At 61.7% G+C, this 54,710-nt stretch carries 57 protein-coding genes and 2 pseudogenes (1 of these 59 running past the window's edge); 29 read left to right on the forward strand and 30 right to left on the reverse strand.

All coding sequences use genetic code 11. The features are described from left to right. Positions 1-115: pseudogene (locus H096_RS02650) on the forward strand (SCO family protein); the annotation flags it as partial. Then, positions 115-582, forward strand: a complete 468-nt coding sequence (locus H096_RS02655; RefSeq protein ID WP_033896646.1) for a copper chaperone PCu(A)C — start codon at positions 115-117, stop codon at positions 580-582. The pseudogene H096_RS02650 and the gene H096_RS02655, both read left to right, overlap by 1 nt. Positions 583-642: 60 nt before the next feature. Here the strand turns inward: H096_RS02655 and H096_RS02660 are convergent, their stop codons facing one another. The 3 genes from H096_RS02660 to H096_RS02670 all read right to left on the reverse strand — a co-directional run bounded on the left by H096_RS02660 (position 643) and on the right by H096_RS02670 (position 4,225). Continuing rightward, entirely contained in the window at positions 643-2,757 is a 2,115-nt protein-coding gene (locus H096_RS02660; protein WP_033896647.1) for a molybdopterin cofactor-binding domain-containing protein, read from the reverse strand. Further along, positions 2,754-3,209 carry a (2Fe-2S)-binding protein gene (locus tag H096_RS02665; protein WP_033896649.1) on the reverse strand — a complete coding sequence of 152 codons (456 nt, stop codon included), beginning with the start codon at positions 3,207-3,209 and terminating at the stop codon, positions 2,754-2,756. Before H096_RS02665 ends, H096_RS02660 begins: the two co-directional genes overlap by 4 nt. A gap of 92 nt (positions 3,210-3,301) precedes the next feature. Further along, the gene (locus H096_RS02670; RefSeq protein ID WP_033896651.1) at positions 3,302-4,225 is read right to left on the reverse strand and encodes a LysR family transcriptional regulator; all 924 of its coding nucleotides are present in this window, start codon (positions 4,223-4,225) and stop codon (positions 3,302-3,304) included. A gap of 209 nt (positions 4,226-4,434) precedes the next feature. Between H096_RS02670 and H096_RS02675 the strand changes: the two genes are divergently transcribed. Continuing rightward, complete coding sequence (locus H096_RS02675) at positions 4,435-6,048, forward strand: argininosuccinate lyase (protein WP_033896652.1); 1,614 nt, start codon at positions 4,435-4,437, stop codon at positions 6,046-6,048. Positions 6,049-6,221: 173 nt separating this feature from the next. Here H096_RS02675 and H096_RS02680 read toward each other — a convergent pair whose 3' ends face one another. Continuing rightward, entirely contained in the window at positions 6,222-7,430 is a 1,209-nt protein-coding gene (locus H096_RS02680) for a cation:dicarboxylase symporter family transporter (protein ID WP_033896654.1), read from the reverse strand. A 118-nt stretch (positions 7,431-7,548) separates the two neighbouring features. Between H096_RS02680 and H096_RS02685 the strand changes: the two genes are divergently transcribed. After that, on the forward strand, positions 7,549-8,508 hold the full coding sequence (locus tag H096_RS02685) for a LysR substrate-binding domain-containing protein (RefSeq protein WP_033896655.1): 960 nt from the start codon (positions 7,549-7,551) through the stop codon (positions 8,506-8,508). Here H096_RS02685 and H096_RS02690 read toward each other — a convergent pair. After that, positions 8,417-9,352, reverse strand: a complete 936-nt coding sequence (locus tag H096_RS02690; protein ID WP_033896656.1) for a LysR family transcriptional regulator — start codon at positions 9,350-9,352, stop codon at positions 8,417-8,419. The genes H096_RS02685 and H096_RS02690 overlap by 92 nt on opposite strands. Positions 9,353-9,439: 87 nt before the next feature. Between H096_RS02690 and H096_RS02695 the strand changes: the two genes are divergently transcribed. Then, positions 9,440-10,471, forward strand: a complete 1,032-nt coding sequence (locus tag H096_RS02695) for an NADP-dependent oxidoreductase (RefSeq protein ID WP_033896657.1) — start codon at positions 9,440-9,442, stop codon at positions 10,469-10,471. Here H096_RS02695 and H096_RS02700 read toward each other — a convergent pair. Next, positions 10,458-10,787: pseudogene (locus H096_RS02700) on the reverse strand (DHCW motif cupin fold protein). The gene H096_RS02695 and the pseudogene H096_RS02700 overlap by 14 nt on opposite strands. Positions 10,788-10,912: 125 nt before the next feature. On the opposite strand from H096_RS02700, the gene H096_RS02705 reads away from it, so the two are divergent. Beyond that, a complete protein-coding gene (locus tag H096_RS02705; protein ID WP_033896658.1) occupies positions 10,913-11,401 on the forward strand; it encodes an HIT family protein in 489 nt (162 codons plus the stop codon). Here the strand turns inward: H096_RS02705 and H096_RS02710 are convergent. Next, positions 11,395-13,305, reverse strand: a complete 1,911-nt coding sequence (locus tag H096_RS02710) for a sigma-54-dependent Fis family transcriptional regulator (protein ID WP_033896659.1) — start codon at positions 13,303-13,305, stop codon at positions 11,395-11,397. The genes H096_RS02705 and H096_RS02710 overlap by 7 nt on opposite strands. Positions 13,306-13,499: 194 nt before the next feature. Here H096_RS02710 and H096_RS02715 point away from each other — a divergent pair, with 194 nt between their 5' ends. The 4 genes from H096_RS02715 (at position 13,500) to H096_RS34335 (ending at position 17,469) form a co-directional block, all read left to right on the forward strand. Beyond that, positions 13,500-14,366, forward strand: a complete 867-nt coding sequence (locus H096_RS02715) for a DUF1932 domain-containing protein (protein ID WP_033896661.1) — start codon at positions 13,500-13,502, stop codon at positions 14,364-14,366. Positions 14,367-14,375: 9 nt separating this feature from the next. Then, positions 14,376-15,080 carry an S-adenosylmethionine--2-demethylmenaquinone methyltransferase gene (locus tag H096_RS02720; RefSeq protein ID WP_033896662.1) on the forward strand — a complete coding sequence of 235 codons (705 nt, stop codon included), beginning with the start codon at positions 14,376-14,378 and terminating at the stop codon, positions 15,078-15,080. 79 nt (positions 15,081-15,159) lie between these two features. Beyond that, the gene (locus H096_RS02725) at positions 15,160-16,521 is read left to right on the forward strand and encodes a citrate:proton symporter (protein WP_033896663.1); all 1,362 of its coding nucleotides are present in this window, start codon (positions 15,160-15,162) and stop codon (positions 16,519-16,521) included. Between the two features lie 639 nt (positions 16,522-17,160). After that, on the forward strand, positions 17,161-17,469 hold the full coding sequence (locus H096_RS34335) for a hypothetical protein (RefSeq protein WP_206542891.1): 309 nt from the start codon (positions 17,161-17,163) through the stop codon (positions 17,467-17,469). Here H096_RS34335 and H096_RS02735 read toward each other — a convergent pair. After that, complete coding sequence (locus tag H096_RS02735; protein ID WP_033896664.1) at positions 17,426-17,902, reverse strand: DUF488 domain-containing protein; 477 nt, start codon at positions 17,900-17,902, stop codon at positions 17,426-17,428. The two genes, H096_RS34335 and H096_RS02735, sit on opposite strands and share 44 nt — an antisense overlap. A gap of 130 nt (positions 17,903-18,032) precedes the next feature. Further along, positions 18,033-18,518 carry a GNAT family N-acetyltransferase gene (locus tag H096_RS02740; RefSeq protein WP_033896665.1) on the reverse strand — a complete coding sequence of 162 codons (486 nt, stop codon included), beginning with the start codon at positions 18,516-18,518 and terminating at the stop codon, positions 18,033-18,035. 175 nt (positions 18,519-18,693) lie between these two features. Here H096_RS02740 and H096_RS02745 point away from each other — a divergent pair, with 175 nt between their 5' ends. Beyond that, positions 18,694-19,029: a hypothetical protein gene (locus H096_RS02745; protein ID WP_033896666.1), complete on the forward strand. Its 336-nt coding sequence runs from the start codon at positions 18,694-18,696 to the stop codon at positions 19,027-19,029. Here the strand turns inward: H096_RS02745 and H096_RS02750 are convergent. Further along, positions 19,019-20,632, reverse strand: a complete 1,614-nt coding sequence (locus tag H096_RS02750; protein WP_033896668.1) for a hybrid sensor histidine kinase/response regulator — start codon at positions 20,630-20,632, stop codon at positions 19,019-19,021. The two genes, H096_RS02745 and H096_RS02750, sit on opposite strands and share 11 nt — an antisense overlap. Before the next feature lie 116 nt (positions 20,633-20,748). Here H096_RS02750 and H096_RS02755 point away from each other — a divergent pair, with 116 nt between their 5' ends. After that, positions 20,749-21,351, forward strand: a complete 603-nt coding sequence (locus tag H096_RS02755; RefSeq protein ID WP_033896669.1) for a response regulator transcription factor — start codon at positions 20,749-20,751, stop codon at positions 21,349-21,351. On the opposite strand, the gene H096_RS02760 is transcribed toward H096_RS02755, so the two are convergent. Beyond that, on the reverse strand, positions 21,348-21,782 hold the full coding sequence (locus H096_RS02760; protein ID WP_033896670.1) for a GNAT family N-acetyltransferase: 435 nt from the start codon (positions 21,780-21,782) through the stop codon (positions 21,348-21,350). The two genes, H096_RS02755 and H096_RS02760, sit on opposite strands and share 4 nt — an antisense overlap. Positions 21,783-21,963: 181 nt before the next feature. Between H096_RS02760 and H096_RS02765 the strand changes: the two genes are divergently transcribed. Genes H096_RS02765 through argE form a run of 4 tightly spaced genes read left to right on the forward strand, consistent with a single transcriptional unit; the run spans position 21,964 to position 25,519 of the window. Continuing rightward, positions 21,964-23,253 (forward strand): NAD(P)/FAD-dependent oxidoreductase, encoded by a 1,290-nt coding sequence (locus tag H096_RS02765; RefSeq protein ID WP_033896672.1) that lies wholly within the window; start codon positions 21,964-21,966, stop codon positions 23,251-23,253. Positions 23,254-23,278: 25 nt separating this feature from the next. Continuing rightward, positions 23,279-23,689, forward strand: a complete 411-nt coding sequence (locus H096_RS02770; protein WP_033896673.1) for a RidA family protein — start codon at positions 23,279-23,281, stop codon at positions 23,687-23,689. A 10-nt stretch (positions 23,690-23,699) separates the two neighbouring features. Next, positions 23,700-24,377, forward strand: a complete 678-nt coding sequence (locus H096_RS02775) for a DUF1028 domain-containing protein (RefSeq protein ID WP_033896674.1) — start codon at positions 23,700-23,702, stop codon at positions 24,375-24,377. Further along, positions 24,374-25,519 (forward strand): acetylornithine deacetylase, encoded by a 1,146-nt coding sequence (argE, locus tag H096_RS02780; protein ID WP_033896675.1) that lies wholly within the window; start codon positions 24,374-24,376, stop codon positions 25,517-25,519. Before H096_RS02775 ends, argE begins: the two co-directional genes overlap by 4 nt. 55 nt (positions 25,520-25,574) lie before the next feature. Here the strand turns inward: argE and H096_RS02785 are convergent, their stop codons facing one another. Then, complete coding sequence (locus tag H096_RS02785; RefSeq protein ID WP_033896676.1) at positions 25,575-26,486, reverse strand: LysR substrate-binding domain-containing protein; 912 nt, start codon at positions 26,484-26,486, stop codon at positions 25,575-25,577. A 219-nt stretch (positions 26,487-26,705) separates the two neighbouring features. Between H096_RS02785 and H096_RS02790 the strand changes: the two genes are divergently transcribed. The 3 genes from H096_RS02790 to H096_RS02800 all read left to right on the forward strand — a co-directional run bounded on the left by H096_RS02790 (position 26,706) and on the right by H096_RS02800 (position 29,245). Then, positions 26,706-28,121 (forward strand): cytosine permease, encoded by a 1,416-nt coding sequence (locus H096_RS02790; protein ID WP_033896677.1) that lies wholly within the window; start codon positions 26,706-26,708, stop codon positions 28,119-28,121. Between the two features lie 204 nt (positions 28,122-28,325). Beyond that, positions 28,326-28,817, forward strand: coding sequence for a GNAT family N-acetyltransferase (locus tag H096_RS02795; protein ID WP_033896679.1), 492 nt, complete (start codon positions 28,326-28,328; stop codon positions 28,815-28,817). A gap of 2 nt (positions 28,818-28,819) precedes the next feature. Further along, positions 28,820-29,245, forward strand: coding sequence for a GNAT family N-acetyltransferase (locus H096_RS02800; protein WP_033896680.1), 426 nt, complete (start codon positions 28,820-28,822; stop codon positions 29,243-29,245). On the opposite strand, the gene H096_RS02805 is transcribed toward H096_RS02800, so the two are convergent. Further along, complete coding sequence (locus tag H096_RS02805; protein WP_033896681.1) at positions 29,232-29,765, reverse strand: GNAT family N-acetyltransferase; 534 nt, start codon at positions 29,763-29,765, stop codon at positions 29,232-29,234. The genes H096_RS02800 and H096_RS02805 overlap by 14 nt on opposite strands. Positions 29,766-29,872: 107 nt before the next feature. On the opposite strand from H096_RS02805, the gene H096_RS02810 reads away from it, so the two are divergent. Continuing rightward, a complete protein-coding gene (locus H096_RS02810; RefSeq protein ID WP_033896682.1) occupies positions 29,873-30,550 on the forward strand; it encodes a class I SAM-dependent methyltransferase in 678 nt (225 codons plus the stop codon). 5 nt (positions 30,551-30,555) lie between these two features. Here the strand turns inward: H096_RS02810 and H096_RS02815 are convergent, their stop codons facing one another. Then, positions 30,556-31,755, reverse strand: a complete 1,200-nt coding sequence (locus H096_RS02815; RefSeq protein WP_033896683.1) for a YgcG family protein — start codon at positions 31,753-31,755, stop codon at positions 30,556-30,558. A 126-nt stretch (positions 31,756-31,881) separates the two neighbouring features. Between H096_RS02815 and H096_RS02820 the strand changes: the two genes are divergently transcribed. Together H096_RS02820 and H096_RS02825 are read left to right on the forward strand one after the other, a co-directional pair. Beyond that, positions 31,882-32,697, forward strand: a complete 816-nt coding sequence (locus H096_RS02820; protein WP_033896684.1) for an alpha/beta hydrolase — start codon at positions 31,882-31,884, stop codon at positions 32,695-32,697. Further along, entirely contained in the window at positions 32,687-33,829 is a 1,143-nt protein-coding gene (locus tag H096_RS02825) for a PAS domain-containing sensor histidine kinase (RefSeq protein WP_033896685.1), read from the forward strand. The genes H096_RS02820 and H096_RS02825 overlap by 11 nt, the downstream gene beginning before the upstream one ends. Here H096_RS02825 and dapF read toward each other — a convergent pair. Continuing rightward, complete coding sequence (gene dapF / locus H096_RS02830) at positions 33,817-34,620, reverse strand: diaminopimelate epimerase (RefSeq protein WP_033896686.1); 804 nt, start codon at positions 34,618-34,620, stop codon at positions 33,817-33,819. The genes H096_RS02825 and dapF overlap by 13 nt on opposite strands. Positions 34,621-34,693: 73 nt before the next feature. On the opposite strand from dapF, the gene H096_RS02835 reads away from it, so the two are divergent. Continuing rightward, positions 34,694-35,203, forward strand: coding sequence for an AAA family ATPase (locus H096_RS02835; RefSeq protein ID WP_033896687.1), 510 nt, complete (start codon positions 34,694-34,696; stop codon positions 35,201-35,203). 169 nt (positions 35,204-35,372) lie between these two features. On the opposite strand, the gene H096_RS02840 is transcribed toward H096_RS02835, so the two are convergent. Further along, a complete protein-coding gene (locus tag H096_RS02840) occupies positions 35,373-36,968 on the reverse strand; it encodes a L,D-transpeptidase family protein (protein WP_033896688.1) in 1,596 nt (531 codons plus the stop codon). 39 nt (positions 36,969-37,007) lie between these two features. On the opposite strand from H096_RS02840, the gene H096_RS02845 reads away from it, so the two are divergent. Next, positions 37,008-37,721 (forward strand): murein L,D-transpeptidase catalytic domain family protein, encoded by a 714-nt coding sequence (locus tag H096_RS02845; RefSeq protein ID WP_033896689.1) that lies wholly within the window; start codon positions 37,008-37,010, stop codon positions 37,719-37,721. 28 nt (positions 37,722-37,749) lie between these two features. Then, positions 37,750-38,496, forward strand: a complete 747-nt coding sequence (locus tag H096_RS02850; RefSeq protein WP_033896690.1) for a creatininase family protein — start codon at positions 37,750-37,752, stop codon at positions 38,494-38,496. Between the two features lie 13 nt (positions 38,497-38,509). Here the strand turns inward: H096_RS02850 and H096_RS02855 are convergent, their stop codons facing one another. After that, a complete protein-coding gene (locus H096_RS02855) occupies positions 38,510-38,851 on the reverse strand; it encodes a hypothetical protein (protein WP_033896691.1) in 342 nt (113 codons plus the stop codon). A 34-nt stretch (positions 38,852-38,885) separates the two neighbouring features. Further along, on the reverse strand, positions 38,886-39,530 hold the full coding sequence (locus H096_RS02860; RefSeq protein ID WP_033896692.1) for a hypothetical protein: 645 nt from the start codon (positions 39,528-39,530) through the stop codon (positions 38,886-38,888). A 131-nt stretch (positions 39,531-39,661) separates the two neighbouring features. On the opposite strand from H096_RS02860, the gene H096_RS02865 reads away from it, so the two are divergent. Then, positions 39,662-39,925: a hypothetical protein gene (locus tag H096_RS02865; RefSeq protein ID WP_033896693.1), complete on the forward strand. Its 264-nt coding sequence runs from the start codon at positions 39,662-39,664 to the stop codon at positions 39,923-39,925. On the opposite strand, the gene H096_RS02870 is transcribed toward H096_RS02865, so the two are convergent. The 4 genes from H096_RS02870 to yfcF all read right to left on the reverse strand — a co-directional run bounded on the left by H096_RS02870 (position 39,902) and on the right by yfcF (position 43,618). Continuing rightward, positions 39,902-40,735: an amidohydrolase family protein gene (locus H096_RS02870; RefSeq protein WP_033896694.1), complete on the reverse strand. Its 834-nt coding sequence runs from the start codon at positions 40,733-40,735 to the stop codon at positions 39,902-39,904. The genes H096_RS02865 and H096_RS02870 overlap by 24 nt on opposite strands. A gap of 28 nt (positions 40,736-40,763) precedes the next feature. Then, on the reverse strand, positions 40,764-42,044 hold the full coding sequence (locus H096_RS02875) for an MFS transporter (protein WP_033896695.1): 1,281 nt from the start codon (positions 42,042-42,044) through the stop codon (positions 40,764-40,766). Between the two features lie 98 nt (positions 42,045-42,142). Further along, positions 42,143-42,874 carry a GntR family transcriptional regulator gene (locus tag H096_RS02880; RefSeq protein WP_016977148.1) on the reverse strand — a complete coding sequence of 244 codons (732 nt, stop codon included), beginning with the start codon at positions 42,872-42,874 and terminating at the stop codon, positions 42,143-42,145. 111 nt (positions 42,875-42,985) lie between these two features. Continuing rightward, the gene (yfcF, locus tag H096_RS02885) at positions 42,986-43,618 is read right to left on the reverse strand and encodes a glutathione transferase (RefSeq protein ID WP_033896699.1); all 633 of its coding nucleotides are present in this window, start codon (positions 43,616-43,618) and stop codon (positions 42,986-42,988) included. Between the two features lie 177 nt (positions 43,619-43,795). Between yfcF and H096_RS02890 the strand changes: the two genes are divergently transcribed. Then, a complete protein-coding gene (locus tag H096_RS02890) occupies positions 43,796-44,491 on the forward strand; it encodes a hypothetical protein (protein ID WP_156487827.1) in 696 nt (231 codons plus the stop codon). Positions 44,492-44,494: 3 nt separating this feature from the next. Here the strand turns inward: H096_RS02890 and H096_RS02895 are convergent, their stop codons facing one another. The 4 genes from H096_RS02895 to H096_RS02910 all read right to left on the reverse strand — a co-directional run bounded on the left by H096_RS02895 (position 44,495) and on the right by H096_RS02910 (position 49,108). Beyond that, entirely contained in the window at positions 44,495-45,031 is a 537-nt protein-coding gene (locus tag H096_RS02895; protein ID WP_033896700.1) for a DUF924 family protein, read from the reverse strand. Between the two features lie 110 nt (positions 45,032-45,141). Beyond that, entirely contained in the window at positions 45,142-47,571 is a 2,430-nt protein-coding gene (locus H096_RS02900; RefSeq protein WP_033896701.1) for a TonB-dependent receptor, read from the reverse strand. 89 nt (positions 47,572-47,660) lie between these two features. Next, positions 47,661-48,614 carry a FecR domain-containing protein gene (locus tag H096_RS02905; protein WP_033896702.1) on the reverse strand — a complete coding sequence of 318 codons (954 nt, stop codon included), beginning with the start codon at positions 48,612-48,614 and terminating at the stop codon, positions 47,661-47,663. Continuing rightward, positions 48,611-49,108 (reverse strand): sigma-70 family RNA polymerase sigma factor, encoded by a 498-nt coding sequence (locus H096_RS02910; RefSeq protein WP_033896865.1) that lies wholly within the window; start codon positions 49,106-49,108, stop codon positions 48,611-48,613. Before H096_RS02910 ends, H096_RS02905 begins: the two co-directional genes overlap by 4 nt. Positions 49,109-49,237: 129 nt before the next feature. On the opposite strand from H096_RS02910, the gene H096_RS02915 reads away from it, so the two are divergent. Beyond that, complete coding sequence (locus tag H096_RS02915) at positions 49,238-50,392, forward strand: DUF1624 domain-containing protein (protein ID WP_033896703.1); 1,155 nt, start codon at positions 49,238-49,240, stop codon at positions 50,390-50,392. 39 nt (positions 50,393-50,431) lie between these two features. Here H096_RS02915 and H096_RS02920 read toward each other — a convergent pair whose 3' ends face one another. After that, entirely contained in the window at positions 50,432-51,040 is a 609-nt protein-coding gene (locus H096_RS02920; protein WP_033896704.1) for a LysE family transporter, read from the reverse strand. Between the two features lie 163 nt (positions 51,041-51,203). Between H096_RS02920 and H096_RS02925 the strand changes: the two genes are divergently transcribed. Continuing rightward, positions 51,204-51,581 carry a GFA family protein gene (locus H096_RS02925; RefSeq protein ID WP_033896866.1) on the forward strand — a complete coding sequence of 126 codons (378 nt, stop codon included), beginning with the start codon at positions 51,204-51,206 and terminating at the stop codon, positions 51,579-51,581. A 254-nt stretch (positions 51,582-51,835) separates the two neighbouring features. On the opposite strand, the gene H096_RS02930 is transcribed toward H096_RS02925, so the two are convergent. The 3 genes in view from H096_RS02930 to H096_RS02940 are tightly spaced (at most 9 nt apart) and all read right to left on the reverse strand, a layout consistent with a single transcriptional unit that may run on beyond the window. Beyond that, positions 51,836-53,155, reverse strand: coding sequence for an OprD family porin (locus H096_RS02930; protein ID WP_033896705.1), 1,320 nt, complete (start codon positions 53,153-53,155; stop codon positions 51,836-51,838). 7 nt (positions 53,156-53,162) lie between these two features. Then, on the reverse strand, positions 53,163-53,996 hold the full coding sequence (locus tag H096_RS02935; protein ID WP_033896706.1) for a phosphodiesterase: 834 nt from the start codon (positions 53,994-53,996) through the stop codon (positions 53,163-53,165). A 9-nt stretch (positions 53,997-54,005) separates the two neighbouring features. Further along, a protein-coding gene (locus H096_RS02940; RefSeq protein WP_033896707.1) for an ABC transporter ATP-binding protein crosses the window boundary here: on the reverse strand, positions 54,006-54,710 show its 3' portion. Its footprint extends 327 nt past the window's final position; only the last 705 of its 1,032 coding nucleotides appear in the window; its start codon lies off the right edge, out of view — the gene reads right to left on this strand; its stop codon occupies positions 54,006-54,008.

Here is a 54,710-nt window from a genome sequence, read left to right on the forward strand (position 1 = left end):
CACCGCCACCAGTTTCGTGTTCGACACCCGTGGCAACCTGCGCCTGGGCCTGCAGGCATCCCTTACCGCTAAAGAGTGCGCAGAAGACCTGCTCACCGTCATGGAGGTCTGCTAATGACTGCCGTTCAACACCTCAAACGCACCCTCATCGGCATGACCCTGCTGGGCCTCGCCGCCCACGCCAGCGCCCAGGTGCAAGTCACCGACGCCTGGGTACGCGCCACCGTGCCGGGCCAGCCGTCCAGCGGCGCGTTCATGACCGTCACCGCCGACACTGACAGCAAACTGCTGAGCGTGGCCTCGCCGGTGGCCAAGGACGTGCAGATCCATGAAATGAGCATGAAGGACGACGTCATGCGCATGGGCCCGGTGGATTCGGTAGCCCTGCCCGCCGGCAAGGCCGTGACCCTCGACCCAAATGGCTACCACGTAATGCTGATGGGCCTGACCGGCCAGATCAAGGAAGGCGACCAAGTACCGCTGACCCTCACCGTACAAAATGCCAAGGGCGAAAAGCAGGCGATTGAAGTGAAGGCCCCGGCCCGTGGCGTGGATGGGATGGACCACAGCAAGATGCATTGAGGCACGGGCTTCTGTGGTGAGCGGGCAAACCTGCCCACCACAAAGCCCTGCTCGAATCAGTCACACAACAATAGGCAACCGGCGCACGCGCTTACCCGTCGCCGCAAACACCGCGTTCACCACCGCCGGGGCAATCGTCACCGTCGACACCTCGCCAATCCCGCCCGGTGTTTCCTCGCTGTCCAGCAGGTACGTGTCGATCAGCGGCGCTTCATTCATCCGCAGCAGGCGGTAGCTGTCGAAATTGGCTTGTTCCACTCGTCCGTCCTTGAAGGTGATGTTGCCGAACAACGCCGCCGTCAGGCCGAAGATTGCCCCACCCTGCATCTGCGCGACCACGCTGTCGGGCACGATGGCTCCGCCGCAGTCCACCACGCAGGTGACTTTGTGCACCCGCACCTGGCCCGCCTCCACACTGACTTCTGCCACCTGCGCCGCGTAGGTGCCAAAACAAAAGGTCAATGCCACCCCCCGACCACGTCCTAGCGCCAGCGGCGTGTCCCATTGGGCGCGTTGCGCCACGGCCTCCAGCACCTTGCGCGCACGCGGATGTTTGTCCAGCAGGGCCAGGCGATAGACGATCGGATCCTGCCCGGCCAGATGGGCCAGTTCGTCGATAAAACCTTCCACCATGAACACATTCTGGGTATGCCCCACTCCCCGCCAGAAACCCGTGGTAATGCCCGCGGGCGGTTCGTGGCGCACGTAGTTCACGCCGATATTGGCGAAGTCATAGGGGCCGCTGGGGTCTCGGATTGCATCACCGTCGATGCCATGGGTGAAGCGCTCCGGCAACCAGCGCGCGAGGATCGATGAGCCGGTGACTTTATGGGTCCACACGGTGGGTTTGCCGCTGGCATCGAGCCCGGCGCTGAGGTGGTTGAAATGGTAAGGGCGCAAGGTGCTGTGGCGGGTGTCTTCCTCACGCGACCAGATGACTTTGAGGGGAAATGTCACTTGCTTGGCAAAGGCCACGGCGTGGGCCACGAAGTCCACGTCCAGGCGCCGACCGAAGCCGCCGCCGAGCAAATGGTTGTGTACCTGCACCTGGTTTTCCGCCAGGCCCGTCTGCTGCATCGCCACCGCCTGGGCCCGCGCCGGCACCTGGCTGCCGAGCCACAGGTCGCAGCCATCGGGCCGTACATGCACGGTGCAGTTCACCGGTTCCATGCACGCATGCGCCAGAAACGGCACTTCGTACACGGCCTCCAGGATCTTGCTGGCGCCGGCCAACGCCTGTTCGGCGTTGCCCACGGTCTTCACCACCGCACCCGCCGCCTGGGAGGCTTGTTCAATATCCGCGAGCATCTGCGCCGTGGAGAACTGGCCATTGATGCCTTCGTTCCACTGCACACTCAGCAGCGCCAGGGCCTTGCGCGCAGCGCCCATGTGCTCGGCCACCACTGCCACGGCAGTGTCGGTACGCAACACCTGCAGCACGCCCTTCACCGACAGCGCGGCGTGGTCATCGACGCTGACCAGAGTGCCGCCGATCACCGGGCAGGTCATGATCGCAGCCACCTTGAAGCCCTCAGGCCGCGCATCGATGCCATAGCGGGCAGTGCCGTTGACCTTGCTGGCCGAGTCGGTGCGCTGGCGGGTCAGGCCGATCAGTTGGAAGTGTTCGGCGCTCTTGAGTTCGACCTTGTCCGGCAGCGGCAAGGTCGCGGCCTTTTGCACCAATTCGCCATAGGCCAGTTGCCGTTGGCTGTCGGCGTGATAGACCACGCCCTCGCGCGCGCTGCAACGGCTTGGCGCCACGTTCCAGTACAAGGCGGCGGCCTCCAGCAGCAAGGTGCGCGCAGTGGCCCCGGCCTGACGCAAAGGGGTCCAGGCACTGCGTACCGAGGTGGAACCGCCCGTGACCTGGAAACCCAGCAACGGGTTGGCATAGCGCTTGTTATCCGCGGGGGCGTGCTCAAGGGTGACCTGATCCAGGCGCACTGCCAGCTCTTCGGCAATCAACACGGGGATCGAGGTGTAGGTGCCCTGCCCCATTTCCACCTGGGCGATGGTGAAGGTCACCCGACCGTCGCGATCGATCCGGATAAACGCATTCGGCGCAAACACCACGGTTTCATCCGCAACAACCTGCCCCATGGGCAACCTCAGGCTCAGCAGCAAACCACCGCCGCTGGCGGCACTGACTTTAAGAAAACCACGTCGTGTGATCATGCGCTGGCCGCCTGCTTGATCGCCGCACGGATGCGCACGTAGGTGCCGCAGCGGCAGATATTGCCGGCCATGGCGTTGTCGATATCGCTGTCACTGGGGTTCGGGTTGCTGGCCAACAACGCCGAGGCGGACATGATCTGCCCGGACTGGCAGTAGCCGCATTGCACCACTTCCAAGTCACGCCAGGCGGCCTGGATCTTCTGGCCGGCGGGGGTCTCGCCGATGGCTTCGATGGTGGTGATGCTGGCCCCCACCAACGCACTCACCGGCATCACGCACGCGCGGATCGGCGTGCCATTCATCTGCACCGTGCAGGCGCCGCACAGGGCCATGCCGCAACCGAACTTGGTGCCGGTCATGCCCAGCACATCGCGCAACACCCAGAGCAGCGGCGTGTCGTCATCGACATCCACAGTGTGCGGGGTGCCATTGATATTCAGCGTCTGGGCCATGGGACAACTCCTGAGGATGGACGGACCATCTTAGGAGCACGCCGTGCGGCACAGAACGTCGCCAGCCCGCATAGGCTATGAAGGCAAACTTACTAAAGTACTTGCAGTGGTGGCGACGGCGCGAGGCTGGACGGCTCGCGCAGAAAGTCGATCAGTGCACGCAGCTTGCGGCTCACGCGACGGCGATCGGAGTAATACAGGGTGAAGCCGGGCAAGGCCGGGCACCAGTCCTCGAACAGGCTGACCAGTTCACCACGGGCGATAAAGGGGTCGATGTGGCCACTGATCATGTAGCCAATGCCCAGGCCATCCAGCACGCTTTGCACCAAGGCCGACGAGTCGTTGACGATTATCCGCCCGCGCACCGGCAGTTGCAGGGTTTCCAGGCCCCTGGCGAAGTCCCAGCGCTCGACCACGCCGCTGGACGCACGAAACGTGATGCAATTGTGCTGGAGCAATTCGCTGGGATGCTGCGGTGCGTCGTGCCGCGCCAGGTAGGCCGGTGATGCGATCACACGCATGCGCAGAGCGGGGCCGACCTTGACCGCGACCATATCCTGCTCGACGAAATCGCCAAAACGGATACCGGCGTCATAGCCCAGGCGCACGATGTCCACCAGGGCATTTTCCATCGTCAGTTCGAGGTCAATCTGCGGGTGCACCTGCAGAAATGCCGCGAGCACCGGTTGCAGCACGGTCATGTACGCGGCGCGCGGCACGTTGAGACGCAGCAAGCCTGAGGGTGAGCCGCTGCTGTCACCGACTTCCAGGGCCGCAGCCGTCAAGGCGCTGACCGCCGGTTGCACCTTGGCCAGGAAGCCCAGACCTGCTTCCGTGAGGCTGACACTGCGGGTGGTGCGATTGAATAACGCAACGCCCTGGCGCCGCTCCAGGTTGCGAATGACCTGGCTGACCGCCGACGGCGACACACCCAGGCGCACGGCGGCGGCCGAAAAGCTGGCATGTTCAGCGACGCAAACGAAGGTCACCAGCCCGTCGAGTTGATCCTGGCGCATAAAGGGTTCCGCAGAAAATGAACGGTATAGCACAAGCATTGTGAAGACAGGCTTCAAAGCCTGAACAGCATTACAGGGCTAGCGCATTCAATCCAATGCTGTATCCATACCTAAAAGCTCTGCCATCGACACTTACTATATATTTTCAATCTGAAAACAGACTCGATAGCCTGACGGCTCACAATTCCAACAATAAATCGGGTATTCCTGTGAACACATCCCCCCGCGCCCTTAAAAGCCTGCTGCACCTGGCGGTGGCTTTCGCCCTGTTCAACAGCGTTGGCGCCTACGCGGCCAACACCGGCGAGCTGCCCTGCACCACCACCGAACAATGCGCCGCCCAGGCGGCAAAAGTCGGCGCCACGCCGGACAGTGCGCAAACCGAGCGCAAAGCCAAAGGCGATCCCACCCAGACTCAATTCGCCTGGCTCAACCGCATCAACAAAGCCTCGATCGTGATGCTCACCGAAGAAGGCATTGTGAAACCCGAGATGGGCCAGAAGATCGCTGGCGGCGTGCGTTATGCGATCGCCCAAGCCGACCAGCCCGGCGGCACGCGCCCGAGCGATGTGCTGCAACTGGAAAAGATCATGACCGACAAGATCGGTCCCGAGGCCTCGCTGATTCATTCCGGCCGCAGTCGCCAGGACATGCTCGCCACTTACCGCCTGGCCGCCCTGCGCAGCCAGGTGCTGGCCTACAGCGAAGCCCTCAACGCCACGCGCCTGCGCCTGTTGAACATTGCCGACAAGAACGTCGATACCCTGGTGCCGGCCTACACCAACGGCGTGCAGGCCATGCCGATCAGCTATGCGCATTACCTGCTGGCCTTTGAGGCCGCGTTCGACCGTGACGGCCAGCGCATCCGCGAGCTGTACACACGCCTGAACAAAAGCCCGATGGGCACCGCCGTGCTGGCCAATTCGGCCTACCCGCTGAACCGCGAGCGCTTGGCCGAGCTGCTGGGCTTTGATGGCGTGCGTGAGAATTCATTGGATTCCAGCCAGGTATCGACCTATGACATCCCAATCGAGGCGGCCAACCTGGCGTCGTCATCGGCGATTCGCGTGGGCGCCATGATTGGCGACATCCACACCCAGTATCACCAGATCCGCCCATGGTTGCTGTTGGATGAAGAAGCCACTTACACCAGCAGCGCCATGCCGCAAAAACGCAACCCAGGCCTGCTGATGCGTGCCCGAGAGTCCGCCTCGGATGTGGTCGGCCTGGCCCAGGCGGTGACCTTGCGCGCGCACAACGTCACCACCGGCATGACCGACTATAAATTCGCGTTCGATTCCCTGGGCGTATTCCGTTCCACCCAGGAAATGTTCGAAAGCATGGATGCCGTGCTCGACGCGCTGCAGATCAACCCGCAGCGCGCATTGGAAGAACTGGAATCGGAATGGACCACCTCAATGGAGCTGGCCGACACCCTGGAGCGCCAGTTCAAGGTGCCGTTCCGGATTGGCCACAGCTTTGCCTCGCTGATCGTCACCGAAGCGCGCAGCAACGGCACCACGCCGAAAACCTTCCCCTACGCCGACGCGCAGAAGCTGTATCGCCAGGCGGCGGACAAGTACAAGTGGACGCCCAATACCTTGCCGCTGGACGAGGCCGGCTTCCGTGCGGCGCTGTCGCCAACCACCATGGTGCAGACCCGCAAAGGCACGGGCGGGCCGCAGCCGCAAGAGGTCAAGCGCATGCTGGTGGAGGCGCGCAAGACGTTGGAAGGCGATCAGCAGTGGTTGAAAGAGCGGCGTGAGAAGCTCAAGGGCGCTGAAGAAAATCTCGATAAGGCCTTCGATAAGCTTAAGGGCTAACACCCAATCCTAAATGTTGCGGTTTCCTACTGTGGTGAGCGGGCTTGCCCCGCGCTGGGCTGCGACGCAGCCCTTTAAAAACACTGCATTCGGTCTGGATGAATGTGGTGAATGGTTTAAGGGCTGCTGCGCAGCCCAGCGCGGGGCAAGCCCGCTCACTACATAAAGCCAGTTCATGACAGCTCCCGTTGCAACACCCCACGATCAATCGATCGCTGCCACCCACAAATCGCCAGGCACGCCACGCAGTTGCCCAGCACATTGGTCAACGAGCGGCACTTCATCAAGCGTTCCACCCCCAGCAGCAGCCCCACCCCTTCCAGCGGCACCAGTTGCAGGATGTTCAAGGTGGCGATAAGGGTGAACAACGCCGAACCCGCCACGCTGGTAGAGCCCAGCGACGTCACCAGGCAGATCACCAGCACCGCGAGCAACTCCGGCAAGGCGATCTCGACCCCGGCCATATGGGCCAGGAACATGATCGCGGTGGTGAGGTACAGGTTGGTGCCGGCCAGGTTGAAGGTGTAGCCGGTGGTCAATACCAGGCGCACTAATTGCCGGTCGCAGCCCAGCGCTTCAAGTTTATTCACGCAGCCTGGAAGTGCGGCGACAGAAGAGCCGGTAAATGTCACCAGCAATAACTCTTCTTTTAAATACACAATCAATCGGGATAACTTCACCCCGACCAGGCGCGTAATAGTGGCGAACACTAAAACTACAAACAGTGCACTGACCAGATAAATAACCACGACAAACTTCAGCAGGGGCAATACTGAACTCACACCGTATTTACCCACCACGAAGGCCATCGCCCCAAACGCTGCCAACGGGGCAAACGTGAGAATAATCCGCAGCACGTAGAACAGCCCTTGCACCGCCGTTTCCAGCCAGCCCAGGCAGCGATTGCCGAGCGCACTGCCCCGCCCCAGCAGCAACCCGCAGACCATCGCAGCAAACATCACTTGCAAGACCAGGCTTTGGGTAAACACGCGGTACAACGTCGAGGAAGCCGACAGCAGCGACAGCTCATGCAGGAAGTTTTCCGGCAGTACGGGTGGCGTCGGCAACGCGCTGTGTTCCAGGTTGAACACCCAGCCGGTGGCCATGCCGAGCATCAGCGCAGCACAAGACATCAATTGGAAATACAGAATGATCCGCCGCACGACATGGCGGTGATGCGGCTCGCGCTTGATACCGGCGACCCCGGTGGACACCAGCACAAACAGCAGGAAGGGCATCAACCAGCCGACCATCTTGATAAAAGCGTCGCTGAGCACTTTCATCTCAATCGCCAGGTTCGGATAAACCAGGCCCAACATCATGCCAAGTACGATGGCAATCAGAATAGGCAGGGTTCCGTTCTTGGCGTATCGGGTCGGCATCGTTACTCCAGCCTGTTTTTATTTATTGTTATTGTCGCCCCTTGCCGCTTTGGGCATATTGGGCGCCACGGTCGCTGCCGGCCGCAAATAATAAAGTCTTGTCACGGGATATACCACCATGGAACTTCGCCATTTACGCTATTTCATCATGGTGGCTGAAGAGCGACATTTCACCCGTGCCGCCGCGCGCCTGAACATGCAACAACCGCCCCTCAGCCAACAGATCCGCGCCCTCGAAACCGAACTGGGGTTCGACCTGTTCAAGCGCCACCCCAAGGGCGTCGACCTTACCGCCGGTGGCCTGGTGTTCCTCGATGAAGCGCGGATCATCCTCGCCCGTGTCGAACAGGGTTCGCTCAAAGCCTCCCGCGCCGCCCAGGGCATCGAAGGCACGCTGGTGATCGGTTTTACCAGCTCCGCCGCCGCCCATCCGCTGATCCCTCGGATCATCCGTGCCTACCGCGAGCGCTACCCCGGCGTGGAGTTGTCGATCAACGAAGGCAGCGCTCGCGAAGTGACCGAAGACAGTGTCGAAAAACGCATCGACATCGGCATCCTGCGCGCGCCGGTCAGTACGCACCAGAGCCTGACGTTCCATCGCCTGCTCAATGAAGAAATGCTGCTGACCCTGCCCATCGGCCACCCGCTGCTGAACACCCCCGGCAGCGCCATTCCCCTCGCAGCCCTCAAGGATGAACGCTTCATCCTGGTACGCCGCCCCGGCGCGCCGGGGATGTACGCGAACCTGATCAAGGCCTGCCAGAACGCCGGTTTCGAACCGAAAATCGCCTTTGAAGTGGAACGCATGCTCACCAACGTCAGCCTGGTAGCCGCTGGCGAAGGCATCTCGGTGGTCCCGGCGTCGATGCGCGATGTGCACCGCGAAAGCGTGGTGTATTGCCGGATCAAAGACGCACGGCCCAAGCTGCTGGCGCCGATCACGCTGGTGCGACGCACGTTCAATCCGTCGGCGCCATTGCAGAACTTCATTGGGTTGGCGCGGGAGTTGGGTGGGGTGTATCGCAAGGGATCAGGCCACCTGGCCTTGGCTGCGTCATCAGGTGAAAACTCTCGCTGAGCAAGTCGACCGTTGCGCGAATACTGTCGGTTTGACGTGGTACCGCGAACAATCCGTAATTGACGCTCAAGGCCTGACTACCGCTGGGGCCCAGCGAGATCACACGCAGGGTGTCCGGGCGAATATTTTCTGCCGGCAGTAATGCGACGCCCAGGCCGCTTTCCACGGCAGCCATGATCACGCCGATATTCGGGCTGGTGACGGTCACGCGAAAATCGCGGCCGGCGGCCAACAACGCGTCGAACATCAGGCGCCGCCACGCGCAGGGTTCGGCATACACGATCACATCCAACGCCGACGCCGGGTCGATCTCATCATCGATCCCACACACCCAATACAGCGGCATGTTCCAGGTATGCACGGGGTCGGCGGCAAATACCGAGCTCACGCCGACGGCCACGTCGAGCAAACCATCGTGCCAGCGTTCAGCGAGGGCATCGCCGTGGTCCACGGTGATGTCCAGGTGCACGTGGGGGCTGGCACGGCGTAAACGGCCCAGGGCAGCCGGCAACGCTGAGACGGCGATGTCCTCCGACAGGCCGACGCGCACCGTGCCCATCACCGTACGTTCCTTCAAGCGTGTCGCCACCGTTTCGCCGAGCGCCAGAATGCGTGTGGCATAGCTGAGCAACAATTCGCCCTCAGTGGTCGGCACTACACCACGCCCGGTGCGACGCAGCAGGCGTTGACCGAGCAACTCCTCCAGCCGGCGAATCTGCGCGCTTAGCGCCGATTGTGCCCTGCCCGCCTGTTGCGCAGCGCCACTGAGGCTGCCGTGATGACACACCGCAACAAAAGTATGCAGCAAATAGGGTTCAAACGCGTCGGATATCATGTTTGGCATAACTCTGAATCAACTGCTATCAGCCTACCTTGATACCCACCGTATGACTACGCTGCTCAGCCTGTTCAATCAGTGAGTAGACACATCATGGATAACACCCAGAACCCACGCATCGTATTGGCCGCTCGTCCCGATGGCCGACCGAAGACCAGCGATTTCCGCCTCGAATACGCACCCATCCCAGAGCCGGTCGATGGACAGGTGCTGCTGGAAAACCTTTACCTGTCTCTCGACCCCTACATGCGTTGGCGCATGAGTGCCGCCAAATCGTATGCCGAGCCGGTGGGCATCGGTGAAGTGATGGTCGGTGGCACCGTGGCGCGTATCAAACACTCACGTCATGCCGATTGGCACGAAGGCGATTTCGTCTTGGCCTACGCCGGCTGGCAGCGCTTCGCGTTGTCTGAGGGGCAAGACCTGCGCCGCCTGGACCCAGGCATCGCACCGCTGACCACCGCCCTTGGCGTGCTGGGCATGCCGGGGTTCACGGCCTATGCCGGCCTGCTTAATATCGGCAAGCCCAAACCCGGCGACACGGTCGTCGTCGCAGCGGCGAGCGGTGCAGTCGGCTCAGTGGTCGGCCAGATCGCTCGCCTGCACGGTGCACGCGCCGTGGGCATTGCCGGTGGAGTGGACAAGTGCACATTCGTGAAGGACGAACTGGGCTTTGATGCAGTCATAGACCACCGCGCCCCGGACTTTGCCGAACAGCTGGCCAAGGCGTGCCCCAAGGGTATCGACGTGTACTTTGAAAACGTCGCCGGGCCAGTCTGGGACGCCGTGCGACCGCTACTCAATGATTTTGCACGGATACCCGTGTGCGGTCTGATCGCCCATTACAACGATGGCGCCCTTCAAGAAGCAACGATCGACCGATTGCCCGCAACAATGCATGACATCCTCGCCAAGAGCCTGACCGTGCGCGGATTTATCCAGACCGAATTTGTCGATCAGCAACAGGACACATTCTTGAAAGAAGCTGCGCAGTGGATCGCTGAAGGCAAACTCAAATGGCGCGAGGATGTTGTCGACGGACTGGACCAGGCACCCGAGGCGTTTATCGGGCTGCTGGAAGGGCGCAATTTCGGCAAGTTGATCGTGCGCCTCAATCCACAATAAACAGCTTCGCGCCAATACTCGTCGATGAGCGATGACCTTCCATGTCATTGCCCACCTGATAACTCATTCCGGCCGTCAGGGTGAACTGACGACCGTCTTCCAATTCAGTGTGCAACTCGCCTTCAAGACACAACAGAATATGCCCTCTTCAGCACCAGTGATCCGCCAGGTAGCCGGGGGTATATTCGACCATGCGCACGCGGGTGGTGCCGAAGTGGCAGGTGCGCCATAACGCCTTGCCGATAACGCCCGGATGAATCACGGGTTCGACAGTGGACCAGTCGGTAGTGCCAAAGGGGACGGCAGTGAGTTCCATGATGAGCTCGAAGGTTGGTTAGCGAGGCTTGAGGCTATTCATCTGAAGCAACGGGCGATAGGCACAGATCAAACGCTTTTTTGGGATACAGGTATCCTGCTCGCAACGCTCCCCTGGATTCGCTTATGCACATCGACCCCGCGTACATCCTTCACGAAACCGAACACTGGCTGCTCAACCACCATCTGGCTTCGGCGTTGCCCGGCTACCTCATGCTGGGCGCCAAGGCGCCGATCCACTCCCTGGCCGACATGCCGGAGGCGGCGCTCGCCGAATTAGGTGGGTTGCTGGCGAAGACTCAGCGGGTGATGGAAGCGCAGCTGAAACCGAAATGGCTGTACATCAGCCGTTACGGGCACATGCCGGGGTTCCCGCTGCATTTTCATTTCATCCCGGTGTACGACTGGGTGGAGGAAGCGTTTTGGCGGGACGAGCGCTATCGGCTGCTGCAGGGTTTCGGCAAACAGGGACTGGCGCAAACATTGACCGATGGCGCTGAGTTGACGTTGTTTGTATGGCGTGAGTTTGGCGAAAGTCCCACGCCACCACACATCCAGGGAGACACCGTGCATCGAGTGATGGAGCGGTTGCGCGTAGCCTTTGCGGGTCAGTAGCGCGCACTGTCAAAACACCCAGGGTCCTCATCCAGGTATTTCTTCATTCGCCGCCACAACGTGGTGGTGCTGATCTGCAAGCGTTTGGCCGCTTCTTCGCGGTTGCCGCGCACGCTGGTGAGCACTTCGTGCAGCAGCGCCTTTTCGCTCCTGATGGGCGCGTCCTGCGCAACCGGCACGTCCGCCGAAAGATCCTCCAGCACGTCCTCCAGCCACGGCTGTGCAAACGGCCGGCCCTGGCTCATCACCGCCAGCCGTTCGACGATATTGCCCAGTTGCCGGATATTGCCCGGCCAGGGGTAACCACTCAGGCGCGCCAGCAGTGCTTGCGACGGCTCGGCGGTGTCCATCGGCAGGCTGCGCAACTGGTGGCGCACCAGTTCGGGGATGTCGGCGCGACGTTCACGCAGCGCCGGCAGGTGCAATTTGAGCACGCAGATACGGTAAAAAAAGTCCTCGCGAAACAGCCCTTGGACCATCAATTTCGGCAGGCTTTTGTTGCTGGCGGTGATGATACGGATATCCACCGGAGTGACCTTGTCGTCACCGATACGCACCACTTTGCGCTCCTGCAACGCGCGCAGCAGCTTGACCTGAATGTCGGTGGAGGTTTCGTTGATTTCATCGAGGAAGAGCGTGCCGGTGTGTGCCAGTTCGAACACGCCTGCCTTGCCTTCGTTGAGCGCGCCGGTGAAGGCGCCTTTGACGTAGCCGAACAGTTCACTCTCCAGCACGCCGGGGGCAAACGCCGCGCAGTTGATCGCCACGAACGGCCCGTGTTTGCGGCGCGAAGCGTTGTGGATGCTCTGGGCGAACAACTCTTTGCCGGTGCCGGTTTCGCCTTCGATCATCACTGTGCTGTCCACCGCCGCGTAGGTCAGGGCCAGGCGCTTGGCCTTGGCCAGCGCCGGGCTACTGCCGATAATGTCGTCGAAGTTTTTTTCGGCCAGGTGCTGGCGGGCCAACTGGCGACGCATCTTGCGTTCGATGGCGGTGATTTCGGTCTGGTTTTGCAGGGTGGCGACGGCTCCGATCACGAGGTTGTCCAAGGTGATCGGTGCGATGCTCAGGGTCAGTGACAACCTTCCCAAGGTGATCAGCGCACCCCGCACCGGGCGCCCATGGTTGAGCACCTGGCTGAAGTAGTCCTGGGTCAGCAGGCCGTCGATGCTGTCGCCGATTGCCAGGCTGCCCAGGTACGCGGTGGCCACGCTGTTCATATTGGTGACCGTGCGCTGGCTGTCGACACTGAAGATGCCTTCGGACACACAGTTGAGGATCGACTGGATCATCTCGTAGCGGCTTTGCAGCTCGACGCGTTTGAGCCGCCGCTCTTCCTCGACCTGCAAGAGATGGAGGGCTTCGTCGATGGCTTCATCGGCGGCATCCGCATCGGCTTCGGACATGATGTAGTGCATGCCGCGCGCAATTACCGCCTGACGCAATGAAAGCCCGCCAATCGCCACTTCAATGCCCTCGGCGAGCAAACGGTCCAGCTGCGCTTCTGTAGTTTGATGGCTGCCCAGCGGGTCGATCCGGCAGATCGCGACTTCCGGCATGAAGGGCCGGGCTTTTTCCAGGATGGTCGCGTAGCCCTCGGACGTTGCCAGAAAGGCGATCCTGGCCGAGACCTGCTGCGCCCGGTGATAAGCGTTGATGCAGTCGAAAAACGTGTGCTTGACCTCAACGATGGGCACCCGCAACTGTTCGCGCAACACGCTGGCGGTACGCCCACGGCTGATGATCACGCTGACGCCGCTTGCAATCAACTCGCGGGCCTTGAGTACCGCGTCGTGCTGCGCCGCTTCGACCACCCCCAGCGACAACCCGCGCTGGCCGAGAATGCAGCGCATCACGGCGGTCAGGGTACTGGAGGGGGAAATGACGGCGATGGTGCCTTGCATGGCGGGGCTCGATTAGCGCGGACGAGGATTGCAGATTATTTCAGCCTGCAATTATTTGAAAGACTCTGAAATCAACCAAACCCTCTCAAGGCCGCACGCTTAATTTCAACTTATTGTTTTTAATGACAATTAAAGCCATGGCACAGCCCTTGCTCTTCCTTCATCAATAACAAAGACAATGAAGGAAACACTGCATGGATATCGTCTTCATCGGGTTTGGCGAAGCCGCCTACCACCTCTGCGCCGGCCTGCGCACCACGGGCGATCTACAGATATGTGCGTTCGACGCCAACGTCAGCCCCGCCCTGCAGCAACGCGCCGACCAGCAGCACGTCACCCTCTTCGACTCCCTGGAAAACGCCTGCCGTGACGCGCGCTTCGTGGTGTGCCTGACCAGCGCCAGCAGCGCATTGGGCATCGCGCGTAAAGTCCTGCCGCTGTTGGTGGCAGGGCAAACCTACGTCGATATGAACTCCGCCGCGCCTACCGTCAAACAGGCTATCGACCAGCTGCCGCGCCCTGCCGGCGTAGGCTTTTGCGACAGCGCCGTGATGGGCACCGTCCCCGGCAATAACCACCGCGTGCCGATGCTGCTGGCCGGCAGCGGTGCTGCTGCGTTTGCCGAAGCCTTCACGCCACGCGGCATGCAATTGACCGTGCTGGAAGCTGAAGCCGGTGCCGCCTCCGCCATCAAAATGCTCAAGAGCGTGGTCATGAAAGGCCTGCCGCAATTGCTGCTGGAAGCCTTCCAGGCCGGCGAGAAATTCGGCGTGCTGGACACGCTGGTCGCGTCCCTCGGCGACTCGTTGAACGGCAAGACCGTCGAGCAACTGGCCAATACCTTCACCGCCCGCACGCTGATCCACGCCAAGCGCCGCAGTGCGGAAATGGACGATGCGGTCACCACCCTCGAAGCCGCTGGCGTGGACGCCACCATGACCCGTGCGACCCAAGGCCAGCTGGATAAATTGGCCGCCACCGACTGGGCCAGCCTGCTCGGCCCCGATGGCAGCGACATGGATTTTCGCACCGCCATCGCCCACCTGACTGCCCACGCCTGAGAACCTGCCATGAACACTGAACAGTACTTCCCCCTGCCCGATTTGATCCCGAACGATTTGCTGGAGCGCTTCCGCCAACTCAGCCCCGCACAACTGTGCGACGGCATGCAAAGCCTCGGCATCCCGCGCAACGGCTGTATGGACGCTGACCTTATGCCGCTGGATGAACGCAAGGTGATGCTCGGGACCGCCTACACCGTCGACACCGAAGACGGCGACAACTTCCCGATCCACGTGGCCGTGTACCAGGGCCAGCCGGGCTACGTGCTGGTGGTGGCCGGCAAAGCCTACCCCGGCCGCGCCTACATCGGCGACCTGATGGCCGGCGCCGCCCAGGCCGTGGGCTTGGCCGGCATGGTCATCGACGGCTGTGTGCGCGACAAGGTGCCGTTGGCACAACTGGATATCCCGATCTACGCCAAGGGCTTCATGCAACGCAGCCCCGGCAAGCAAGGCCCTGGCAAGATCAACGCCAGCGTGACCTGTGCCGGTGTGGAAGTTGCGCCGGGAGACCTGGTGTTCGGCGATTACGACGGCGTCACCGTGGTGCCCCGCGCGCGGCTATTGGAAGTGCTGGAGGCCTCCGAGAAAAAAAGTGCGTATGAAAACCAGCGCCGCGAGGTGATCGACGAATACACTCGCTGCCGAGACAGCGGCCTGCCTCTTCCCCCACTGGCCCCGGCGTGGGTCACCCAACTGCTGGAAGGCCAGTAACGCCCAAGGCTGCACCCGGGGTGCCTGGCACCCCAACCCGCTGCGCTCACTATAAAAATAATATTGTGGAGACGTTCAGATGCTGACAGTTCTGGGCTATGTGTTGATCACGTCGTTTCTGTTGCTGGTCATCAAGCAAAAACTCTCGCCATTCACCGGCCTGATCGTGGTATCGCTGGCCGTTGGGGTGCTGGTGTGCCTGTTCAACGGCGTGCCGATGGGCACCATCATGACGTGGGTACGCGAGGGCCTGTTCTACTCGCAGAACGAGGCCGGCAAGGTCTCCCTCGGCACGGTCAACCCCACGGTGATGATCCTGTTTGCCGTGCTGTATTTCAGCCTGATGATGAACGTCGGGCTGTTCGATCCGCTGTGCACCTTCCTGATTCGCAAGGCCAACGGCGACCCGCTGAAAATCATCCTGGTCACAGCCTTTACCTCGGCCGTGGTCACCCTGGACGGCGACGGCACCACCACCATCTTGATCATCACCACCGCGTTCCTGCCGCTGTACAAACAGATGGGTATGAAGCTGTCGAACCTGGCGATGCTGATCATCCTGCCGTGCGGCCTGGGCAACTGCTTGCCATGGGGCGGTCCACTGGCACGCGCGGCGGCGGTGCTGAATGTGGAGGTCAATACGTTGTTCGTGGCGATCTTGCCGATTCTCGGCGTGTCGTTCCTCTACGTGTTTTTCATGGCCTACCTGATGGGCATCAAGGAGCGCAAACGCCTGGGCTTTGTGAAGGGTGAAAAAGGCATCGTGACGCCCGAGCAAATCCTGCAGATGGTCAATGTTATCAAGGACCACGACAAAGCACTCAAGCGCCCGCGCCTGTTCCTGTTCAACCTGGCGCTGACCCTGGGCATGCTGGTTATCCTCATTGCCGGCTGGGCCAGCGGTGCCGTGGTGTTCATGCTGGGTACCGCGATTGCGCTGACCGTCAACTACAGCGCCGTGGAACAACGCGAACGCATCACCGCCAACGGTGGCGACGCCGTGGCCGTGGCCTCGATCATCCTGGCTGCGGGGTGTTTCCTGGGCATCTTCAACGGCAGCGGCATGGCCGGCGCCGTGGCCGAACACATGGCCAGCCTGATCCCGGACTCCATGGGCAGCCACACCGCCCTGATCTTCGCCTTCCTCGGCGCCCTCGCCTGCTATGCCTTGCCGGTGGACGCCTACTACTTCGGCATCCTGCCGGTGGTGGCGCCCATTGCCTACAAGTTCGGTATCAGCCCGACCGAGATCGGAGTGGCGTCGTTCATGGGGCAGGCGCTGCGGTATGCCAGCCCGACGGTGGCGTGGTTGTTCCTGCTGATGAACCGTACGGAGATGACGTTCGGGGAGTACCAGAAGGAATTCTTCAAGTGGTCGATCCCGATGTTTTTCATCTTTTTGATCACGGCGATTGTGACGGGGGAGTTGCCGGTGGGGTAAATCATCCACGCCACACTTAACGCCAAGTCAGGGTTCGAATTCTTTATGCATGTGCCGTTACAAGTCTTTCTGGCAGGTCCGCGATGTCGGGATACAGTTCAGAAAAGACCTTTGGATAGGCGTACTCATGAAGCACAAAGTTCGAATCCTGATTTTATGCAAAACCTACCCGTCGCCCAGTGCTAGATTTGCCGAAACATCGTGTGTAGCCGGCATGGACGAAACGGTAATCTCATACGCCTGTACCCCGTACCCTTTCGCCTGATTACCGGGAGCCAGCAGTTTTCCAAATGGCAATGGATAGAGGCGCTCATCGAAAGAAACCCATCTGCCCATAGACCAGAGAGCCATAAGATAGGCGTAGACAGCATCTGCCCAGGAAACATCCTGCCCGCGGGAGAGTGGCATGAACGAAGAGAATGGCTGGATAAGCTGACGGTTTATGACAACTTTGATGCACTGGAAACTGCCAGGATCAACAGCGGCGTTACGCTGGGCCTGGTCAAGCCGTTCAGGATTACCGCGTTGCGTATTCAGAAGTCAGCGTCCGAGAAATGGACGCCGGAGGAAGTTGACAAACTGGAGTCCATGCAACGCTAGCCCAGCCTGTTTGAAGATCAGGAGCGCGCAAGTATCAGGATGTTGGAAAAAGTGCCGTTCGACTTCCACTACACTTACGAATGCCTGACAGACGGGGAAACCAAATCCCACACCCATAAAATCGTCGACTGGGAAGCCAGCCAGCTCTATCGCAATGTTTATCGCAAACATGGCCCCAACGGATGGGAAGGCCCATTTCGACGCAAACTGGAAACTGAATTACCTGCGAAGGACCTGATGCTGCTAATGGGCACCCTCCATCGCTTCCCTGGACAGTGGTTGATTGTCAGCCTGATCTACCCGCCTAAGCGACAGACCGAAGATGCTCATCAAATGCGCCTGCTTTAACGGACAGGTGTTGTGCTGTCAGAGTGTTGTCCAACGCCTGAGCCGCTTCGGCGATTAAGCTTCTATGGCAGAAGCTTGCGTCTGCCTCATAGCAAACCATGCAGATTCGCAGGTCAACAACACTGGACAGTAGCTCTTCCAGCACGGGCGTCTGCGTGCGGATGTAAGCTCGGAAATCACGGGCATAACTGGCCCAGTTGCCATCTTCTTTGTACTGCTTGCGTACCGGTTTTGGGCATCCCAGCGATCGGTTGTGCTCGTAAGCAATACCTTCAGCGGCCAGGCACTGGGCGAAGGCATTTTTCGAAAAACCCTTTTTCCGCGACAGAGGGTACTCCCGCACGTCGAGTACTTTGTCGATACCGGCCTGTTTGAGACGAGCGATGAACGCGTCAATGGACAGGCCCTCATAGCCTGCGGTGTAGAGGGTCATGCGGTTTCTCCTGGAGCCTCCCGGCACGATGACAACTTAAAAAATGCGCGGAGGGCTATACCATTGGCGTTTCCTGATCGCGCCTTGAGGGTGACCGGCGGAGCGAAAAACACATAACAAACCTTGGACGTCAGCGCTGAGCACCATTCAGCAAAATCACTTTCTTCATCGGGATACACGCCAACTCCAGACCCGACGGCGAGTGATAAACCGCCTCTTCATCCCCCACATACCCACACGCCCGATAAAAACTCGCCGCATTCAGCGTCGCATCCAGCACCACGGTTTCAATCGCCATCTCCCGCGCCACCGTCTCAAGGTGGTCGAGCATTGCCTTGCCATATCCGCGACCGCTGCACTCGGGCAATACGAACAGGGCGCCGACTTCGTGGTTGTCCGGGTCAAGCATTCCAGTGACGACCGCCTCACCGTTCAGCCAGCCCAGGTAAAACGGTTTACCCATCAGCGCGCTGTAACCATCCTCGGCTCTGCCCCGCGTCCACAACAGCATTTGCTCACGCGTATAAGCGCCGATGCATTGGCTGCGAATGGCCTGCAAGCGGATGTCGAACGCCACTTGGGCGTCCCCTGGGGTCGCCCGTTTTATCTCCAACATTTCACGCCTCCTCCATGAAATCATCGTGCCATTAGCACACTTGTGCTAATCGACCCTTCTCCCTTGCGGCGCTATATTCCCCGGCACTTCCAACGCTCTCCCGGCACCGTGCATCCCTTGCGCGTGGGCGCGTTGTGCGCTGGAAAAACCATAACAACCCCAAGGAAGAAGCACCATGAAACTGCAATCCTCCGTTACCCGTCTCACCCTGCTGGGCGCCTTGATCATTGGCGTGGCCGGCTGCAGCAATATCAAGCCTACTGAAGACCATCTCAAGACGCTGTCGGAAACCAACCTGGGCGAACCGGTCAAGCGTATCTCCAACGTGCGCAGCGACTCGATGACCACCTACTACGTGGCCAGCGCGGCATCCGGGGAGTACAACTGCTCGGTGCCCAGCGGTGCCAGCGGCGGCATGTTTGCCGTGGCCAGCTTCGGCATGATGAAACCTGCCGCCTACTGCCAGCCCAAAGGTGCACGCGGCAACCCACTCCAGGGCTTTACCCAGTAACCGCCTCCTGGCTCAGTTCCCGCAGGACACCGCGCAGTTCAGTGGGGCGCACAGGCTTGGAGAGAATGGCGATCTGACGGTCGCGCAACGCGGCCTGGATTTTCTCCACATCGTGCCCGGTGAGGATCAGCGCCGGGACCGCCCAGCCGCGTTGTTCGCGCAGGGCGTCGATGCATTCGATGCCAGTGGCGTGGTTGCCCAGGTCGTAGTCGGCGACGATGATGTCGCAGTCACTGACCAGATCACGCCCCGAAGACTCCGCCTGCACCTCGCACCCCCAGCGCTCCAGCAGCGCCTGGGTGGCGAGCAGCACGTTGTGGTCATCTTCCACCAGGCACACCTTCAAACCGGTGAGCAACCCGGCCTGGCGCGTGTCGTCGCGCGGTGCTGTTGCACGCGGCGCGGTGGCCAGAGTGAGGCCATGCAGGCTCACGGAAGTGCCACGGCCCACCCGTGAGCGCAGGCTCACGTGCACGCCCATCAACTGCCCCAGGCGCTTGACGATGGACAGCCCGAGGCCCACGCCTTCGACGTCTTTGTCACGCAGGTGGCGTACCCGATAAAACTCCTCGAAGACCTTTGACAGATGCTCCTCGGCAATCCCCCGCCCCCGGTCATGAATCTCCACCGCCAAACCGCCGTCGCGGATACGCACGCCGATCAGCACCGGACGCTGTGCGCCATATTTGAAGCAGTTGGACAGCACGTTCTGCACCATGGTCGCCAGCAGCGCCGGGTCAACCAACACCCAATGTGCGCACGGCCGCAGGCGCAACTCCACACCGGCCCAGCGCGCGGCCTCGGCGTTCTGCCGCACAAGGTCGGCAAGGAACTCGCCCAGGTGCACCGCCTGGTACTTGGGCAGCAGACGGCCGTTATCGAGGGTGTAGAGGTCGAGAATCGAGCGGAACAGTTGCGACACGTTCAGCAGCGACCGGTCGATGTTGTCCACCAGTCGCCGCTCTTCATCACCCAGGCGCGCTTCGCGCAGGCACGCGGTGAACAGGCCGATGGAGTGGATCGGCTGGCGCAGGTCGTGGCTGGCCTGGGCGAGGAAACGGGATTTTTCCAGGTTGGCGGCGATGGCTTGCTCGGACGCCTTGCGCGTGCGCTCCAGCAGGATATGCGCGTACACCGGGATCACCGTGCTGGTGATCATCAGCATCAACACCATGAAGGGTTGCGCCTGCCACACCGGCGTGAGCCGATACACGACCACCAACGCCAACAACGCCAACGCCGTGGCAATCGCCAGGTATCGCGAGCCGTAGCGCATGCCATTGCCGAGGTTGACCCACACCATCACCGCATACAACGGCAGTGCTGCCTCGCCACCGACTACCATGCCGAACGAGGTGCCGGTGTAGTCGTGAAGCATCCCGAAAATCCGCCGCGCCGGGTAATGCCCAGGCCAGCGCACGATGACCTGGCGCAACACAATGGAGGCCAGCAGGAACAGGAAGATATACAGGATCACCGGCAGGTAAGTGTCCACCGACTGTCCGGGCAGAAAGCCCAACACGCTGATGTAAACGATAGCGATGGAGGCAACCACAATGCGCAGGTTGGCCTGGTCGAGTTCGGAGTTGGTCTCAAGACTCATGGGGTTACGTCCTTGTGCGGCAATCAACAAATCCAACTTGCGTCACAGGCAGGCCTCGGACGCGGTGGTAAGGTAGCATGCGACCGCACAGCCTTGCCCCAGGAAGGAGCACCCACATGACCGGTCGCATCATCATCGCCGACGACCATCCGATGTTTCGCGAAGCCATGCTGCGCACCGTGCAGCGCTTGCTGCCGGACGCCGCGGTGCAGGAAGCCGGCGACCTCGACGGGGTACTCGCGCTGATCCGCGAAGGCGGCGAGGTCGACACCCTGATCCTCGACCTGCGCTTCCCCGGCCTGACCTGCATGAGCCAACTGGTCGACCTGCGCCAGCAACTGCGGCGCACCACGTTGATCGTGGTGTCGATGGTGGATGACCCGGCGTTGATCGATCAAGTGATGGCATTGGGCGCAGACGGCTTCATCGGCAAGAACATCGCCCCCGACGAGATCGGCCAGGCGCTGCTGGCCATCCGCGAAGGCGAAGTACTGGTCAAGTTCGCCCCTTCCGGCCTGCTGCCGCTGGACACCCACACCCTCACCGCCCGCCAGCAGGACGTGCTGCGCCTGATCGCCCAGGGCAAGACCAACAAGGAAATCGCCAAGGCCCTGGATATCTCGCCATTTACCGTGCGCATCCATGTGTCGTCGCTGCTGCGCACGCTGGATGTACCGTCGCGGGCGGCGGCGGCGGTGAAGTATTCCGGGGAGTTCTAGGCGTTCTCATTACCGGCGCGGGTGAAGGAATAGCGGTCAATGTCGGTGCGCAGCTTCCAGCCTTGGCCTTGCCAATAATCAGCGGCGCTGATGTTGGTCTTGAACACATCGAGGTGGCATTTGTGAATGCCCTGCTGCGCCAGCGCGTCGAGGCAGCGTTGCGCCAGGGCTTGCGCAATGCCCTGACGGCGATAGTCCGGCAGTACCAACAAGTGTTGCAGGTAACCGCGACGGCCGTCGTGGCCGCACATCACACAGGCGATCAACTGACCTTCGGTTTCGGCAACAAAACTCATATCGGGATTACGTGCCAGATAGCGCTCGGTGGCGGAGCGGGAGTCGGCGTCGCGCAGGGAGATGCCGGGAGTGCCTTGCATGAGCGCGAGGACGGCGTCGTAGTCGGCTGGGGTCATCACACGAAGGTTAAACATGGGCTGTGCCTGAGGTGAAGGGCCGATCAGATTGGCACACTTTTGTGACGCGCCCCAGCGCTCTGCATCCGATATTTATGCTCACTTCCCAGCTTAATAATATTTTATTTATAACCCCCCTCCCCCTAGCCTTGAAGTCATGCAAACGCTGAATCCAACTGCATTACGCAAGGACAGAGACATGACTGAAGCAATAACAAAAACAGACACGCTGGTGGTGGGCGCCGGCCAAGCTGGCGTGGCCATGAGCGAGCATTTGAGCAAGCAAGGTGTGCCCCACCTGGTGCTGGAGCGCAGCCGTATTGCCGAGCGCTGGCGCACCGGGCGTTGGGATTCGCTGGTGGCCAATGGCCCGGCCTGGCATGACCGCTTTCCGGGGTTGGAATTCGACACGGTCGCTGCGGATGGGTTTGCGCCGAAAGAGCGTGTGGCGGATTACTTTGAGGCCTATGCCCGCAAGTTCAACGCGCCGATCCGTAGCGGTGTGGAGGTGCTGTCCGTGGTGCGTAATGTCGGTCGCCCTGGCTTTACCGTGCACACCAGCGAAGGCGTGATCGAGGCCAACCGTGTGGTCGCCGCTACCGGGCCGTTCCAGAAACCGGTGATTCCGGCCATCGCGCCGAAAGACACTCCGTTGCACCAGATCCATTCCGCTGACTATCGCAACCCCACACAACTGCCGGCCGGCGCCGTGCTGGTGGTGGGCGCGGGTTCCTCCGGCGTGCAGATCGCCGATGAATTGCAGCGCGCCGGGCGCCAGGTGTACCTCTCGGTCGGTGCCCATGACCGCCCGCCTCGCGCCTATCGCAACCGCGACTTCTGCTGGTGGCTGGGGGTGCTGGGCGAGTGGGACCAGGCGGCCATGAAACCCGGCCGCGAGCACGTGACCATCGCGGTCAGCGGTGCACACGGCGGCAAGACCATCGACTTCCGTGAGCTGGCGCAGCAAGGCATGACCCTGGTCGGCCTCACGCAAGCGTTCAACGGCAGTGTCGCCAGCTTCCAGCCGAACCTGGTAGAAAACCTGGCACGCGGCGATGAAAACTACCTGGCCCTGTTGGATGCGGCCGACGCCTATATCGAGCGCAATGGCGTTGACCTGCCGCTGGAGCCCGAGGCCCGTCGCGTGTTTCCCGATGCGGACTGCATCAAAAATCCGATCCTGGAACTGGACCTTGCCCAGGCCGGCGTCACCTCGATCATCTGGGCCACCGGGTTTGCCGTGGACTACAGCTGGTTGAAGGTCGCCGCCTTCGACGAAGCCGGCAAGCCCCAGCATCAGCGTGGCGTGTCCAGCGAAGCGGGGATCTACTTCCTCGGCTTGCCGTGGCAATCGCGCCGGGGTTCGTCGTTTATCTGGGGCGTTTGGCATGACGCCAAGTATGTGGCCGACCACATCGCGATCCAGCGTCAATACCTTGAATACCGCGAAGCCGCCCCGGTGGTTCGTCCGTCCCCTGTCAGCGCCTGATCCCTTTATTGCCGGAGTTTTTCTGATGCCTACTCACACTCGCATCCGCATGTTCAACACCAAGGAAACCTACCCTAACCAGAGCCTGGACAACGACCTGTGCCAGGCCGTGCGCGCCGGCAATACCGTGTACGTGCGCGGCCAGGTGGGCACGGATTTCGAGGGCAATCTGATCGGCCTTGGCGACCCGCGCGCCCAGACTGAGCAAGCCATGAAAAACGTCAAGCAACTGCTGGAAGAGGCCGGCAGCGACCTGTCGCACATCGTCAAGACCACCACCTACCTGATCGACCCGCGCTACCGCGAACCGGTGTACCAGGAAGTCGGCAAATGGCTCAAGGGCGTGTTCCCGATTTCCACAGGGCTGGTGGTGTCGGCCCTCGGCCAGCCACAGTGGTTGATGGAAATTGATGTGATCGCCGTTATTCCCGAGTAAGGAGCCGCACATGACTTTTTCAATCGTCGGCCGTTGCGCCGAAACCGGCCAGCTGGGCATTGCCATCAGCTCATCGAGCATTGCCGTGGGTGCCCGTTGCCCATGGCTGCGGCCCGGTGTGGGCGCGGTGTCGACCCAGAACATCACCCTCCCGGCCCTGGGCCCGGACGTGTTGGACCTGCTGGAACAAGGCCTCGCCCCTGCCGACGCGATCGACAAGGCCCTGACGCGCAACGGCTACAGCCAGTACCGGCAACTGACGGCGATTGATCACCTGGGCCGTAGCGTGCATTTCAGCGGCAGCGAAACCCTCGGTACCCACAACGCTGTGTCGGGAGAACAGTGTGTGGCGGCGGGCAACATGCTCGCCGACCGCGCGGTGATCGAAGCGATGGTCACGGCCTTTGAGCAAGGCGAAGGCCAGTTGGCCGATCGCCTGCTGGCGGCGATGCAAGCCGCCATCGCCGCCGGTGGCGAAGCCGGCCCGGTGCACTCCGCCGCGCTGGTGGTGGTGGGCGAACTGACTTGGCCGATCATCAACTTGCGCGTGGATTGGGCTGACGAACAGCCGATCCTTGAACTGCAAAAGCTCTGGGAGGCCTATCGCCCGCAAGTGCAGGACTACATCGACCGCGCCCTCGCCCCGGACCGTTCCCCCGGCTACGGCGTGGCCGGAGACGACCGATGAGCGCCAGCCGCGAACTGCTGCAGACGCTGGTGGGGTTCGATACCACCAGCCGCGAATCCAACCTGCAACTGATCGAGTTTGTACGCGATTACCTGGCCGGTTTCGGGGTATCCAGCCAATTGGTCTACAACGAAGAGCGCAGCAAGGCTAACCTGTTTGCCAGCGTTGGCCCGGTTGAGTTGCCGGGGATCGTGCTGTCGGGGCACACCGATGTGGTGCCGGTGGACGGCCAGCCATGGACCGTGCCGCCGTTCGAATTGACCGAACGCGACGGCAAGCTCTTCGGCCGCGGCACCGCCGACATGAAGGGCTATATCGCCTGTGTATTGGCGCTGGTGCCAGCGTTGGTCGCGGCGCCGTTGCGGATGCCGGTACATATCGCCCTGTCCTATGACGAGGAAGTCGGTTGCCTGGGCGTGCGTTCGTTGCTCAAGGTGCTGGAAGAACGGCCAGTGAAACCCATGCTGTGCATCATCGGCGAACCGACCGAACTCAAGCCGGTACTCGGCCACAAGGGCAAGTTGGCCATGCGCTGCGATGTGCACGGCGAGGCGTGTCATTCGGCCTATGCGCCATATGGGGTGAATGCGATTGAGCATGCCGCCGAGTTGATTGGTGAACTCGGGCGGATCGGCCAGCGCCTGCGGCAGACCCAGGATGCACGGTTTGATCCGCCGTTCAGCACGGTGCAAACCGGCGTGATCAGCGGTGGCAAGGCCCTGAACATCGTACCGGCGGATTGCCGGTTTGATTTTGAGGTGCGTGCGTTGCCGTCGCAGGATCCGGCCAAGGTCGCGGATGAACTGAAGGCCTACGCCGAGCAGCAGGTGTTGCCGCGCATGCAGGCGGTGAACGCGCAAAGTGCGATTCGCTTTACCGAGCTGTCGGCCTACCCAGGTTTGGTCACCGATGAGCGCAGCCAGGCAGCAGAGTTGATCGCGGCGTTTTCCGGCTCGCGGGAGTTCGGCACGGTGGCGTTTGGCACTGAAGGCGGGCTGTTTGATGCGGTGGGCATTCCCACGGTGGTGTGCGGGCCGGGGAGCATGGATCAGGGGCATAAGCCGGATGAGTTTGTGAAGGTGGAGCAATTGCTGGGGTGTGATGCGATGCTGGGGCGGATGCTGGATTCTATTCGCGCTTGAGCCGAACACCAATCAAATGTGGGAGCAAACCGCTCCCACATTTTTGGCCTTGTACTCAACCCAAGAGTCGGGCAAGTTCCTCGCGACAGTAGTCAACAAAGAGCTGCACCGGTTTGGTCAACGGCGCGCGGCGCAACCATACTGCTGACAAGCCTGAGCCGGTCACCGTCTCCGCCAACGGCACGCACACCACCTTCTGCCCATCATAGGTGTACTCGGTGAACGGCTTGGTCACCAGGATCGAAAACCCGAACCCCCGCCCCACCATCCCCCGCACCATCTCGATCGATGGCGAGCTGAACACGATATTCGGCGTCAATCCACGCTCTTCGAAGATGCTGACAAAGTAGGTGCGGCTCGGTAGCACGTCCAGCAAGATCATCGGTTCCAGCACCAGGTCCGCCAGCGACACCTTGGCCTGCTGCGCAAAACGATGATCGGCCGGCAACAGCGCATACGGCTGCTGCGGCGGCATCAACGGCGTAGTCTCGATGGTCGCGCCCAGGTCGTGCTCGAACAACATCGCCACGTCAATGCTGCCCGCCGTCAGCGCCTGCACCAGCTCTTGCTGCTCGCCATCACGTATGCGGATCTCCACCCCCGGCCAACGCGCCTTGAAGCCCGCGATCAGACGCGGCAGGTACAACGGCGCCACGGTTTCAAAGCAGCCGATATCGATCTGCCCCGCCACCACGTCATTGTCCGCCAGGGCGTTCTGTTCAAACTCATGGGCCACGCGCAGCAGCTCCAGGGCCTTGCGATAGAAGCGTGCGCCGCTGGGCGTCAGTGACACCCCCTGGGCGTGATGACGGATAAACAGCTGCACGCCAAAGCTGTCTTCCAGCTGCTTGATCGCCGTGGACACCGACGGCTGCGCGATATACAGCTTGCGCGAGGCCTCGGCGACGCTGCCGCATTCGGCCGTGGTGACGAAATATCTGAGTTGGCGCAGGTTATACGCAGCCATCGGGACCTCCAGAAACGTGAGACTTCGCCCGCAAAACAGGTGTAGGCAACATACCGGAGCGCAGCAAGGCTGCGAGCTATATTTTTTAAGGTCTATAGCAACAAACTTACTAATTTACCTCCCTGCGCCCATTGCAGATCATCACTCCAACAACAAAGCGCCGCGCACGTGGCGCACAGCGAAGTACGTCAACGTACTCACCTTGCCTTGGAGTTCGTCATGGTCACCACTGCAACATCCTCCGCCCCGCTTATCGAAAAACACACGATTGGATACGTGCCCCCGGAAGATCGCCATGGAAAGGTAAGAGACCTGTTCACCCTGTGGTTCGGCGGCAATATCGCGCCACTGCCGATCGTCACGGGTGCGCTGGGGGTGCAACTGTTTCACCTCAACTTGGTATGGGGCATCATCGCCATCCTCATCGGCCACCTGGTCGGCGGCGTGCTGATGGCGCTGCACTCGGCCCAGGGCCCGCAAATGGGCATCCCGCAAATGATCCAGAGCCGCGCCCAGTTCGGCTCCCTCGGCGCACTGTTGGTGGTGGTGATCGCCGGCGTGATGTACATCGGTTTCTTCGCCTCCAACATCGTGCTCGCGGGTAAATCCCTGCACGGCGTGGTCGACGCAGTACCGGTGCCGGTGGGCATCGTCATCGGCGCCATCGGTTCCGGGATCATCGGCATCATCGGCTACCGCTTCATCCACGTGCTCAACCGCATCGGCACCTGGGTGCTCGGCGCCGGTATCGTGCTGGGCTTCGGCTACATCTTCACCCATGTGCAGACCACGGATTTTCTGACACGCGGCAGCTTCAACATCGCAGGTGTGCTGGCGACCGTGTCCCTGGCGGCCCTGTGGCAAATCGCATTTGCCCCCTACGTGTCGGACTACTCGCGCTACCTGCCCGCCGACGTACCGGTAGCCTCCACTTTTTGGACCACCTATCTCGGCTCGGCACTGGGTTCCAGCCTGTCGTTCATCTTCGGCGCGGTCGCCGTGCTGGCGACGCCGGTGGGCATGGACACCATGGACGCAGTCAAACTCGCCACCGGCGCTATCGGGCCGTTGATGCTGGTGTTGTTCCTGCTCAGCGTGATCAGCCATAACGCCCTCAACCTGTACGGTGCCGTACTGTCGATCATCACCCTGGTGCAGACCTTTGCCTACCGCTGGATTCCAACGGCCAAAAGCCGCGCGCTGATTTCGATCCTGGTATTGGCCGCCTGCGCGATTGCGGCCGTGTTCGCCTCGAAGGACTTCATCGGTCACTTCGTCGACATGGTGCTGGTGCTGCTGGTGGTGCTGGTGCCGTGGACGGCGATCAACCTGATCGACTTCTATGCGATCCATAAGGGCAAGTACGACATTGCCTCGATCTTTCGCGTGGATGGCGGGATCTATGGGCGGTATAACCCGCAGGCGCTGTTGGCGTATGCGGTCGGCATTGTGGTGCAGATTCCGTTCATGAACACACCGCTGTACGTAGGGCCGATTTCGGAACACATCAACGGGGCCGATTTGTCCTGGGTGGTGGGGTTGGTGGTGACGTCGCCGTTGTATTTCTGGTTGGCGAGTCGGGACAGTGCGTATAAGCGCCGGATGGACGGAGGGAAGTTGGTGGGTGGAGTTTGAGACATCCGCTTTGAGTTTTGAGGAAACCCGCCTAGGCGGGTTTCCTGTTTTTTGGATAGCCCGTCAGATGCTTTTTTATGGTAAACCGGCTTCCTGTGGTGAGCGGGCTTGCCACAACAACCGCATCGCCACAGGGGATTTGTGTTGCTGGGGTCGATGTTTGTCTATCATGTGGCCTCTCGCTCAACGCCTCAGGAAACGCCCATGCCCGCTCTCACCTTCCGCAACGCCCTACCCGCCGACGCCGCCCGCTGCTTTGACATCGAGATCAGCGCCTACGAAGGCGACGAAGCCGCGACCCTGGAGAAGATCGCCACGCGTATTGCCCAGTACCCGCAAGGCTTTCTGATCCTGGAGGCCGCGGGTGAAGTGGTGGGTTTCATCAATTGTGGCTGCGCCCACGAAGTGGTGATGTCGGACGAGGCGTTCAAGGAGTTGGTGGGCCACTCGGCCGACGCGCCGAATGTGGTGATCATGTCGGTGGTGGTCGACCCGGCGCATCAGGGCAAGGGCTATTCGAAAATGTTGATGACTGAGTTTGTGCAGCGCATGAGCCGCATGGGCAAGCAGACGATTCATTTGATGTGCAAGGAGCAACACGTGCCGCTGTATGAACGCATGGGCTATGAGTATGTGCAGCCGTCGCCGTCGGATCACGGTGGCATGGCGTGGCATGAAATGGTCATGGCGCTCTAGAGATGAACGCAGCGCATATTGAAATCAGCGACCAACCCAATCCCGACGCCGAGCGTATCCTCGGCGGCGGCTTGGCGGCGTTCAATGAAGCCATCACCGGCTATAACGATCGGCGTCTGCTGACGGTTTTGATCAAGGATCCCGAGACCCAGCAAATCCTCGGCGGCATCACTGGCAAGACCACATTGGGCATGGCCTTTCTCGACCTGTTCCACTTGCCCGACTCGCTGCGTGGCACGGGACTGGGCAGCCAGTTACTGCAAACATTCGAAGATGAGGCGCGGCGACGGGGCTGTCGCAACGCGGTGCTGTACACCCTGAGTTTCCAGGCGCCGGGGTTTTACGAGAAGCATGGCTGGGTACGTTTTGGCGAGCTACCGTGCGAGCCTGAGGGCAGCAGCCGGGTGTTTCTGTCTAAATCGCTGTGACGCCCAGGGCTTTGCCAAACAACCGATTCCCATGGCTCTCCCCTTGGAAGGTATACACCGGCGAGCCCAGCAGCCCATACCCGCGCCGAGGGTAAAACCCCAGGGCGCGCTTGTTACCGTCCCACACCGTCGCCCATAACAGCGAAGCACCACCCAGCGTCGCGCATTGCTCTGCCGCTTGCAGCAACTGATAGCCGATACCCAGGCCGGTGAAACGTTCCTGGATGTACAGGCGTTGCAGTTCAGCGACGTCGGGCGCTTCGATCATCGGGTGACAGGCGTTGAGCTTGACCTGGGCAAAGCCGACCAGGTGCTGGTTGGACTCGGCCACCAGCAGCGAGATACCAGGATCGGCGATCAACCGGGCCATGACCTGCGGCGCAAACGCTTCAAGCACTTCAGTGGCAATCGAGCCGCGAATGCCTTGGGTCGCGTAGGTGTCGAGGAACACTTGCATGCCCAGCACGCCCAGGCACAGGGCGTCGTCGGGGATGGCGTCGCGAAGAAGAATGGCAGACATCGAGCGTCCATACTCTGAGGGGTGAGGAGCGACGTTTTACCATGAATGTTGCCTCTGCGGGTTTGCCGCAGTAGGGTTTATCCCCGCCCAATTTGCAGGAGCCCAGCATGAGCTTTTTTTCCGACCCGGATGCCGTTGCCCGTTACGCCGAAGGCCCCGTGCGCCTGGTGCCGGGCTTTGATGGCCTGCAACGCATGACCACCCTGTTGTTGCGCGAAAGCGTGCCAGCCGCCGGCAATGTGCTGGTGTTGGGCGCCGGCGGCGGCCTGGAGTTGAAGCGTTTTGCGGACGCAGAACCGGGCTGGCGGTTTGTGGGGGTGGACCCTTCAGCCGAGATGCTGAAGCTGGCCGAGGCAACCTTGGGCCCGTTGATGGACCGCACCGAGTTGCATGAAGGCTATATCGACACGGCGCCGTTGGGACCTTTCAACGGCGCCACGTGCTTGCTGACCTTGCATTTCATCCCGGCCGAGCAGCGCCTGCAAACCCTCAAGGCGTTGTGGCAACGCCTGCTGCCGGGCGCGCCGCTGGTAGTGGCCCATCATAGTTTCCCGCAAGCGCCGGAGGATAAAGTCCGGTGGTTGAAGCGCTACGCGGCGTTCGCGGTGGACTCGGGCGTGCCGGCGGTGGATGCCGAGCGCGCGATTGCGGCAATCAGCGAGAAATTGCCGGTGCTGTCACCCGAGACGGATGAAGCCTTGATGAGAGAAGCCGGCTTTGACGGCGTGGAGTTGTTCTACGCTGGCTTCAGTTTCAAAGGCTGGGTGGGCTACAAGCCGCGCTAGCGGCTTCACCAACTGCCGGACGCCCCGCCACCGCCACTGGAGCCACCGCCGCCGGATGAGCTGCTGCTGGAACTGGAGCTGCTGGAGCTCGAACTCGAGCCACCGCCCGAAGACCCCGAGCCGCCGCTGGTCTTGCCAAAGATGAACAGCGCCGCAAACGAGGCAATCGGGAACGCGAACAGCCAGCCATCACGGCCGAGGTCCAGTAACACCCCCGCCGCCACATACACCCCCACCGCCGCCAGTAGCCGCGCGATAAAACCCACGCGGCTCTGCTTCCAAGCATCCTTCATGATCACCAGCAGCACCAGGTACAGCCCCAGCACCACCAGCGCGCCCAGTGGAAAGACCAGCCAGTGGATGAAGTTGACGTCGGCATAGCGCTGATCAACCATCACCAAGCCCAGGATGTAGGCCAGCAGCCCGATCACGCCGTAAAACACCGAACGCGCCATCCACAATGCGCCGAAGGTCGCGCCGCCGATCAGCATGATCAGTGGCATCACCAGCAGAAACATCGCCCAATCTCGGCCTTCACCCACGATCACGAGCAGCAACGTGGCAACCACCGCGGCAATCAACGCGCGGCGCCACCGCAGTTTGCCCGCACTGATGAGTACGCCGCCAATGGCGCCGATGACAAACGCCAGCGCTATGGCGATGAACTGCGGATTGACCCTTGTGCCTGCGGCTGCAGGCAAATCACCGCCGTCCACCAGCACCACCAGGTCATTCACGCCCTGGGAGACACCACCGACGAAATCACCCTGGCGGAAGGCCGGGGTGATGTGTTCCTCGATGATGCGGTGCGCGAGCAAATCGGTGACCGTGCCTTCCAGGCCATAGCCCACCTCAATGCGCACCTTGCGGTCCTCCTTGGCCACCACCAGCAGAATGCCGTCGTTGACGTCCTTGCGTCCCAGCTTCCAGGCGCGGAACAGTTGGTTGGCGTAGTCCTCGATGCTCACGCCGCCGGTGGTCGGCACCAACAACACAGCCACTTGCGAGCCTTTGCGCTGCTCAAGGTCGGCCAATTGGGTTTTCAGACGGGTGGTGGTCGAGGCATCCAGGGTGTTGGTGAGGTCAATCACCCGCTGGTCGAGGGCGACGCCAATCGGTGAAATGTCGGCCTGGGCGGTGCCCACCAGGCCCAAGACCACCAGCGCCACCAGGTTCAAGACGGACTGCCGCAGAATCGCCATCATGTTTGTTACCTGAAGTTTCTTCCTGAAGGCGGCGACTTTACCTTATCCGCGCTATATCACGTGACCCCGCGCCGTTGACTATCTAAACTCCCTGCACGCATAGCAAAACGCCATAACGGGAAGCCCATGGACCTACGCCACCGTAACAATGTCAGTGTGATGGGCAACGGCCGCTCGACCCTGGTGTTTTCCCACGGCTTCGGCTGCAACCAGGCCATGTGGAACTACCTGGCACCGCAATTTTCCGAACGTTTCCGCGTGGTGATGTATGACTTGGTGGGCGCCGGTCTGTCGGACCTCAGTGCGTTCGACAAGGCCAAATACAGCGCCCTGGACGGCTACGCCCGTGATTTGAACGAAATCATCGACGCCTTCGCGGTAGGCCCGGTGATCCTGGTGAGCCATTCGGTGAGCGCCATGATCGGCACCCTCGCCGACCGCCAGGCCCCCGGCCGCATTGCCGCCCATGTCATGATCGGCCCCTCGCCGCGCTATATCGACGCCGACGGCTATGTCGGCGGCTTCAAGCTGGCGGATATCCAGGACCTGCTCGACACCCTCGACAGCAACTACCTCGGCTGGTCCAGCGCCATGGCCCCGGTGATCATGGGCGCGCCTGGGCAACCGGCGTTGAGCGAGGAATTGACCGACAGTTTCTGCCGCACCGAACCTGAGATCGCCAAGCAATTTGCGCGGGTGACGTTCATGTCGGACAACCGCCAGGACGTGATCGGCCTGGCCACTCCGGTGCTGATCCTGCAATCGAGCGACGACCTGATCGCCCCCGTGGCCGTGGGCGAATACCTGCACAGCGTGCTACCCAACAGCACCTATTGCCTGGTGGACAACGTCGGCCATTGCCCGCACATGAGCGCGCCGCAAGCGTGCGCGGCGGCGATGGAAAGCTTCCTGGCGCCGTGGACGGCCGCCCATGCCGTCTGAGTTGTTCGACAGCGCCGCCTGCGCCCTCGCCGTCACGGCGCAGGACGGCACGATCCTGCAAGCCAATACGCGCTTCAGCGAGTGGCTGGGATTCAGCACCACGGAACTGTGCGGCAAGCGTTTCCAGGATTTGCTGACCATGGGCGGACGGATCTTCCACCAGACCCACCTGGCGCCGATGCTGCGCCTGCGCGGCAGCGTCACCGAAGTGAAACTCGACATGCTGCACCGTGACGGCCACAAGCTGACCGTGCTGCTCAACGGCATCAAGCGTGAGCAGGATGACGGTACGGTGTACGACCTGGCGCTGTTCGGCACCACCGACCGCGACAAGTACGAGCGCGAGCTGCTCAATGCACGCAACTTCGCCGAAGCGCTGTTACAGGAAAAGACCGCCACTGAACTCGCGCTCAAACTGGCCCAAGCCGAATTGAGCGAGGCCTATGCCATCGCCCAGCGCCGGGCGCTGTTTGCCGAGCAGATGGTGGCGATTGTCAGCCACGACTTGAAGAACCCGCTTACAGCCATTCGCATGGCCTCGGATTTTCTTAACCGTGGCGAACGCACCGCCAAGGAGCGCCAACTGCTCGGGCACATTGGCCAGTCATCCGAGCGGGCCCAGCGCATGATCGCCGACCTGCTGGACTTTACCCAGGCGCGCGTTGGCCAGGGCATTACCATCAAGGCGGCGCCGTTGGACCTGCATGAGGTGATTCATCGGGCCGTGGATGAACTGCGCGTGGCGTTTCCCACAGCAACGTTGGCGCATCTCGCCGAGGGCAGTGGCGAGGCTTGCCTGGACGCCGACCGCGTGCAGCAGATCATTGGCAACCTGGTGGCCAACAGCGTGGCGTATGGCGACCTGCAACGGCCGATCACCGTCACGTCACGGCTGGGGCGGGATAGCTGCGAGGTCTCAGTCCACAACCACGGCAAGGTCATCCCCGAAGCCTTGCTCGCCGAACTGTTCGAACCCATGACCCGTGGCACCGACCAAGGCAGTGATGTGCGCAGCGTGGGCCTCGGCCTGTATATCGTGCGCGAGTTGGCCAGGGTGCATGGCGGCGATGTGGCGGTGAGTTCTTGTGTCACGGGCGGCACCACGTTTACCGTCAACTTTCAGCCAACGTAGGCGCTGCCCTGCATCACCGGCTCTACGCTGCCCGTCAGCACTACGCCACCCTCGCCTGCCCAATTCACGGTTACCGTGCCGCCGTCGCATTGCACTTCGACGGTATCGTCCAGCAGTCCGCGACGAATCCCGTTGACCACCGCGCCACAGCAACAAGAACCCGAGCCCAACGGCACACCGCCGCCGCGCTCCCAGATGCGCAGGCGGATGTGGCTACGATCAAGCACCTGCACGAAATGCACATTGGTCTTGGCCGGGAACAACGGGTGGGTTTCCAGCGCCGGGCCCAAGGCCGCCACATCGACAGCTGCGATGTCTTCCACGAAAAACGTGCAATGCGGGTTGCCCATGCTGCGCGCCGCCGGGTTGCCATCGATGGGCAAGGTGCGGGTGTCCATGGCCTCGGCCAGCGGCACGGCTGACCAGTCCAGCGACGGCTCGCCCATGTTCACCGACACCTGCCGCCCCGCTGCCCGCACACAGGTCAGCAAGCCCCGATCGGTACGCAGCACCACCGAGTTTGTGCCGGCTTCGTGCATCAAACGATCAGCCACGCCACGGGTGGCGCTGCCGCAGGTGGCCAGCGGCGTACCGTTGGGGTTCCAGAACTTGATGCGCGCCGCGGCGTCATCACAATCGAGCAGCACAGCCAGTTGGTTGAAACCAATACCGGTGTGGCGGTTGCCAAGCTGGCGGGCGATTTTCGCGGTGATCGGATCGTCCAGGCCACGGCGGTCGATGATGATGAAGTCATCGCCATGGGCGTGCATTTTCACAAACGGCAGGGGCATGGGCTGTCCTGTGGTCGACCGGTGAGGAACTGAAGGATACCCTGAACCGGCCCAACCTTATCGAGAGCCACCCATGCTAATTGTCTTCAGCGGACTGCCCGGCACCGGCAAGACCACCCTGGCCCAGGCACTGGCACGCCAGATCGGCGCGATGTACCTGCGCATCGACGTGATTGAGCAGGCGATCCGTGATGCGGGCGTGCTGGCGGGCGATGTGGGCGCCAGCGGTTATGGGGTGGCGAATGCTTTGGCGTTGAGCAACCTGCAATGGGGGCAGATGGTGGTGGCTGACTGCGTGAACCCGGTCAGGGAAAGCCGGGAGGCATGGAAGACAACGGCGGCAATGGCCGGTGTGGCGTTGCTGGATATTCGGGTGATTTGTTCTGACCGGCAGGAACATCAACGGCGGGTGGAGACCCGAACTGGGGATATTCCCGGCCTGGTTCCACCCAGTTGGGAGTCGGTGTTGGCGCATGAGTACGAAGACTGGGATGAAGTACCGCTGACGGTCGACACGGCCTTCACGGCGCCAGAACAGGCAATGGCGGTGATTTTGACGGACCTCACCGCTATGGCGAACTAGGTCTCTCTGTAGTGAGCGGGCTTGCCCCGCGCTGGGTGGCGAAGCCGCCCCAAGAAGACCGCCGCGCTTTTTCTGTGAGACCACATGGCACGATTTTAGGGCTGCTTCGCAGCCCAGCGCGGGGCAAGCCCGCTCACCACAGCAAGCACGCTCACTACAGAAGCACGCTTCAGAGCACACTCCCCATCGCCTTCATCAACACCAGGTCCCGCCCATAGATATCCGGCGCATACACCAACCCGCCCTCGCGGTTGACCTCCACCGTCCAGTAACTCAACAGCACCGGCACCGGCGTGGCCAGCCTGAATTCATGGGTCACGCCGGTGGCCAGCAGCTCATCGGTGCGAGTACGTTCGGCCGGGCTCACCAGCAAATCCCGCAGCAACAACGGTTGCTCGACCCGCACACACCCCGAGCTGAACGCCCGCGGCCCTTTGGTGAACAGCGGCTGGCTCGGCGTGTCGTGCAGGTACACCGAGTACGGGTTGGGAAAGCGCATCACGATCTTGCCCAGCGGGTTGCGCGGCCCGGCTTCCTGGCGCAGCAGGATATTGCCAGGGCGAGCCCAGTCGATTTGCTCGGGCGCCAGCGGGTGACCTTCAGCGTCGAGTACTTGCAGGTTCTGCTGGCGCAGGTATTCGGGGTTGAGGCGGATGGCCGGGAGTTTGTCCTCGCGCATGATGGTGGGCGGGATGGTCCAGGTGGGGTTGAGGGTCAGCCGGGTGATGCGCGATTTGAGCAACGGCGTCTGGCGTTCGGCGCGGCCTACTTGCAGGCGGGTTTGCCACACGGGGATGCCGCTCTGGTACACGCTCAGTTGCGCGGCGGCGACATTCACCAGCACGCCTTCGGGCTCCAGATCCTGGGCCAGCCAGCGGAAGCGTTCAAGGTTGATACGCAGTTGTTCGCGGCGCACCAACGGGCTGATGTTCAATTCGGCCACGGTGCCGGCGCCGATCACTCCATCGGCCTGCAACGAGTGGCTGAGCTGGAAGGCCTTGACCGCCTTGACCAGTTCATCGCGATACTGCCTACCGCTGGGCGCGTTGGCGAGGTAGCCACCACTGACCAGGCGCCGCGCCAGCTCCGGCACGCGGGGGTCTTCCATGCCGGGGCGCAGCAGCGGACCGCTGGCGACCGGATCCCAATGCGGCAACGGCTGCTGACGCACGGTGGAATAGGCGTTGCGCAGGCTGCGATACAAGTCGGCACTGGGCCGCGCCTGGTCGAATGCCTGGGGCATGTCTTGCAAGCCCGTGGCGGCAAAGGCCAGCACCTCGACATTGGGGTCGCGCGTAGGCGGTTGCGAATGCCACAAGGGTTCGAAACGTGACTGTTGCAGTCGGCCGTAATGCAGATCCTGCAAGGCTTGCAGGTAACGCTGGCTGGTGGCTATATCTCTGCACAGCACGTTGGCCGTGGCATCTGGCGCAGGCAAGCTATAGTGGGTGGGGTCCAGGCCGTCATCGGCGAGCATCAGCAACTGAGATTGCAGGGCTTGTCGGCGTTCATCGGCGGACCACAGCGGCACATTACCTTGCTGCTGGTAGAAGGCTTGCAGGCGCAGTTGCGCAGCGGGGTCGAGCTGCGGCGCCAGGCCGGGGCAGACACTCGGCAGTTGCGCCAACGCCTGTTGCACGGGCGCCAGATCGACCGGCGCCGGCGTGGTCACCGGCAACGGCTCGACCGGCAGCGCGTCGGCTGTCGCGACCAATGGTGCAACGAGCAGGCAAATGCTCAAGTAACATGCGTGTTTTTTGAACAATTGACCAGGCTCCAATCCACACCGGGGGACACTTCGTAGATGCTGACTTTCATGCGCCGCCTCGGTTTGATGACCGTGGCGTTGGCTACCTTGAGCAATTTTGCGCTCGCCGCCAATCAGACCTCTCCTAACTTGTATAGCAGCCTGGCGCGCTCGGCTCCAGAACTCAATCCCACCGTACTCAAAAGCGCCCTGAACGCGGTGCAGTGCGCGGTCAATAACGGCGAGGAACGTTCCGAGCGCCTAGCGGTTATTGACTACTCCCAGCCTTCGACCGCCCGTCGGCTGTGGATCTTCGATTTGCGCAAGAAAACCCTGGTGCTACGCGACCTGGTCGCCCACGGCGCCAAATCCGGGGAAAACTTCGCCACCCAGTTCTCCAACCTGGAAGGCAGCCACCAGTCCAGCCTTGGGTTGTTCCGCACCCAGGAAAGCTACCTGGGCACCCACGGCTACTCACTGCGCATGGACGGCCTGGAGCCGGGTTTCAATGACCTGGCCCGCGACCGCGCCATCGTGATTCACGCCGCCGACTACGTGAGCCCCTTGTGGAGCAAGCGCGAAGGCCGTATCGGCCGCAGCCAGGGTTGCCCGGCCGTGCGCCCGCAGGTGGCACGCCAGGTGGTGGACAAGCTCAAGGATGGGCAGTTCATGTTTTCCTGGTACCCGGACCAGCGCTGGTTGAAGTCTTCGACCTACCTCAATTGCAAACCCCAACAGGTGGCGAGTAGTCGTACAATCCGTGGCGGATAGCCTGTCCCCATAGATAAGAGAGCGTCGCATGCTTCTACACAAATCCACCTGGATCGAGATCGGGCAGTTTCTGGAACGCAGCCGCACAGTGGTGATTCCCATCGGTTCCAACGAACAACACGGCCCTACCGGCCTGCTGGGCACCGACTGGATGTGCCCGGAAATCATCGCCCATGAAGCGCAGAAGAACGCCGACCTGCTGATCGGCCCCACCTTCAACATCGGCATGGCCCAGCATCACCTGGGCTTTCCCGGCACCATATCCCTGCGCCCTTCCACCTTTATCGCCGCGATTGGCGATTGGGTGCGCTCGCTGGCCGGGCATGGTTTCGAGAAGATCCTGTTTCTGAATGGCCACGGCGGCAATATCGCCACCATCGAAGCGGCGTTTTCCGAGCTGTACGCCGAAGCCAGCTTCGCCCGTCGCCCGGCTGGGTTTGCCTTGAAACTGGTGAACTGGTGGGACCTGGAAGGCGTGAACGACCTGGCGCAACGCCAATTCCCGGTGGGCCATGGCAGCCATGCCACGCCATCGGAGATTGCGGTGACGCAGTGGGCTTATCCGGACTCGGTCAAGACGGCCGATTATTCGCCGCAGATCGCCAACACCGGGCCGATCCGTGAAGCGCTGGACTTCCGCGCGCGCTTCCCGGATGGGCGCATGGGCTCGGACCCGGCGCTGGCGACGGTAGAAAAAGGTGGGGAGTTGGTGGCGTTGGCGGCGCTGGGGTTGGTCAAGACGGTGAATGCCTTCAGCAACGAAGCCAAGCCCTAGGCCATACGCAAAATTATTGGCATTCCTTGGCAGCCAGCTCAAGCCGCGACGGCGTAATCGTCGACGCCAGCGGCTTGCGCTCATACAGGAACACTTTGCCGCCGTCCTGGGACTTGTAGGCTTCCAGCACATCATCGGCGGCAATCTTGCTGGTCAACACCACCTTGGCGTGGCGCGAGTTCTGCGTCACGGTGGAGGTGATCTTGTGTTTTTCCAGTTTGGGCAATACGCACTGCACATAGGCTTCTGGCGTCTTGCTGGTCTGCAAGGTCAGGGTGGGTGCGTTGGGGGCGGACACACAACCGGCCAGCAACAGGGAAGCAAAGGCCAAGGCCGGGGCGAAAAAAGCGCGCATGAAAAATTCCTGATTATAAAAATAAAGGTTCACATCAACCGGCACGGACCAGCGCTTTGAGCGACGCATCGAACTGCTTCAGGGCATCCAGTTGCACATCGCGCTGCTGCTCGATCTGCGCGGCAATTTCCGGCGCTGCCTTGTCATGTACCCACACCGACGGCACCTGCTTGTGTACCGAGCCTTCGGCCTTGGCGATGTATTGCAGGTTCGCATCATAGAACCGCGCAATAAAACGCGCCTCGACCTGGTCGTTGCGCTGGGTCAGCAGTTGGTTATGGGTATCGAGCATCACCACCACATCGGGGTGAGCCTGCACCAAGGCATCCAGGTTGTCGTAGACCGTCACCGACAAAAACGTGCCTTGCAGCGAGTTCATCAACCAATCGATGGCCAGTTCCGGGTCGGAACTGTTGACGAACGCCTGGCGGATACGCCCGTCGAGGGCATCCTTGGCGCCATTCAAGGCCATGTCGTGGTAGCGTTCAAGGTAGCTGAGGTTGTCGCGGGTGTTGTCACTCAGCAATACACCCACCGACTGCGCGTGCTGCAGGGAGTCTACGCTACCGTTGATCGGTAGCAAATGGCTCATGGGCAGATCATCGGCAATTGCCGCGTTGTTGATGGCAACCGTGCCCAGCATCAAAGCCATCAACGCCAGCTGAATAAACGTCCTCATCGCGCATTTCCTTGAACAGCGTCTCGATGGCGTGATTTTCCGCTTTTCCCGCAAAAACAGAACTTGCGATCCTTGATGGTGACTATTATCTGAACCGATAGTGCTGACATAAAACTTATAAGGACCACGCCATGAAGCCCCACCAGAAAACCTTCGACCGCATCCGCGAAGCCGTACTACCGGAGTTTCGCGAGCGGGTCGCCGATTACCTGGTCGACTATGAACACGTGCTGCAGGACGAGGCAGCCGACGCCGATCAAATCAGCACCAGCGCCCAGCAACTGCGGGGTTACCTGCGGGGTTTGAACACCACACGGGTGCTGGGCATGGCGGACTGGGAAGACCTCGACCGCCGTGTGGAGGAGGATTGGCTACGCGTGGTGGAAGCCGAATAACTGGCGTGGCGTGTCGATCAACAAAGCCTGCGCGACTGCTGCCGACCAACCCAGGGCTTGGCGTTGCTCAATCACTGCGCCATAGCCGATAGACGCTTCATGCTGGGTGTGCGGCCAGTCACTGCCCCACACCAACCGATCCAGGCCAAAGCTCTGTTGCAGCAACGGCATGGCTTGGTGGGCAAACTCACGGTTCTGCGCCGCGCTGCCAGCCAGGCGATAGATACCCGAGACTTTCAGCCACAGCTGGCCGCCGAGCCCGAGCGCCAGCAACTCGGTAAAGCCGCGCTGCTCGACGCCCAGTCGCGCGTCGGGTCGCCCGAAATGATCGATCACCAATTTCACCCCGAACGGCAGCAGTTGCCGCACCAACTGCGGCAGGTCGTCCAGCTCGCGGTGTACTTCCACATGCCAGCCCAGTTCGACGATGTGCTCGAAGAACGCCTTCCAGCCCGACTCGGCAAAGTCCGGCAGCGCCCGGCCCACCAGGTTCAGTCGCACGCCCACGACACCTGAGCGGGCCATGGCATCCAGGGCGTCGCGCGGGATATCGCGTTCAACCACCGCCACGCCGCGCAAACGATCAGGTGCCTGCTGCAAGGCGGCCAGCAGGTAGCGATTGTCAGTGCCCAGGAAGCTGGGCTGCACCAGCACGCCATGGCTCAAGCCGTTGGCGCGCAAGTGCCCGAGGTAATCCGCCAGCGTGGCGTCGTAGCCAGGGGTGTAGCGACGTTCGCCGGCCAGGGTCAGCGTGCGGCTGAACACATGGGCGTGGGCGTCGATGCCGGTGATGGAGCAGTTATCAAACATGGGGTTCGTCTTTCAAGAGTAAAAAGGGTCAAGCCTGGGCGCGCTGGCCGGTCACCACGTTGTCGGCGGGCGCTGCTTCCAGCACGCGGCCACGGGTTTCCGGCAGGCACAATGCGGCGATCACCGCGACGCCGTAGGCAATCCCGGCATCGATGCCGATGGCCGAGCCGAGGGACATGGAGTCGCTCATATGCCCCACCAGGAACGGAAACACTGCGGACAAGACGCGCCCGAAGTTGTAGCAAAAGCCCACGCCGGCACCGCGCACATCCGCCGGGTACAGTTCGTTGAACAACGCCCCGAGGCTGGCCGGAATGCCGGCCGCGAAAAAGCCCAGCGGGAAGCCAAGGAACAGCATCTGCGTATTGGTCAACGGCAGGAACACATAAGCCTGCACGGTTATCACGCAGCACAGCGCGAACAGCACGATGTTCTTGCGTCGGCCGATGCGATCAATCAGCAGACCACTGGCGATGCAGCCGCACCAGAAGGCAAAGATGATCACCGCCAGGTAGCCGCCGGAGTTGAGTACCGACAGGTTGCGCTCGGTCTTGAGGAAGGTCGGCAGCCAGGTCATCACCGCGTGGTAACCGCCATGGGCCCCCAGGCCCAGCAGGCCGCCGAACAGCGTGACGCGAATCAGCTCAGGACGGAAGATACCGGCCAGCGACTTGAAGAAGCTCTGTGGAATCGCCTGTTCTTTTTGCAGGCGCTGGAAGCTGTCGGGCTCTTCAACATTGCGGCGCACCCAGATAATCAGGAACGACGGCAGCAGGCCCACTACAAACATCACGCGCCAGGCCATGTCCTGCGGCACAAACGAATAGATCAGCGCAAACACCCCGACCGCGACGCCCCAACCCACGGCCCAGGCGCTCTGCACGGTGCCCATCACCTTGCCGCGATACTTCGGGTTGATGGTCTCGGCCATCAACACCGCGCCCGCCGCCCACTCACCGCCAATGCCAAAGCCTTGCAGCGCCTTGACGATCAACAACTGGTGGAAGCCCGTGACAAACGCCGACAAAAAGGTGAAGAACGAGAACCACAGAATCATCCACTGCAAGGTACGCACCCGGCCGTAGCGGTCGGACAAGGTGCCGCCGACCCAACCGCCGATGGCCGAGGTCACCAGCGTGACGCCGCTGATCAACCCTGCATCGCCCTTGGTCAAGGCGAAGGCGGCGATGAGTGCCGGGATCGCCAGGCCGAACATCTGCACTTCCAGTGCGTCGAGGGACCATCCACCGAAACAGGCCCAGAATGTTTTGCGCTCCCGGGGAGTGACTTGGCGATACCAACTGAACATGATTTTTATCCTTATAGGTCAAACGCGAGGCAGCCGGGCGCGAACCGTGCCGCAGCCGGGCCAGTGTTGGGCAAACAATTAACGGTGTGGGTGTCGGGTCAGCGAATGTCCACGCGGTAGCGGAAGTGCTCGGCGTGCCCGCGGGAGCGTCGCCACTCCAGGGGTTGGCCGGCGTAATCGCGGGCCAGGCGCTCGATCACCACCACCGGGCTGTTGACCGGCACCTGCAGCAAGCGCGCGTACACCTCGTTGACCGATTCGGCGGTCAGGGTTTCCTCGGCCGAGGCCACCACTTGCCCGCAGACGTCTTCATACACCGGATACAGCAACGGGCCTTGCTGGGACAGATCAATATCCAGCAACGCCTGGAAGCGCGTGCGCGGCAGCCAGATCTCTTCGGCCAGCAGCGGCTGCACATCAAACAAACGGGTACGCAGGATGCGGATCACCTGGGCTTCGGGCGCCAGGCCCAACGCCTCACTGACCGCCGACGGCGCGGCCAGGGATTCAACCGTGAGAATGCGGCTCTCCGGCACTTGCCGCTCGCCCGCAGGACCTTGAAACCGGAAGAAGCGAAACAGGGAGGACTGGAACTGCGGGCGACGCACAAAGGTGCCCCGGCCCTGCTGGCGCTCAAGAATGCCTTCGCTCACCAACGCATCGACGGCCTTGCGCACCGTGCCGGTGGACAGTTCGTACTCGGCGGACAGCACCGCTTCGGTGGGAATGGCTTCACCGGGGCGCCAGCGATTGTTGGCGATCTGCTCGACCAGGTGGTCGCGCAGGCGTTGGTAAAGCGGCAGACGGGCGTCACTGGACAAGGTATTCATGGGGCCACATTCACTTTGTTATTTAGTCATATATATGAATATGGCGAGAGTATTTGTCCGCTGGGTGACGGCTGTCAAGCGCGTCACCACGCCTAGAGGATGAATGGTCGGTTACAGCACTGGGCGTTGCTGTTGCACCCACGCCTGCACGGACGGCCGCTGCCACTGGCGCTGCGCGTATTCCACCAACTCGGCGGGCACGCTGTCGCCGTTGAGAATCAAGCGATTGAGCATCACCGCCAGGTCCACATCCGCAATCGACCACGCGCCGAACAGATAGGCCCGGTTACCCGCCAACAGCGCCTGGGCCGCGCTGATCAGCTTGCGCGCCGCCGCTTCGGCCACAGGGGACAAGGGCGGCATCTTCTGCCCGTAGAACACCACCATCGTCGAACGCTCCTGGCGGATCGGCAGCAAGTCACTGCGCAACCACGCCTGCACCTGCCGCGCCCTCGCCCGCTGCCGGGGGTCGGCCGGATAGACCGGGGTCTCGGGGTAAGCCTCTTCCAGGTATTCCGTGATTGCCGAAGACTCCGACAGCGCAAAGTCTCCTTCTACCAGCGTCGGCACGCGCTGGGTCAGGGACAGTTGGGCGAAGTCGGCGGTCTGGTTTTGGGCAGCATCCAGGTCCAGGGTCAAGGTGTCGAACACCAGGCCTTTTTCCCGCAGGGTGACGAACACCGACATCGCGTAGGGACTGGTATACAAATGATCAACATACAGGCGCAACGGACGCTGGCTCATAACGATTCTCCGTGAGTGGAACACCACGCTACGAGATGTGCGGCGAGAAAGACAATGCGCTGTTTTTATGGGGGCATTCCTGGTGGGAATAGCCGCACCCGCTGTAACGGCAACGCCTGCCAAGGTAGACTTTCCACCCAGCGCGCACCTGCGTAGCACTGAAAAAGGATGTTCGTCTTGCGCTTTCCCTTCGCCGTGTTTTTGTCGTTCTCCTGTGTTTCCTACGTGGCGTCGGCCAGTGATCTCCCCGCGCTGCCCGGTGAAGTGCAGTATCAGCAAGCCGCCGCCCTGTTGAAGAAAAGCGACGCTGAGTACGCCGACCTGATGCGCTCAGTGCTGGCCAAGAAAACACCTGCCGATGTGGACGAGAAGAAAGCGAACCTGGCGCTCATCCAACAACGCTTGAGCGAATCAGCGCAGGCAGGACATCCCGTTGCCGAATACCGCCTGATGCTCCTGTATCAGATCTATTTGGTGCCCGGCAAAGAACAAGAGATGTGCCAACTGGCAATCTCAAGCCTGGAGCACGGCTTTGCCCCGGCCGCACTTTACGTCGACAACACTTGCCTGGACTATGTGATGGGCCCCAAGTACATGCCGGCGCTGCAAAACGCCCTGGCTAAAATGGACGACTTTGCACCTTACTACCCGCAGCCCGCCGTCTGGTTGACCTGCGGCGCGCCGCCCAAGGGCGTCGAGCTGCAATCAGGCAGCGAAAACGATTACCGCGCCGAACTCTATAAAGTGCTCGCCAGCCGAACCAATCGCAGAACCGCCCGGCCGTTGCGTATTGAATACCTTGAGAAAGCGCTGGCAACCAACGGCTGCCCCAACGCGCGCAAACGCCTGGAAATCGACCGGGACGCTCAATAGCCGCTAGCCAGAGAACCCGCCCGCGTCCAGAAACCTACGCTCGGCGTCGGTGGTAGCCCTGGCCAACACCTCGTTTCGATGGGGAAAGCGCCCAAACTGCTCAATGATGCGCGCGTGCTCCTTGGCCCAACGGTAAGTGTTGGCGTCCAACTGCTGGTTCAGGACCAGTGAGCGCTGTTGATCCGCCGAGTCTTCAGAATGTTCGAACGGCAGGTAGCAGAACGCGCGCAATGCCGGCTCGACCTGCTGATCCAATCCGGCGTCGACCATGCGCCTCGCATACAGGCGGGCCAATGGATCGGTGGCGAACATGTGGGCAGTGCCGCGAAAGGCGTTGCGGGGGTATTGGTCAAGCAGGATCAGCAGCGCCAGGGCTCCTTGCGCCGAGTCCAGCCAATGTTCCAGTTCGCGCCGGGCGGCTTGCAGGTGGGCGGTGTGGAAGGTGTCGCGGAAGGTGGCGTCGAAGGTGTCATCCTTGGCGAACCAGTGTTTGGGGCCCGCGTGTTTCCAGAAGTCGAGGACGGATTGAGGGGTAGTCATGATGATCGGCCTGCACAAGCAATTTTACTGACAGTATCAGAATCCTCGGTGGGGCGAGGATCAATGTGGGAGCGGGCTTGCCCGCTCCCACATTTGATCGGCGTCGTCGGTTAGAAGTCCACCGTCGCGGAGAGTTTGACCGTGCGCGGCTCACCCTGGGTCAGGTAGTTGTTGGCCGTCGACGCCGACGCCCAGTACGCCTTGTTCGCCACGTTTTCTACGTTGGCGCGCAGCGTGATGTACTTGTCATCGGCCTTGAAGCCATAACGAGCGCCGAGGTCGATACGGGTCCAGGCGGGGATGCTCAGGCTATTGGCCGCATTGACGTACTCGCCACCGGTGCGCAGCATCCGCGCGTTGACGGCGGCGCCCTGGAGGCCGGGAATATTCCAGTCGGCGCCGACGTTGTACTGGAAACGTGGCACGCCAGCCGCGCGGTTACCGTCGTTGAGGCCGTTGGAGGTGTTCTTCAGTTCGGTGTTCATCCAGGTCGCACCGGCCAGCAGGCGCAGGCCGTCAACCGGCTCACCGAACACGTTCAATTCCACGCCTTTGTTGATCTGCTCGCCATCGACGCTGAAGGTATTGGTGCCATTGGGGTTGGTGTTGGTGGCGCTGCTGGGCTGCTCGATTCGGTAGACACCCAAGGTCGCGCCAAAACTGTCCCAATCCAGCTTGACCCCGGCTTCGGTCTGCTTGCTGCGGTTAGGCGCAAAGACCTCGCCAGGGTTGGTGACGTTGGTCAACGGCGCGGTCGGCCCTTGGGCCAGGCCTTCGATGCGGTTGGCGTAGAACGACACGTGCTCCCACGGCTTAACCACCAGGCCATACACCGGCGTGGTGATGCTCTCGGCATAGTTGGCGTTGCGCACGCCCGTGGTGGTGTTCCACGCGTCTACCTCAATGGTCTGGCGCCGCACGCCCAGGGTCAGCAGCACACGATCATCGATAAAGCCCAGGGTGTCGGACACTGCCGCACTTTTGATGCGGTTCTTGCCGACGATGCGCGGGTCGTGGATGTCGCTGCCGAAGTAAGTAACGGACGGACGTGGGATCTGGGTCGGGTTATAGAGGTTGCCCGGCCGGCGGTTGGCTTGCAGGATCGCTTCAAATGCCGAACGTTGCTCCCCCCAGATGCCGGACAAACCGAAGTTCACCTGATGGCTCACGGGGCCGGTATTGAAACGCCCGTTCAAGCCGGCCATGGCGCTCTTGTTGTCCTCGTCGTGGGGCGAGTACAAAAAGCCCACACGGCCACTGCCATCGTTGCCCACGTACAGCGACGAATACTGCCCGTTCTCCCGCGTGTGCTTGGCCCCGCCACCGACATAGGCGGTCCAGTTGTCATTCAAATCGTATTCGGCATTGAACATGCCATAGGTGTCTTCCAACTCCGACCAGCTCCAGTCCTGGGCATAGTTGTGCTTGGCCGATGGCGCCTTCGGTACCTGTGTGCCGTTGGGATAGACCACCGAGCGACCGCTGTTGATGCGCTCTTTCTGGTAGCCGAAGTCGGTGGACACGCGCAGGCGATCGCCCCGGTAATCCAGGGCGACGGCCACCAGTTGCGAGCTTTTGAATTCGTCCTCGATAGCCGTGTCGCCGCCATGCTTGGCCAGGTTGATCCGCGCGCCGAAGCGATTGTCTTCACCGAACCGCTGGCCCAGGTCGAGGTGGCCGCCGCTCTGGCCATCGGTAGTGGTGTCGAGGCTGACGCTACGGGTTGGCACATCTTCGGCGCGCTTGGGCACCAGGTTGACGCTGCCGCCAATGCCGCTGCCGGCTGGCGATACACCGTTGACGAAGGCGTTGGGGCCTTTGAACAACTCGACCCGCTCCAGGGCTTCGGTGGTGATGATCTGCCGTGGCAGCACGCCGTACAGGCCGTTGAAGGCAATGTCATCGGTGTTCAGCGGCAGGCCGCGAATGGTAAACACCTGGGAAAAGTTGCCGAAGCCTGCCGACTGGCGCACGGACGCATCATTGAGCAGCACATCCCCGACGGTGCGCGCCTGTTGGTCGGCGATGGTCTTGGCGGTGTAGCTGACCACGCTGAACGGCACGTCATTGATCGAGCGATTGCCCAACACGCCCAGGCGCGCCGATCGGGCGACCTGGCCACCGGCATAGGTATCCGCCTGCGCCCCGCTCTCGCCGCTGATGGTGGTCGCGCCCAACTGCACGGCGTCACCCGTTGCTTCAGGCACCAAGGTATAGCCATTGGCGCCGGTGCTTTGCAGTGCGTAACCGCTGCCTTGCAGCAGTTGCATGAAGCCCGCTTGCGCGGTGTAGCTGCCCTGCAAACCAGCGCTTTGCTGGTCGTTGAGCAGCGTGGAATCAAATGACAACGGCACCCCGGACAACGCCGCGAATTGCGCCAACACATTGCCCAACGGCCCCGGCGCAAGGTGGTAGCTGCGTGACGCGCTGCTCGACGGGGCGTCGGCTGCCACGGCGCTGTGCAGCGGCGCGATGGCAGCCAGGGCGACAGCCAGGCTCAAGGCCTTCAAGGGGCGGATCGGGTGAGGGGTGAAGGTCATGGGGGTTCCTGTCGACGCGGTGCAGAGTTGAGGGTTCTCCCCTACACCGGGCGACAACTGAAAAGGTATCAGCGAAACGGGAAAAAAATTCAGCGCGGTTCGATCGTCACCCAGTAGCCGGTCAAGCTGCTGACCTTGACCGGCAGGGTTTCCTGCAACAAGCGCAGGCTGGCGTCGGTGTCCCGCAAGGGGAACGCCCCGGACACGCTCAGCCCGGCGACGCTGTCGTGGCAGCGCAACACGCCGTGGCGGTAGCGTCCCAGCTCATCGAGCAAGTCCGCCAGGCGCATCTGCTGGGCCAGCAGCATGCCGTTTTCCCAGGTGGTGGCGCCGGCCTCCAGCGGCTGCACCGCGGCCACGCTGTCGCTACCGAATGCGCTCTGCTCGCCAGCCTTGAGGATCAGCCCACGACGGGCGTGCTGCGGCAGCATTTCCACCGCACCGTCGAGCACCGCCACGCGGCTGCTCTGCTCGTCCACCCGCACGCTGAAATGCGTGCCCAGGGCGCGGGCGGTGCCGTGGCGGGTCTGCACCACAAACGGACGATGGGTCGGCGCGGGGTCCTTGGCGGTGGTGATCATCACTTCACCCTGCAGCAACTCGAGACGCCGCAGTTGGTCGGTGAACGCGATATTCAATGAGCTGGCTGTGTTGATCAGCAGGCGTGTGCCATCCGGCAAAGTGAGGTTGCGTTGCTCGCCAACGGCGGTGTGCTGGTCGGCGGTCCACGGTTGCCACGGTTTTTGCCGGTAGGCCAGCCAGGTCGCAGGGCCCGCCAGCAGCAACAGGCCAAGCGCCTGGCGGCGGCCGAGGGATTTTTTGCGGCCGATACGCTTGAGGGTGTCGCCCGCAATCGCCGCCGGCACGCTGTTGAAATCCCCCAGAATCGCCTGCGCCCGTTGCCAGGCCTGGGCGTGCTGGGCGCTGCGGCCTTGCCATTGGGCGATGGCGCGACGGTCTTCGTCGGTGGCGCTGCCGGACTGCAACTGCACCATCCAGTCGGCGGCCTCCCCGAGGATCAGCGGGTCGATGGACGGGTTCATGCCACGCTCAGGCACGCAAGGAACGCATCGCGCATGTAGCGTTTGACCGAAACCAGCGACACCTTCAATTCGTCGGCGATCTGCTGATAGGTCAAGCCGTCGAGCTGTGACATCAGGAAGGCCTGGCGGGTCTTTTCCGGCAAATCCCGCAACATGGCTTCGATGCGGTACAACGCCTCGAGGATCAGCCAGCGGGTTTCCGGCGACGGCACTGCCTGCTCGGGCAGGTGCGCGATAGTTTCCAGGTAGGCGCGTTCGACTTCCTGGCGACGCCAGCTGTCGATCATCAGGCCCTTGGCAATATGGGTGAGCAACGCGCGCGGCTCGCTGCCGAAACCGGCACTGTGTTGGCGGGTGAGCAGGCGCATGAAGGTGTCGTGGGCCAGGTCGGCCGCATCGTTGGCATTGCCCAGCTTGCGGTCGAGCCAGCGGTACAGCCAACCATGATGTTCGCAGTACAACGCCTGGACAGGCAGATGGAGCGAAGACGACATGCCGATCACCCGAACCCGGTAGTAATTAAGAATTGATCGCATTCTAATCTGGGCAACGAATCGCGGCAACGCGTTAATTAATGTTATAGGATAACAACCCATTTTCGCCCTGCCCTGTGATCCTCGCCCATGACCGATGCTGTTCCCCTGCGCCAACGCCTGCTCTCCATCGATGCCCTGCGCGGCCTGGTGATCCTGTTCATGTTGCTGGACCATGTGCGCGAAACCTTCCTGCTGCACCGTCAGGTCAGCGATCCGATGACTCTCGACAGCACCGAGCCCGCGCTGTTTGTCAGCCGCACCCTCGCCCACCTGTGTGCGCCAGTGTTTGTTTTGCTCACGGGCTTGTCGGCGTGGCTGTACGGCCAGAAATACCAGGGCCGGCGCGATGTGTCGGCGTTCCTGTTCAAACGTGGGCTGTTCCTGGTGGTGCTGGAGTTCACCCTGGTCAACTTCGCCTGGACCTTCCAGCTGCCGCCCAGCGTGATCTATATGCAAGTGATCTGGGCGATTGGCGTGAGCATGATCACCCTCGCGGCGCTGGTGTGGTTGCCGCGTTCGCTGCTGATCGTGTTGGCAGTGGTGATCATTGCCGGGCACAACCTGCTGGACGGGCTGCACTTCGACGCGGGTTCGGCACTGCACATTCCGTGGGCAATCCTGCATGAGCGCAGCTGGATCGAAGTGGGCGACTCGCTGCGCCTGCGCACCACCTATCCGGTGCTGCCGTGGATCGGTGTGATTGCCCTGGGCTACAGCCTCGGCCCGTGGTTTGCCCAAGGCATGCCGCCGGCGCTGCGTCAGCGTTACCTGTTGCTCGGCGGTATGAGTGCATTGATAGGGTTCGTGGTGTTGCGAGCAGCCAACGGGTATGGCGAAAAACCCTGGCAAGCCTATGACAATGGCGTGCAGACCCTGATGAGCTTTTTCAACATCACCAAGTACCCGCCTTCGTTGTTGTTTCTGGCACTGACGCTGGGGATCGGCTTGCTGCTGTTGCTGGCGTTCGAGAAAGCGGGAAGCAAGCGTTGGATCGGCCTGCTCGCCACCTTCGGTGCAGCGCCGATGTTCTTCTACCTGCTGCACCTGTACGTGCTGAAAATCCTCTACGTCGCGTGTGTGGCGCTGTTCGGCCTGAATCACGGCAACTACTTCGGCGTCGACGGCGTGGGCGCCATTTGGCTGGTGGCGCTGCTGCTGCCGCTGGCGCTGTATCCGCCGGTACGTTGGTTTGCCGGGCTCAAGACGCGACGCCGCGACCTGGCCTGGCTCAAGTACCTGTAGAAGCTCGATCTATGCGTGAGTCGAGGTGACAAGCTCCACTCATGCGGCGACCAGGTGCACATAGAACGCGTGAAACATGAAATACGCACACACCGCCAGCGCCAGGCCCATGCAGCGGTTGAACACGGTAAACGCCGACGTCCCGTTGATCCGACGCCCCAGCAGTGCACCAAGCAACGCATAGATCCACGGCGCACCCAACGCGCCAAAGGCCAGCAACGCCGACACCAGTGCAATCGACACCCCAGTGATATGCGCCGCCGGCAGCATGACGCTGGTGATCGGCAGCACCGCCATGATGCCCTTGGGGTTGAGCAACTGGATCACCAGGCCGTTCCAGAACGTGAGCGTCTTGGCCGGTGCGGTAGAGACTTTTTCATCGACCACCGTGCGCGCGGTGAACACCTGATAAGCCAGGTACAAGGTGTACACGCCGCCAATCAACGAAATATAGGGCAAGGCCGCCTGGGAAATGATCGCCTCGCCGGTGTAGCCGAACAGCACAAACAACACCAGCATCGCGCAGCCCACGCCGATGAAAAACCCGGTGGAGCGCCGGAACTGACCGGTGAGCCCGGCGTTGAGGCCCATGAAATTCACGGGACCGGGGCTGTACATGACGCTGAAGGCGTAGAGGAAGATGTCCATGGAAGACCTGCAGTAGAGGGAGTGCGGCGAGTCTACTGAGGGGGTTGGGGGGATTCTTGTACGTTTGTGGTTGGACTGGATGGGGATGCTGCGCATCCCAGCGGGAGCAAGCTCCCTCGCCACAGGTATAGTGTTTGTCGAACTCTTCGGGATAAAACCAGACATGGATGCAATCAATCAAGGCAGTTGCCTCTGCGGTGCAGTCACTTATCAAGTCGCGACACCGCTCAAGGCCGCCACCCACTGCCACTGCAAAAAATGCCAGAAAGGGCATGGCGCGGCGTTCGCAACGTATGCCAGCGCGCGCCGATCAGACGTGACGATCCAGGCTGTACGTGACACGCTGAAAAGCTATGAATCTTCGCCAGGTATCACCCGTCAATTCTGCTCGGAATGCGGTTCATCGCTGTTCTGGAGCGACGCTAAAGGAAAGTATCCAGAGTGGATTTCGATTGCGCTGGGCACGCTCGATACCCCGTTCAAGGTACAGAACCAGGCGCACAGTTGCATTGAGTCCAAGGCACCCTGGCTTCGTGGATAGATCCCAGCCTTTCAAGGTCTTTAGGTAGAACTGGCGATAAGTACCCTGTGGCGAGCGGGCTTGTCCCGCGTTGGGTTGCGAAGCGACCCTAGAAGGAGGCATGCGGTGAGTCAGGCCTTCTTCGGCCGCTGGTTCTGGGGCTGCTTCGCAGCCCAACGCGGGCGGTGCGACGATTCGACAAGCCCGCTCGCCACAAGAGAACCAATGTGGGGCTCGACGGCCCCACATTGGGTTTTGCAGTGTTTGAAAGGTCGTTACATCAACGGAATCGAGTAGTTCACAAACACCCGATTCTGGTCCTGGTCCCGCGCCACTTCACTGCGCGACACGCCGTTGCGCCAGCCGAACCCGACGTTCTTGAACGTGCCGCTCTGCACTACGTAATCCAGCGAGATATCGCGCTCCCACTCGCTGGCGTCGTTGCCGCTGGCGGTGAGGATGTGGTCGCCCTTCAAGTACATCACCGAGGCCTTTAACCCCGGCACACCGAGTGACGCGAAGTCGTAGGCGTATTGCGCAAAGGCAGTGCGCTCGCCGGCCTGGATAAAGGTTTGCACGGTACGGTCGGTGTAGAGGTACAGGCTGGAACCGCCCTCCCCTTTGTTCACCAGGCCGCCCTGGTTGAGTTGGGCGAAGTTGCTGTCGTCCGAGACTTGCTGGTAGCCGGCGGTGATCGCGTGCGGGCCCAGGGAGTAGATGAACGCCGCGCTCCAGGTGTTGTTGTCGATTTCACCGGTGCCATTCTTGGTGTAGCCGCCGAGCTTGTAACCTTCGGCACGGCCAGAAGCGCTGCTGTTCTTGCCGTCGGAGGTGGTCTTGAAGTAGCGCAGGTCGGTTTTCAACGAGCCGTAGTCGCCCAGCGGCAATACGTGGATCAGCCCGGCGAAGTGCTGTTGATAATAGTCTTCGAGGTTGGCGTAGTAGTACTGGACCATCAGGTCCTTGGTCACCTGGTAATCGGCACCGGCGTAGTTGAATTTGTTGCTTTCCTGGGTGCCGCCCGCCGCCGCCAGGCCGCTGCGGTCGCTGGAGCCACGGCCGGTGGTGTGTTGCAGTTGGCCGCCGATCAGGGTCAGGTTGTCGATGTCCTTGCTGGTGATTTGCCCACCTTCGAACGACTGCGGCAACAGGCGGCCGTCGTTACTCACCAGGATCGGCAGGTTCGGCCGCAGGTAGCCGTAGCGCAGTTCGCTCTTGGCAAAACGCGCCTTGGCCGTGGCGCCGCCACGGGCCCAGTTGTCGGTGGCCTTGCCGTCGTCGTTGGGGATCATCGAGCTGCCCACGTGGCGGCCGGCGCCGCTGTCCAGGGTGATGCCGAGCATGCCGATGGCGTCGAGACCAAAACCGACGGTGCCGTCGGTGAAGCCCGACTGGTAGTTGAGGATAAACGCCTGGCCCCACTCCTCGGTCTTCGACGGTGCGGCGGCGCCGTCACGGTTGTCGTTGTTGAAGTAGAAGTTGCGCATACTCAAGTTGGCTTTACTGTCGCTCAAGAAATCAGCCGACGCCAAAGGGCTGAGGGCAACGCCCAGGCCGCCGGTCAACACGCTTAACACATTCAAAGTGGCTTTCATCACAACCTCAGTCAATTAACCCATGAGCGTCATAAAACGGATACGGCCCCGGGTACTCCCCGAATACGCCGTTGTGGCTGATCAAACCCTGTTGCGCCTCCCAGCGATGCAACAGATAGCCCGCCGGCTCCAGGTTGAAATGCGCGGGCGCCGCTTCTTGTAGGTCCAACACGATCTGGTGCGAGGTGCCGGGGCATACACAACTCAGGCTGCCGCCGAAACGGCGCTGCATCGGCCGGTGCAAATGCCCGCACAGCAGGCGCTCGACTTGCGGATGACGGGCGACGACCTGCTCCAGCGCCGCCGCATTGATGAAGGGCTCGCGGTCCATATGGCCGATGCCGCTGATAAACGGCGGGTGATGCAAAATCAGCAAGGTCGGCGCCTGCGGACGCAGCGACAATTGCGCGTCCAGCCAGTGCAATTGGCTGTCGAGCAACTGGCCGCCGTGGCCGCCGGGGATGGTGGAGTCGAGGCCGATCAGGCGCAGCGGATGCTCGTCCACCACCCAGTCCAATGGGCCCTCTGCGGACACAGGCAAATACGCGTGATCCCGGAACGCCTCCAGCAGCGGCCCGCGCGTGTCGTGGTTGCCGGGTACCAGGTAGCACGGCATGTGCAAACGGGCGAGTTCGGGGTGCAGCACGGCGTATTCATCGGCGCGGCCGAAGTCCACCAGGTCACCGCTGATCACCACGATATCGGGGCGTGGGTAACTGGCGTTGAGGTGGTCGACGGCGCGGCGCAGTGCGCCCAAGGTATCGACCACCCCATAAGTGAGGCGCTGGCCGGCTTTAAGGTGCAGGTCGCTGATCTGCGCGACAAGAAACGGACGATTCACAGTAGATTCTCAAGCATTCAGGGTGAACAACATGTGCGGCGCAATCGCCAGGGCGATTGGCGCGCCGACGGCGTACAGCTGGTTGTCGCTGCTGTCGACCAGCAGCGGTTGCTGGCCGCCCACATCCACCAGCAGGCGGCTTTGTGCGCCCTGGAAAAACTGCGCCAACAGACGGCCGTGCAGGTGCCCTTCTCCCTCCATCACCTTCAGGTGCTCCGGGCGGCAATAGACCGTGCTGGGCCGCTCGGCGGCCTGCCACGGCAACTCGCCGCCGTGGACTTTCAAGCCATGGGCCGACAGCTCGATTACCTCGAAGGCATTGAGGTTGCCGACGAAGCCCGCGACGAAGGCGTTGGCAGGTTTCTGGTAGATGTCACGCGGGCTGGCCAGTTGCGCGACACGGCCGTGCTCCATGACCAGGATGCGGTCGCCCAGGGCCATGGCTTCGCCCTGGTCGTGGGTGACGAACACCGAGGTGATGCCGAGGCCGCGCAGCAGGTCATTCAGTTCGCTGCGCAGGCGTTCGCGCAATTGCGCGTCGAGGGCCGCCAGGGGTTCGTCCAGCAACAGCACTTTCGGACGCGGCGCCAAGGCACGGGCCAATGCCACGCGCTGGCGCTGGCCGCCGGAGAGTTCGTGGATGCTGCGCTTGCCGTGATGCTGCAAGCCCACCAGCTCCAGCAACTCGTCGCAGCGCTTGTTGCGTTCAGGCAC

This window comes from Pseudomonas sp. FH1 (assembly GCF_000510895.2).
GTDB classification, from domain to species: Bacteria; Pseudomonadota; Gammaproteobacteria; order Pseudomonadales; family Pseudomonadaceae; genus Aquipseudomonas; species Aquipseudomonas azotoformans_A.

What these genes read in the sequence shown, in the direction of transcription:
- H096_RS02655 (WP_033896646.1), top strand. Translation starts at nt 115, where the DNA reads ATGACTGCCGTTCAACACCTCAAACGCACCCTCATCGGCATGACCCTG.
- H096_RS02660 (WP_033896647.1), bottom strand. Translation starts at nt 2,757, where the DNA reads ATGATCACACGACGTGGTTTTCTTAAAGTCAGTGCCGCCAGCGGCGGT.
- H096_RS02665 (WP_033896649.1), bottom strand. Translation starts at nt 3,209, where the DNA reads ATGGCCCAGACGCTGAATATCAATGGCACCCCGCACACTGTGGATGTC.
- H096_RS02670 (WP_033896651.1), bottom strand. Translation starts at nt 4,225, where the DNA reads ATGCGCCAGGATCAACTCGACGGGCTGGTGACCTTCGTTTGCGTCGCT.
- H096_RS02680 (WP_033896654.1), bottom strand. Translation starts at nt 7,430, where the DNA reads ATGCCGACCCGATACGCCAAGAACGGAACCCTGCCTATTCTGATTGCC.
- H096_RS02685 (WP_033896655.1), top strand. Translation starts at nt 7,549, where the DNA reads ATGGAACTTCGCCATTTACGCTATTTCATCATGGTGGCTGAAGAGCGA.
- H096_RS02690 (WP_033896656.1), bottom strand. Translation starts at nt 9,352, where the DNA reads ATGCCAAACATGATATCCGACGCGTTTGAACCCTATTTGCTGCATACT.
- H096_RS02695 (WP_033896657.1), top strand. Translation starts at nt 9,440, where the DNA reads ATGGATAACACCCAGAACCCACGCATCGTATTGGCCGCTCGTCCCGAT.
- H096_RS02705 (WP_033896658.1), top strand. Translation starts at nt 10,913, where the DNA reads ATGCACATCGACCCCGCGTACATCCTTCACGAAACCGAACACTGGCTG.
- H096_RS02710 (WP_033896659.1), bottom strand. Translation starts at nt 13,305, where the DNA reads ATGCAAGGCACCATCGCCGTCATTTCCCCCTCCAGTACCCTGACCGCC.
- H096_RS02715 (WP_033896661.1), top strand. Translation starts at nt 13,500, where the DNA reads ATGGATATCGTCTTCATCGGGTTTGGCGAAGCCGCCTACCACCTCTGC.
- H096_RS02720 (WP_033896662.1), top strand. Translation starts at nt 14,376, where the DNA reads ATGAACACTGAACAGTACTTCCCCCTGCCCGATTTGATCCCGAACGAT.
- H096_RS02725 (WP_033896663.1), top strand. Translation starts at nt 15,160, where the DNA reads ATGCTGACAGTTCTGGGCTATGTGTTGATCACGTCGTTTCTGTTGCTG.
- H096_RS34335 (WP_206542891.1), top strand. Translation starts at nt 17,161, where the DNA reads ATGTTGGAAAAAGTGCCGTTCGACTTCCACTACACTTACGAATGCCTG.
- H096_RS02735 (WP_033896664.1), bottom strand. Translation starts at nt 17,902, where the DNA reads ATGACCCTCTACACCGCAGGCTATGAGGGCCTGTCCATTGACGCGTTC.
- H096_RS02740 (WP_033896665.1), bottom strand. Translation starts at nt 18,518, where the DNA reads ATGTTGGAGATAAAACGGGCGACCCCAGGGGACGCCCAAGTGGCGTTC.
- H096_RS02745 (WP_033896666.1), top strand. Translation starts at nt 18,694, where the DNA reads ATGAAACTGCAATCCTCCGTTACCCGTCTCACCCTGCTGGGCGCCTTG.
- H096_RS02750 (WP_033896668.1), bottom strand. Translation starts at nt 20,632, where the DNA reads ATGAGTCTTGAGACCAACTCCGAACTCGACCAGGCCAACCTGCGCATT.
- H096_RS02755 (WP_033896669.1), top strand. Translation starts at nt 20,749, where the DNA reads ATGACCGGTCGCATCATCATCGCCGACGACCATCCGATGTTTCGCGAA.
- H096_RS02760 (WP_033896670.1), bottom strand. Translation starts at nt 21,782, where the DNA reads ATGTTTAACCTTCGTGTGATGACCCCAGCCGACTACGACGCCGTCCTC.
- H096_RS02765 (WP_033896672.1), top strand. Translation starts at nt 21,964, where the DNA reads ATGACTGAAGCAATAACAAAAACAGACACGCTGGTGGTGGGCGCCGGC.
- H096_RS02770 (WP_033896673.1), top strand. Translation starts at nt 23,279, where the DNA reads ATGCCTACTCACACTCGCATCCGCATGTTCAACACCAAGGAAACCTAC.
- H096_RS02775 (WP_033896674.1), top strand. Translation starts at nt 23,700, where the DNA reads ATGACTTTTTCAATCGTCGGCCGTTGCGCCGAAACCGGCCAGCTGGGC.
- argE (WP_033896675.1), top strand. Translation starts at nt 24,374, where the DNA reads ATGAGCGCCAGCCGCGAACTGCTGCAGACGCTGGTGGGGTTCGATACC.
- H096_RS02785 (WP_033896676.1), bottom strand. Translation starts at nt 26,486, where the DNA reads ATGGCTGCGTATAACCTGCGCCAACTCAGATATTTCGTCACCACGGCC.
- H096_RS02790 (WP_033896677.1), top strand. Translation starts at nt 26,706, where the DNA reads ATGGTCACCACTGCAACATCCTCCGCCCCGCTTATCGAAAAACACACG.
- H096_RS02795 (WP_033896679.1), top strand. Translation starts at nt 28,326, where the DNA reads ATGCCCGCTCTCACCTTCCGCAACGCCCTACCCGCCGACGCCGCCCGC.
- H096_RS02800 (WP_033896680.1), top strand. Translation starts at nt 28,820, where the DNA reads ATGAACGCAGCGCATATTGAAATCAGCGACCAACCCAATCCCGACGCC.
- H096_RS02805 (WP_033896681.1), bottom strand. Translation starts at nt 29,765, where the DNA reads ATGTCTGCCATTCTTCTTCGCGACGCCATCCCCGACGACGCCCTGTGC.
- H096_RS02810 (WP_033896682.1), top strand. Translation starts at nt 29,873, where the DNA reads ATGAGCTTTTTTTCCGACCCGGATGCCGTTGCCCGTTACGCCGAAGGC.
- H096_RS02815 (WP_033896683.1), bottom strand. Translation starts at nt 31,755, where the DNA reads ATGATGGCGATTCTGCGGCAGTCCGTCTTGAACCTGGTGGCGCTGGTG.
- H096_RS02820 (WP_033896684.1), top strand. Translation starts at nt 31,882, where the DNA reads ATGGACCTACGCCACCGTAACAATGTCAGTGTGATGGGCAACGGCCGC.
- H096_RS02825 (WP_033896685.1), top strand. Translation starts at nt 32,687, where the DNA reads ATGCCGTCTGAGTTGTTCGACAGCGCCGCCTGCGCCCTCGCCGTCACG.
- dapF (WP_033896686.1), bottom strand. Translation starts at nt 34,620, where the DNA reads ATGCCCCTGCCGTTTGTGAAAATGCACGCCCATGGCGATGACTTCATC.
- H096_RS02835 (WP_033896687.1), top strand. Translation starts at nt 34,694, where the DNA reads ATGCTAATTGTCTTCAGCGGACTGCCCGGCACCGGCAAGACCACCCTG.
- H096_RS02845 (WP_033896689.1), top strand. Translation starts at nt 37,008, where the DNA reads ATGCTGACTTTCATGCGCCGCCTCGGTTTGATGACCGTGGCGTTGGCT.
- H096_RS02850 (WP_033896690.1), top strand. Translation starts at nt 37,750, where the DNA reads ATGCTTCTACACAAATCCACCTGGATCGAGATCGGGCAGTTTCTGGAA.
- H096_RS02855 (WP_033896691.1), bottom strand. Translation starts at nt 38,851, where the DNA reads ATGCGCGCTTTTTTCGCCCCGGCCTTGGCCTTTGCTTCCCTGTTGCTG.
- H096_RS02860 (WP_033896692.1), bottom strand. Translation starts at nt 39,530, where the DNA reads ATGAGGACGTTTATTCAGCTGGCGTTGATGGCTTTGATGCTGGGCACG.
- H096_RS02865 (WP_033896693.1), top strand. Translation starts at nt 39,662, where the DNA reads ATGAAGCCCCACCAGAAAACCTTCGACCGCATCCGCGAAGCCGTACTA.
- H096_RS02870 (WP_033896694.1), bottom strand. Translation starts at nt 40,735, where the DNA reads ATGTTTGATAACTGCTCCATCACCGGCATCGACGCCCACGCCCATGTG.
- H096_RS02875 (WP_033896695.1), bottom strand. Translation starts at nt 42,044, where the DNA reads ATGTTCAGTTGGTATCGCCAAGTCACTCCCCGGGAGCGCAAAACATTC.
- H096_RS02880 (WP_016977148.1), bottom strand. Translation starts at nt 42,874, where the DNA reads ATGAATACCTTGTCCAGTGACGCCCGTCTGCCGCTTTACCAACGCCTG.
- yfcF (WP_033896699.1), bottom strand. Translation starts at nt 43,618, where the DNA reads ATGAGCCAGCGTCCGTTGCGCCTGTATGTTGATCATTTGTATACCAGT.
- H096_RS02895 (WP_033896700.1), bottom strand. Translation starts at nt 45,031, where the DNA reads ATGACTACCCCTCAATCCGTCCTCGACTTCTGGAAACACGCGGGCCCC.
- H096_RS02900 (WP_033896701.1), bottom strand. Translation starts at nt 47,571, where the DNA reads ATGACCTTCACCCCTCACCCGATCCGCCCCTTGAAGGCCTTGAGCCTG.
- H096_RS02905 (WP_033896702.1), bottom strand. Translation starts at nt 48,614, where the DNA reads ATGAACCCGTCCATCGACCCGCTGATCCTCGGGGAGGCCGCCGACTGG.
- H096_RS02910 (WP_033896865.1), bottom strand. Translation starts at nt 49,108, where the DNA reads ATGTCGTCTTCGCTCCATCTGCCTGTCCAGGCGTTGTACTGCGAACAT.
- H096_RS02915 (WP_033896703.1), top strand. Translation starts at nt 49,238, where the DNA reads ATGACCGATGCTGTTCCCCTGCGCCAACGCCTGCTCTCCATCGATGCC.
- H096_RS02920 (WP_033896704.1), bottom strand. Translation starts at nt 51,040, where the DNA reads ATGGACATCTTCCTCTACGCCTTCAGCGTCATGTACAGCCCCGGTCCC.
- H096_RS02925 (WP_033896866.1), top strand. Translation starts at nt 51,204, where the DNA reads ATGGATGCAATCAATCAAGGCAGTTGCCTCTGCGGTGCAGTCACTTAT.
- H096_RS02930 (WP_033896705.1), bottom strand. Translation starts at nt 53,155, where the DNA reads ATGAAAGCCACTTTGAATGTGTTAAGCGTGTTGACCGGCGGCCTGGGC.